This is a genomic window from Brevundimonas sp. TWP2-3-4b1 (genome assembly GCF_049897665.1).
Lineage (GTDB): Bacteria > Pseudomonadota > Alphaproteobacteria > Caulobacterales > Caulobacteraceae > Brevundimonas > Brevundimonas subvibrioides_B.
The window spans coordinates 1-57,671 of the sequence record NZ_JAFCWQ010000010.1; the positions used below are offsets into that span (position 1 = coordinate 1).

The following is a 57,671-nucleotide window of genomic DNA, read 5'->3' on the forward strand; positions in this document are numbered from 1 at the left end:
TCAATCTGGTCAAGTTCGTCGTTGGTCATCGGGCGCTGCGAACGCCTCCAGTCTAGAGAACGGTTCCGCGCGATAGCCGATAGCCATGCGATGGAACTTCCCCGCTCTGGATCAAACTGAGAAGCGCGTTTCCAGATCGTGGCGTAGACCTCGCTCAATACGTCTTCTGCTGCATCTCGATCCCCGCAGATTCGGATGCAAGTGGCAGAAAGTTTTGAGAACGTCAGCGTATACACTGTACCAAACGCGTTTCTGTCGCCGGCCCCGGTCAACAGCAAAGCATGTTGCAATCCGCTCTGGGCCGGAGTGAGAGGGGCGAGATCATTGAACTCACGACGTCGTGCGTACATCTCGCGTCTTGTTGATCCAGCCATGTTGGGCGCGCTCGCTCGGCGAGCGGTCACGGCTCGATCGGCTATCCACAGACAGTCTGCGTTCTAGGTTGCTCGAACGCACGATAGGGGTGTCAGTTGCGCCAACCGGCAGTCTGACACGCGGCGGCACCGAACGGTCTCTATTCTTCAATGCCTCGTCGAACGACCCTTTCCGCGTCGCCTCGAGTTGAGAGCTATGCATCCAATCGCACGCGACTAATCTGCCCGCCCAACTGCAGCCTCAAGTAAGGACAGTGACTAGCCGAGGCGGCCGTTTGACCCGTCCACGCAAATGTCCGCAGCGGGTCGATGTGGATCGGCGTCGCAGTTGGAGCCCATCGAACGAGCCTTAAGTAGCTGAACCAGCACAACAACGGCACGTTTGCGCGCAAGTTGATCGGCGTTCTCGGGGCTCCGCACCGTCCCCAAAAATTGCGCTCACTCAATGAGTTAGTTAAAGGTCAGTAGGGTCCCGCGTTGAACGCCGATCCACAGTCAAAGGTCGCAGCACCTGCTTGTTGGGTATTTAATGTGGACGCTGGGGGTGGTTGAGGGACGAATGCCGTCGCAGGCCTGAACGTGGGCCTGCGACGGTTTCACCAAGCCTGCAGGGTACCGATCAGGTTACCTGCACATTGCCGTTCACGCCGTCGGGGAAAAATCCACCGCTCATGATCCCGGCGCCGGCCTGACCATAGACGATGTTCAGCACTTCTTGCGGCGTCCGACTGAACGTTACGCCGCCTGAGTCCGTCGGCACGATGTTCACCCGTCCATCCAGTTCGATGGGCTGATCGAGGTCTAACGGCCCATCGACCAAGTCGCGCAGGTCCGAGATCTTGCGGGCCTTATCGCGGACGTCCGGGCCGAGGCGGTAGAGGCTGCTGCGGACCACCCCAACATGGTAAGCCTCCATGGCGTGGATGCCGGCGGCGGCCTGGAGATAGTCCTTGTTCTGGATGAAGGGCGCAGCCCCCTTGTAGGCCGTAACGCCGACGTCCTCGAACAGATACGATCCCAGCATGAAGCTGACCTCGTCGGCGAAGGGGTCGAAGTCCGCCCCAAGACCAGCCGCCTGCGCCACGCCGGCAAAGCCCGCCGTGAAATCGATGCGGGGGCGAGCGATGGCCGAGGACTCGAGTGTCGATCGGAGAAACCGAACGTGGCGGGCCTCGTTGCGGCCGATATTCTGCATGAACCGCTCCACCATCGGCGTGCGGAACTGGACCTTTCGGCCGCCCATGACCTCGCCCGAGGCCGACCCGGTATCGGACTGTGACAAGCCTTGGCCGGTCAGGCCTCGCAAGTAGTATTCAGTTTCCAGGAACTCTAGATTCAGGGCGAAGTTGAAAATGTCGGCGTCGGTCAGGCCGCGAGGCTTGTGACCGGCGGTGCGCGACGCCTGCGCTTGGGCGGTCGAGCCCAAGGCTGAGACAGCCGCGACTGAGGCTGCGACCGACGCAGCCCCGGCGAACATGTTGCGCCGGCTTGGGCTCGGCGAGGCGGCGGGGGACGCTTTGTCCAAAACTGCGATACTCATGTGTGCCTCACGACGCCATTGATGCCTTCGGGGAAGAAGCCGCCGCGATCCATGTTGGCGCGGGGCTCGAGGAAGGCGATGTTCATCACCTGTTGCGGCGTGCGCTTGAACGCCTGCCCGTTTTGGTCGCACGGCGCGATGATGACGCCGCCGCTCGCCGAGGGCGCCTCCTCGGTGGGGACGGGGCCGTCCAGCATGTCGCGGGCGGCCGAAATCTTGTCCGCCTTGGCGATCAGATCCTCGCCCTTGGAATAGAGCTGCGCCCGGATCAGACCGGCGTGATAGGCCTCGACCGCCAGGATGCCCGCCGCCGCTTCCAGCAGAACAGGCTGGGCGATCAGCTTGACGGCCCCGTTGTAGGCGGTAACTCCGACGTCCTCGAAGATGAAGGCGCCTAGCAGGAACGAGTCCTCGTCGGCGAACGGATCGAAGTTCGGTCCCAAGCCTGCCGCTTCGCCCGCAGCCCTGAACGAGGCCTCCAGGTCGATGGCGGGGCGACTGGATTGCACCAGAGGCGTACTGGCGATGGCCCGACGCAGGAACTGCACATGAGCGCGCTCGTCCGCGGCGATCTCGGCCATGAACTCTTCGATGGCCGGGGTCTGGAAGGCCACTCTTCGCCCGCCGGTGACGGCTTTTGGTACAGGGCCGATGTCGGCGTCGGCGAGTCCCAAGCCGGTGACGCCGCGCAGATAGTATTCAGCCTCCAGGTATTCGAGGTTTAGAGCGAAGTTGAACACCGCTGGGTCGGTCAGGGGTTGGGGGGTCAGGGCGATGCCCAGGCCTTGGGGAATCAACTCCGGGAGGGGATTGACGGCGCAACTGGCCGCCCCCAGTCCGACCAGCGCGGCCGACATGGCGCGCAATGTGTATCGTCGGCTAAGCATCGCATTTGCTGAAAGCATTCGTCACAGCTCCTGTCGCATATTCGCGTTGAGGCTAAGATTTTTGGGTTCAGCCGACGCGTTCAGGTGAACCGCGTTATTGGCAGAAGACTTAGCAACCGCGCCCGTTCCAAACAGCGCCGCTTACCTCACCACGATTTTGACGAGCTCCCGCCACGATATTATTTGGCTTGGATTTGAACCTTTCATCTCTCAACGCCTTGAAGATTTGCAGGCCTGACCGGTGACCAACCGAGATCCGAGAGACCGCAGGGAGACCCAGATGGCGCGCAAGTGGATCAAGGGATTTATGTTGGCTGCGCTGGTCGCGGCGATGGCGGCGTGTGGCACGCTGCCCGCGACCTCTCCCAACCCGCCGACGCCTGTTGGCCGATAGACGGATAGCTCGGAGCCGGGGTGTTGTGTCGTTAGGCGCGCCAGTCGAAAGCCACTTTACCTTGCCGAACTCATGCAACCGCGTCCGCCCAAGCGGAAGCCTTCGGCGGAGGCGGTGAAGGGTTATGAGGTGGCGCCGGTGCTCCACACAGGTTGGCGGCTTGGCTAGGCTCAGGACTCATAGCCAGAAGAGCACGGTCGCCGCGAGGGCGATGGCGGACAGGAAGACGGTCGGGCATCGATCGTAGCGGGTGGCGACGCGCCGCCAGTCTTTGAGCCTGCCGAACATAATCTCTATGCGGTTTCGGCTTTTGTAGCGGCGCTTGTCGTAACGGATAGGCTCGGTGCGGGATTTCCGACCGGGGATGCAGGGCGTGATGCCCTTGGCCTGCAAGGCCTCCCTGAACCAGTCCGCGTCATACCCGCGGTCGCCCGGCAGCCATTGCGCCCTGGGCAGGCTGTCCAGTAGGGCGGCTGCACCGGTGTAGTCGCTGACCTGGCCCGCCGTCACGAACAGGCTGATCGGGCGTCCGTTCGCATCAGTCACGGCATGAAGCTTGGTGTTCATGCCGCCCTTGGTGCGTCCAATCAGCCGCCCAAGACCCCCTTTTTTTACCCCCAGGCTCGAAGCCGTGCGGTGCGCTTTGAGATAGGTCGCGTCGATCATGACGGTGCGCCGTTCGGCCTGGGCGCCAGACAGCCGCTGCATCATCCTGATGAAGACGCCGGCCTCGCTCCATCGCTTCCAGCGATTGTACAACGTCTTGTGTGGGCCATAGACCGGCGGCGCGTCACGCCAGCGCAGCCCGTTGCGATTCACGAAGATGATCCCGCTCAGTACCCGACGATCATCCACCCTCGGCCTGCCGTGGCTCTTCGGAAAGTGCGGCCTGAGCCGCTCCATCTGCTCGTCCGTCAGCCAATAAAGGTCGCTCATATCCAGACTCCTCGCAGAGCCTGAATCAGATCGAGCGCATCATATCAATGGGTCCTGAGCCTAGGGGTGGATAGCGGACTTCTTTCGTTACTTTCCCACCGACGACGGTTCGCTCTTTGCCTGACGACCGGGATCATTTGAAACGGTGCGGCGTTTCCACGGGGTGGGTTTTCAACCTCGGGGAATACGCTGTTGCTGGGAAAGAACCTGATCCGGCTGGTTTACAGGAGCGATTCCTGCATCTCCCATGATGACGCGTCAGGGCTGGATGCAATCTTCAATGTGTCGATCCGCAACAATATGCGTGACGGAATCTCCGGTGCGCTTGCGCTACCTGATGGAAAGTTCGTCCAGGTTTACGAGGGGGAGAGGGGCAAGGTGGACATGCTCATGAAACGAGTGCGGGCCGACAACCGTCATGAGAACCTTACCATTCTGGGGGAATGGGAGGTTCAAGCTCGGCTTTTCAGGGGATGGTCCATGGCTCGGCCCGATCCTACGCCGCTGAGCCAGCAGTCCTTCCGGATCGTCACCGAGAACGGGACGGGGGCACAGGTGACAACCATCCTGTTGGACCTGATGAGCAAGACTGAACACCATTATCTCGCCAGCCAGGTCTTCTGACCTTCGCGATTGTTGCCTCGTGCGCCGCATTAAGGGTCACTCGGTGGAAGGCCCCAGACGTCGCCTATGGGTCGGACCACGACATTGGCATGTGGCCCGAAATCGGACATCCGCCCCGATGCGCCGCGATACCTGCTTGATTGAGATGCAGGCGGAGCGAGTCAGTTACCTGCCACGGCGCGGCAACTTCTGAAACGAGTTCTGCAGATTGAGCCAAGTCTGTTCCCCAAAAACCACAAGGGCTCGGGGCACGATGGCTAACTCATTGAAAAGAATGGCGCGCCCGGAACGATTCGAACGTCCGACCCTCAGATTCGTAGTCAAAAGCCTTAGCGAGACAGTGAGGAACAGTAGAGCGGCCGGAAGGAACTTAAGCATCTGTTTTGACTTAATCATTCTCATCGGACTTGCGCAGTCTAGGACTTAACGCGACAGTAGGAGACGACCTCTCCTGTTACCCTGGCGTTACCCTGATGACAAAAGCTGCGCGTAGCCTCACCGACCTGCAGGTCAAAAACTTGAAGCCGCCAGCGAGCCGCATCGAGCTCTCGTTTGGCGATGGCCTCTACCTTGTCCATGCACCCACGGGCGTGAAAAGTTGGGCCTTTCGGTACCGCGCTTTCGAAAAGCCAAAGAAGCTGACGCTGGGCCGATATATGTCACCGGCAGATATGCTGCCCGATGTGCTCGCAGCTCCCCCAAAGATCGGGGGGCCCCTATCTATCGCAGGTGCCAGAGTCTTGGGGCAGCAGGCACGGCTAGCCCTGCAACAGGGGGTAGACCCAACCCATGTGCTTAATGGCGCTGGGCCGAAGGTGAAATCACGCGAGGTAGTCGCGACGTTCAACGATTTCCTCCGCCTCCACGTTGTCCCTCACAACCGCCCCTCGTCGGCAAAAGAAGCAGCTCGCCTATTTGACAAGAAAGTTCGAGGAAGCTGGGCAGGCCGGTCGATTGACTCGATCAAGCGGGCCGATGTCGTCGAACTGGTGCAAAGCGTCAAAGACGCCGGGACGCCTGTAAGCGCTAACCGGGTTCTCGCGCTCGTGCGGAAGTTCTTCAATTGGTGCGTTGAAGAGGAGCTAATTGAGGCGTCACCATGCACCCGAGTTCGGGCTCCGACGGCTGAGGTAAGCAGAGACCGGTTCTTTTCAGATCAGGAGATCGGCGTCTTTTGGCGAGCGAGCGGCAGTCTCCCGACGCCCTTCCGCCAGTGGGTGCGAGTCTTGATGCTGACCGGTCAGCGACGGGGCGAAATTTCCGATCTTCGCTGGTCGCAAATCTCTGAAACGGAGCACCAGTTCGCACTCCCGAAGGCCAGCACCAAGAACAACCACCACCACGTCGTTCATACCAGTAGCGCGGTTGAAGCCGAGCTTGCCCTCCTGCCTAGGATAGCTGGCGAGCCTGACTTTGTGTTCACCAGCGGCAAGCTCAGTGCCGATGGCGCGCTGACGACTTTCAGCGGTTTTTCAAAACTCAAGGCCAGAATGGACGCCCTGATTGCAGCCACTCTTGCAGCAGACAAGTTGGAGGTCGGCCTAGACCCGTCGACCGTTAAGCCGTTCGCACCTTGGCGCTGGCATGACCTACGTCGAACGATGGCAACCGGGATGCAGAAGCTTGGCGTCGAGCAGAGGGTTGTCGAAAAGGCGATCAACCATGTGAGCGGCTCTTCCAGTGGTATCGTTGGCGTGTATCAAGTTCACGAGTTTATGGGCGAACGCCGGGTAGCCTTCGATCGATGGGCGGAGCGGGTGCTCGCGCTGAGTAAGGACCAAAAATAATGGTCATCAACCCTTCATTCGGCAGGCGGAGTTCTTGGCACCTCATCGACAATGCGCCGATGGAAGATTCAGTTACGGCTACCCGCATGCTCCGGCAGATGGTGGATGATAAACGCTGGGAGTTGCCGAAGTTTTGGCCGATAGAGCCATCCGTTGTTCGGGCCATGATCCTAGAGCTTGCCGTTTCGTTTTCATCTGAGGGACGGATTCTCCCTGACGATCTGATTTACCTGTTGGCCTGGTCGGCGGAGGTCAAGGACCTAGCCCTTACTGATCCCCCTGCGTTTTATAGTGGAGGTTGGCGCGGCGGGAGGTCGGCCAAGGACCCGAGCTCGAAAAGCCTAGCAAACTCAGTAGATCGCAATCACTACCAGAATACCGGAACCATGCTTCCACTGACACGACTGGAAGCACTTTTAGCCGAGATTTTGGCTGAGAAAGCCCCTCCGAGGTCAACGCTCAGACTTTGGCGCGCGGAGCCCGACTACGCAGACTTCGTGAGATTTCGCGAAGGTGACAATCGCGGTGCTGGCGATGCCTAGCTGAGGTTTCGCCAGGTGACACTCCGCGTCGTATGCGAACAATCGGCGACCTCTCCCACTTGCGAGGTTATCGATGACACCCAACAAGCACCTGACGGCCCGCCAGCTCATGGCGCGTTACTGCGTTTGCCGTCGCACCATCGGACGCTGGACGAACCAGCCCGGCCTGAACTTCCCGAAACCGGTCGAGATCAATCGACGCCGCTACTGGCGCGAGGACGACATCGAACAGTGGGAGCAAGGCCGACGCGGCGAGCGGAGCTAGATGTCACGCTCGAATAAAATGGGGCGGTCCATAAACGGACCGCCCTTTGTCCGTGTCCCCAACCCGGTCTACGACAGTCTGGCATTCGGATCGCTGCCACCGGCCTGCGTCGCGGTCCTGTTAGCCGTCGTCAGGCGCTATAACGGCAAGAACAACGGGTACATCGGCCTGGCGGTCCGCGACGCGGCCGAGGCTGTCAATATCAACAAGGATACGGCCGGACAGGCGTTCCACACGTTGATGGACCTGGGCTTCATCGAGCAGGCGGCGAAGGGCGCCTTCTCTCTTAAAATCCAGCACGCCTCGGAATGGCGACTTACCTGGGAGCAGTGTGACCGCACTGGAAGGCGGCCAAGCCACGCTTATCGGACTGCTGCTCCGCTGCCAAAACGCATTCGGCGGTCCGGAAATAGCCCCTCCTCGGTCCCCTAGATCCGGACATGGGGAGAAGCAAACCGGCCTATCAGTCCGCTTTGGAGGGACAAGGTCCTGCACTGTCGACACACCCTCGGTCCCCTGAAACGGGACACATCTACATCTAGCCATAGGCAGGGCAGCGCCAGCACGTGGCCGCGTCACGCTCCCAGAGAATCCAACCCTGCATGCGCGCGCCGCGAGGCGCCCCCATGTCAGCAGCTAGGCGTTGGAAGGGGCGCACCGCCGAGCCTAGGTGCAGCTTGCTGCACCTAGGCGGAGCTCAACATTATGGTGTTTGAATTGCACACCAGCCGTCGCCCAAGGCTCGACTACTCCGCTAGCCCGCGGCCAGGGATCGCGCGCGACGCGCGCACGGGCGCCCACAGGCGCGCGCGCGAGTACCTCGATTCTCAACGTGCTGCTCGGACTTTCAAGCCGTGCTGCCTGGCGAAACCCTACCGAGGCTTCGCCACTCGAAGCGGTAGCCATAATCGGGCACGGCGGCCTTTCCACCAATGAAAGGCACCAAATGAATATCAAACTGTTGGACCGGAAGGCTGTCGCTGAGATGTACCGCTTTTCGCTGAAGAGCTGGAAAACCTGGATCGATCGGCAGGACGGCTTCCCCGCTCCGGTCCAGGTCGATGGTTTCGAAATGTGGGATGCCCGCGACCTGATGATGTGGAACCTGCGCTACGACCTCGACTGTCTGAAACGCAACGTCGAGCACACTCTGGCGCGGTATCAGGCGAACATCGATCAGATCGCGAAGCTGTCCGAGTAGCGCCAACCCTACACGGCCGGCCCCCCGGATCTGGGGTGCCGGCCATTGGCTTCACACCCTGCTTCGACAACGGAGAACGCAATGACCTATTTCGACGAAGCCGACGTGACCGACAAATACAAGGTGACGCCGGAGGCACTGGACGACTGGACCAAAGCAACGCCGATCGCTTTTCCGAAGCCCGAGATCATCGACGGGCAGAAGATGTGGACTGGTGAGGACCTGACGATGTGGGACACGTGCCGCCTGCTGGAACGCATCGACGGTGCCGTCACCCGCGCCCGGGATGAACTGGATGGCATCCTGACCGAGCTGTATTCGATGTAAGCTGCGAGGGCGTGTCCGCACCGGGCACGTCCTCCTTCTCTTCCAGCGGCAGAGCCTCGGAGTGGCAGTCTGCGGTCTGGGGCCGTGCACCTGCCTTCAGCTCTGAACGCCGCCCTTGGAAGCCGTCTCGGAGTAACAGTCGGGGTAACCTTCGCCCCAAAACGTCGTGAATATCACGCCCTTGATCTGCACCTCGCTGAACCTGCTCGTCTTCGTGTCCGTCTCCTTTAGGTAGACGGAATCTCGCTCAAACCTAGGGATCAGGAAGGGTGCGGGTCACGTCCTAGTCCAGGAAGGCGGAAAAGAACCCGACGTCCGGTTCGTCCGGCGTGCCGACGACCAACGCGCGATCGAGCAGTAGATTGCCCTCTTCACAGCTGGTTTCCGGCAACAGGCTGCAGGCGTGGCAGGCCGAAAGGTTGAGACTGAAGAGGCCCTGGCCTTGGCTTTCGATGCACAGCGGATCCGACGAGCAGATCAGCGCGTTTCGGATCGCCGAACGGACGGTCTGATGCAACCGCTCGGGCTCGCCCTGCCGCACGAGGCCGCCGAGCGTTCCCTCCGAGTCGCCGCTCGCTGTGTAAAGTAGAAGCCCCGCCATTGTCGTCTCGGGTTCATCGGAAACGTACAGCCGCTCTCTAATGCTGGAACTGTCGTAGCCGCACTCGAACGCGAGTTGCCGGATGAGCAGATGCGAGAAGGTGTGGATCAACAGGCTGGCGGGCGACACGGCCTTGGGCGGGAGACCGCGATCCCGCTGAACCTTCTGCGAGCGCGCCGCGAGAGTCTCGCAGCGCCGGTCCACCTCCGGACGCGCCGCCCAGGTTTCGATGGCGTCGCGCCGCAACTGGATGAAGATGCCTTCTCCCCGAACCGAAAAGCCCGGCAACCATGGCTTGGGACGGCGCGAGAGCTTGGCGGGCTCACCCTTCAAGGCGTCGGGCGGCACGATGCGCGAGAAGCCCGTGAGAACCCGAGTCTCACGCAGGCGCGGAGCCAGAACGACCTTCGAGAACAACCTCTGGAAGGTCTGCCCGTAGTCGACGGCCGCTCTGGGATCTGTATCGAAGTCGTGCCGCTCCTCGCGCGGAGGCCGCAGGCCGAGGAAGGCCTTGTACTCGTCGTATCGGTAGCGGGTCTCGCCGCCTACGTCGGGTTCGCCCGCCGCGGGCTTTGCCTCCAGACGTTCGAAGACGGCCCGGACGAAGCTGTCGGGATCCACTCCGAGATTCGCTGCGCGCTTGCGGAGGAACGACTCCGGGACCTTGCCTTCCATGGTCGTCGATATGATTTCGTCCCAGGTCTCCGGGCGATCGAGGATCTGCCGGATCTTCGCGGAGTAGGGCGGGATCAGGATGGAGCTGACGACCTTGGCGAAGTAGGCGTTCGAGGCCCCGCGCTGGATCGTCTGGGGCAGGTTGGAGCAGGGCTCCGTTGCATCCGGTCCCAGCCAAGGTCTGTGTCCCGGGCAGCCCGTCCCGTAGATCTCCGTCAACACGTTCTCCCGGAACGCACCGGCCAGCGAGTTTCCGGAGCCACAGGCCGTACACATGACTCTGACCCCGGCCAGACCCGCCGCTGGCGTGGAGTACAGGTAAAGGTCGCCCTCCGCCGAGGCGCAGGGCCGATCGGCATCCTTGTGGGCCCAGGCCAACCAGGGAAAGTCCATGATGTGGCCGCTCTCGCACGCCGCCACGAAACGAACCGGGGCGAGAGCGGGCCGGCGTCTGGCGTGGAGCTTCCCGCATGGCTCGCCCTTACCTTCGACGCGCCGTCCCATATGGGAGCATTTTAGGATGTCGGCGTTCGATTGAGCGTTCCAAGGGACGTTCTTCAGAACCCGACAGCGCGGACAGAAATACCAGTTGGGAAACCGCACGAACGGCATGGGCGCTCGGTCCAGCCGCGGCGTGGCACCCATCGAGGCGCGCTCCTGGGCCTCGGCGGGCGATAGGAAGTACCGGATCGGTCGACCGGTTTCGATCGTGAGTCTGTCGGCGAGGCGGCCGTCCAGAACCTGTCCCGCCGCCAGCAGGGCCGCGCGTTGTTCGCCGCCGACCTGTTCAGTGGGCCACATGTCGAGCCCGGCCGACATCAGCGATTCCGACTTGAAGTCGATCACGGCACCCACCCCGAAGGGGACCACCCCCTGCGACCGCCGAAGTTCCGATCTCGCTGCCACTAGGCGTCCTCGCTCTCTTCGGCGTCGTAGGTGTTCATGACCAAGGCTTCCGACGTGCCGTCGACGTTGCGCATGGACGTCGGCACCGGCCACGCCTGGCGCTGGAAGTCCTCGTCCGGGTGCGCCCCGAACGGATAGGCGAGGGTGGTATCTTCCGGCTTGCCGCCCATACGTCCGTAGGACGCGGGCAGATACTCGCGCCAGAAGTCCAGCCATTCGTCGATCTCCATCGCGGTGGCGTCGACCTCCTTGGGGTCCAGACGGGCCACGCGATCGAGGATGGCGGCGACTTCGACGTCCATCTCGTCGTTATGGTCGTTGATGTCTCCCGGTTTCGAGACGCCTGCCCGCTGGCGCGCCAGAGCGATCAGAACGCCGCGCAGGCCCCGTTCGCGCGCCTGCGGCGAGAAGGGTGTGACGCTCGTCGGTTCGACGTGCCGATAGAGCGATTGGTGGTAGGCTTTGAAGCGCTCGTAGTGGGAGCGATCGCGGCTCTTGGTCTGCGTATAGACCGTGACAACGAGACCTGGGTGGCTGCGGCCGACCCGGCTGGTCGCCTGGATGTATTCTGACGTGCTCTTAGGCTGTCCTGACATTACGAAGAGGCCCAGGCGAGGCACGTCGACGCCGACGGCGATCATATTGGTGGCCAGAAGGATGTCGACGGGTGGCGGACCCTGTGGCTGCCTGCGCCAGGGAATGCTGAGCTGTTTGAGGATTTCCGGGATCTCGTCGGCCTCGCAGCGGCTGGTAAGTTCGACGATCTCGTTGATGAAGCGGCTGTCCGCATAGTGGATGCCCAGCCTATGCCTCAGGCCCTTGAGGAACTCAGGGATGTCGCCGACCGACAGCGTCGCCGCGTGCCCGAGTTCCCGCAGGGAGTTGAAGTACCAGACCAGAGTTCCGTAGGGATCGACGATCTTCCGCCGCTCTTCCTTGCCCTCGGCGATGGGGGCGTTCGCGAACTGGAGGAGGGGCGAGCAGGCTCGGACGAGCGCGGTCTGATGAGACTTCACCGCGCTGCCGAGGAAGCCAACATAGAGCCGTCCCGGTGCCTTGGTGTCTTCGTAGGCGAAGTAGGATTCACCCGCCCGGACGGCCTGGGGCGGAAACTCGAAGGCCTCCCGATCGTAGAGATCTAGGCACTGGCGGGCGGCGCGACGAATGGTTGCCGTCGAGGCGACGACCTTGTGGACGTGGCCGTCCCGGCTGCAGAGCCGGTCGATGGCGGTCTCGTAGAGGCCCACTATGGTGCCCAAAGGCCCCGAGATCAGATGCAGCTCGTCTTGAATCACCAGGGACGGCGGCGGGGCGCCGGTGTGAATGCCAAACAGTCTACCTGCATTATCGTCCCAAGCGATCTGGGCGAATTTGTCGACCGTACCGATCAGGAGGGTCGGGGGCGCGGCGTAGAGTTCATCGTCCACGACGAGTACCGGCATGCCTTGAGCGGTTCCGAAGGCGCAATCTTCGTCGGGGCATTTGAAACGGACGGTCCGGTCGTTGGAGTCCTTCGCCTTTTCGATCACGTAGCCGAACTTCTTCGGGTTATCGAGTTCGACCGCGCACCAAGGACAGACTAGGACTTGGAAGGGGTTCTGCGCCTGGCGATCCCGCTTCATCTTGTCCAACGCCTGTTTGGCGGCCGCTCGGCGGTTAGGCGACAGGCCCTCTCCCACCCATAGACCGATCGAGATCTCGTCCGCGCCCAAGTCTGCGCCGAGGCGTCCGGTCCGGCGGATCTCCTCCAGAGCGAGAATCAGAGAAGACGCCCGCTGGAACTGTTGAGCAGTCAGGAGACGGAGCGTGTAGCGCATCAGAACCTGGACGCCTGCCGCGTCGCCGCGCATGCGCTGAAGGCAGATCGTGAACGCCGTCAGCCCCAGATAGGCTTCCGTCTTGCCGCCGCCCGTCGGAAACCAGATCAGGTCGACGAGCCTGCGTTCGGGATGATGCGGATCGGTCATTCCCGCGATGTTCATCAGCACGAAGGCCAACTGGAACGGCCGCCAGTTGCCTTTCTGCTTGGGCAAGCCTTGATAGTTCGTCGGCGGGTCCTGCCGCTCTTCGTCGAGCCGTCGAGCGTCCAGCGAAGAGTGGAACTGCTGAACGAGCATGGCGCGGTTCATCAGCCGGAAGGCCGTCATGGCCTGAGTATCGTTCGCTAGGGTATCTATGCCTTGCAACATCCGGGCGTGGCAGCGTCGGCAGTTCGCGAGATTGGCGGCGGCCGCGGTTCGAAGGGTTGGCGACAGCTCGGAAGGGAGGGCGGCCTCCGTTTGATCGATCCATTGGGCGTAGTCGGCCGCCATGTCGCGCAGAGCCTGCTGGATGGCTGCGTCAGGATCAGAACCCTCTCCGTCGGACAGATAGGCCATCGACAGTTCCAGAGGCTTGTCGCCGATACCCGCCTCGCGCGCCTTGATCGGCTTCAGTTCGTAGGTTGGAAGCGCCGCGGTCGAGACGCGGTCGGTCCGGCCCGCCTCCGACAGCGTTTCGTCGTCGTTCCAATCGCCCGCCGCGCCATGGCCGAGCGCGAAGGCTCGGCGGTGCCGGTACAAGAGTTCGAGCGAAGACATCTCCACGTCGTCGCCGTGGTCTGCGCCGTCCCGGTCGATGGGCAGGAAGACGGGCCGACCTTCTGCTTCGCGGAGTTCGAGAGACACCTGGAAATAGCAGTCTTCATTGGCGGGCGCGGCCTTTCCGACCGCCCGCTCGTTCACCAGCATCGCCGATACGACGCGGCTGTCGCCTCCGCCGCGCCGCACCGTAAGGTGGAGCGTGATCTCCGGATCCGCCGGATCGACGATCAAGGCGGGCCGTTTGCCGAGCGCAGCACCGATATCGAGATCGACCTTATGGCGATGGTGCCGACGTTGGTAGGCCGTGACTTCTCTCGAGGCCGGGATGGCGCGACCGTCGACGCCGGTTTCGCCAGCACGATCTCGCGGCTGGGACACCCGGGTCGATGCGTAGACGCCGTATGTGACGACGGCGACGAGTTTGCAGGCCTCTGCAAGTCGGAACGATACGCCGCACGCCGACGGGCTGAATTCATTGGCCAGATTCAGAGGTTCGCGTTCGTCCGATGCCGCGCCGGCGTCCGAAGCCAGTCCCCGGCTGCGTTTGACGGGCCGGACCTTGGGATCGTTGAGGTCGCCCCCTGTCTCGGCGCCCGCGCCGCCTTCCTTCGCGTCCTTGTCGTCCTCCAGCAGTGTCTGAACCGCCTTCTGCGGAAACAGCACGCCCGCGGCGTAGAGCTGCAGCGGCGAGACCATCAGTAGTTCCGCCTTGGTGGCATCGTCGTCGGTGTCCGACGGCCCAATCAGTTGGCGGCTGAGATCGTCGACCATGGCATCGCGGAACGCCCGCTGCGAAGCGAACCGATCCGCCGCCTTGGACGCCGGGGCTTCGGGATCAGACGCGGGTTCGGACATCGATATACGCCCCATCGACAAGCATGAAGAGTTTGGACCTCGCGCGGGTCATGCCCACGTATAGGACACCCCTGGCCCAGTCGGACATCGGCTCAAGGGCAGGGACGTCGGTCAGAATGACGACGTCGTTTTCAAGCCCTTTGAACGCGGAGATGCTCGAACACGAGATGGCGTCCGGCGGACAGTCGCCGCCTTCCTCGATCTGGAATAGGGGCTTTCCGACGTCCGGCGGGTAGCGCGTTACCAGGGCGTCCGCCCTGGACTTCGCCGACAGAATGGTGATCCCGCCGGGTGAAGCGCCCTCGCGAATGAGCTCCACCAGGAGCGCCTTCAGTTTTCGGCCCGCCTCCCGATCGTCTTCGAAGCGACGATAGTCGACGGTCGACTGGATCGCCCGGCGGCACTCCGGCGGCTCGGCACCGATGACCTCGGCCATCTCTCGGACCACGGCCTTCGGATTGCGGAAATTCTCCCTAAGGAGGCACTCCGCGTCCGCTTGGCTTCGCAGCTCCGTTAGGACCGCCTCGTCCATACTGGCGTAGACTTGGGCCTGCAGTCCGGAATCGAGCAGGAGCAACCAACGTCCGTCGCGGAAGCCGCCTCGGACGACCAGATCGAGCGCGTTCAGGACGGCCGCATTGAGAATGTCTTGAGCCTCGTCGATGACGAGGGCGTCGAACTGAAGAAATCCGTCTTCCTCGAGCAGAGCGAAGACGGCCCGTTCGAAAAATTCTGGAACGATGCGGGTGAAATACTCCGGGTCTTCGGCGCGGGACGATCGCAGTTGGGGCTCGAGTCCAGCCCTGCGAATCGTGTCCGTCATGAACTTGTGTACCGTCGAGATCGTGATCCGGTCGCCCGCCTGAACGGCGTCGTGGTTCAGGAAGCGGCCCAGTTGAGTGTTGAAGCAGAGAAAGAGGACCTTCTTGCCCTCGGCGGCCAGGCGCCGTGAGGCCTCCATGCCGATCAGGGTCTTTCCCGTTCCCGCCGCGCCGTCGCAGATCAGACGCGGATTGCGATCGTGCAATGCGAGGTCGAGGACGGCGAACTGGGAGGGGCTGAGCGCGGCCAGCTCTCGACGACTGTCCCCGAGAAGGCTCCGGATCGTCGGCACCAACTCGAAGTCGCCGCGAAGCTTTTCCACGATGCGGCGCACGGTGTGTTCAGTGAGCGGCGGCGGGACCGAGCGACGCAGCTCGGCTCTTCGCGCGTTGAAATGGCGCGTCAGACCCTCGACGTACCGCATGAACGAAACCGTTGTATCTCGCTCGTCATAGACAACATCGGGGTCCCACTCGGGACTGCGCAGGGTGAAGGGAACGTGCGGGAAGGCGACGCCCCATCCGACGAGAACCTGGTCGCGGTTTAGGCCGATCTCGTCCTGGAGCCATCGCTTGAGGGGATGGGTCGTTTTTTCAGACTGGGCAAAGGGTCCCTCGTTGGAAGTGTAGGAACTTCCCGGCCAGCCGATGGTCCAGACCCCGTCCGTGCGATCGACGAGACCTCCCTTGGCTTCGATGGTGAAGACGCCGGCGGGACCGACCAATACGAAGTCAGCCTCGGCGTATTCCTTGGATTCGTGCTTAGGCAGCCCGACCGAGTGAAGACAATGATAGCCCTCGGATCCTGCCGCGTCGCGGATGAAGGCGAACATGTCCCGTTCGCCCCGCTTCACCTGCGGTCCTGGCTGAGGCGGATACATCCGCGTCACAAGGAAGCCTCGGGCGTCTCTAGGGGGCCGGCCCAGTTCGCGATGTCGCCGGCCACGCTCCTGACCTTGCCCACGACGTCGGCAGGCGCGTCGCACAGCCCTTCCAGGCTTTGGATCCGATGCAGGCCGTATCGAACAACCGCTCCGTCGAGATCGAAGGTCAATTCCGGCGCGTCAAGATCGATCTCGCCGGAGAACAGCTCTGCCACAATGACCTCGGCTGCGCGGGACCGCGCGCGGTAGATCAGGTCGATTGCTTGAATCACCTCGGCCTGGCGTGTCGAAAGGACCGTATCTCCTGTGAGACGGGCAATGACGGGGATCACATCGCGATAGCCCCGTGGCGCGATCGTGGCGGTGGTTGTCGTCCAGTAGCGGATCGTGGCGGCGTCGCGCGAGACCCCGGCCTCGCGCATCCGGCGAGCGACGGCCGACAACTCCAATCCCGATCGGTCGAGGTAGTTTCGCATCGCGCGCTTCCACAGACCGGCCGTCGCGCGGACAGTCGCGGCCTGCGAAATAAATTGGTCGGCCCGCGCATCCACGAGGTCGCGATCTCCCCCGCGAGGGATGGCCAGCAGCCAGCCCGGTTCGAGGGTCTCCACGCTCCGGTAGAGCAGCTTCTCGGCCTGACCTCCAACGGCGGTTTCGACCCTGGGGCCGGAGAGCACAATCACCTTGCCCCCGGCCCTCAGAAAAGCATGGGAGCCGGGCTCTTCGAACACGACGAGCTGTGTGCGGACCACGGGCTGGCTTTCCCGGCCGCGGAACAAGCCAAGGCGCACCGCGTCGAGACTGCGTGCCTCCAGCCGTTCGTACTCGGGAGCGTCGTCCTCGACGGGTGGCGCATCGGCTATCGTCACGGGGGCGGGCACGGGCGTCGAACCAGCCGCGAGCCGGTCCGAGGTCTGTCTGGACCACAGAGGTGCCTCGCGTCCGGCGGCGGTGAGCCGCGCCGCGACGCTCGCCAGGGCCGACAGCGTTCCCGCCTCGATGCGCCGCTCCCATCGCGCTCCGGCCGCCATGGTCCGATCGAACCACCTCTGCTCGAAGGGATAGAAGATCAACTCGAGGGAGGTCCCGTAGCCGCAACCCGCCAGTTCACGCATGCTAAGACGGTCCAGCCATCCAGGCACCACGATGTGGTCGAAGGGCGCGTTTGCGCGAACGCCCTCCAGATTGGTCCAGAACAGGCCGGACAATTCGGCGTCGTCGCGCGAAGCCTCGCTGCAGGCGGCGGCGATCTGGGCGGAGCGGCAGACGACGGCGGTCCTTTCTCCGGAGGCCGGTAGTGCAGCCAGTGCGTCCCGGCGTCCGAAATCGGGGAAACCGTCCGTCAGCAGGGGTGAGAACAACGCATGAAGCTCCGCGGCCAGAGGGCTGAAGTTTCGTAGGGTGGCCGCCTGAAACGCCACGCCACGCCCGAGATCCGACACGGCCTTATCGCCTGCATGCGCGGCAAGTGGGCGGGCTAGGGCGGCGCGCATGAAGGCCGAAACAGCGAGTTCGAGCTGTGGATGCGCGCCCTCTTTGCGCGCCGCTTCTGCACGCACCATCCAGGCGTCGACGGCCTCCAGAAAGGGGTGGGATGCGATTGTTCGGCCCTGGACGGCATGCCAGTGAGCGCTCTGACGCGCGAGGGTTCGACCGAGAAGGTCTCGATCTCCCGTCGCCTCCGGCGGCGCGGAGGGCGGCCGAACGTCCTGGTCTTCCAAGTACCAGACCGCGAACTCAGCCTTGAGAAGGTCCGCTGCGGTTTCGCGGTCGTGGAGTTCGACGACGGCGCACAGGGGTGGCAGGGCACCCTCGCCGTCCGTTGAAAGCGAGGCATGCAGCGCTCGGGCCTGGCGCGCGCCGTCGACGATCACCCGCCAGGAGGTGACATGCGGCGGAGGATGGCGGATCAGGTCGTAGGCCGTGTCTGCGTCGCTGCAAGCGTAGATGTAGGGTGTGTCGGTCGCGGTCCCGCCCAAAGCCTCCTGGCTCGTGGAGGACACATAGCGCAGACCGACCGCGGCCCCGATATCCGCCCCCAAAGGCCTTGCGCTCCGCAGGTAGGCGTCGAGCTTGAACCGCGGACCGACCAGGAGAACCGCGACTCCGCCCGCCAGACGGGTACGCGGCGAACCCGTGAGATTCACTAGGGGGTCCACATGCCTGGACTTGAGCCAGGCGCTCAAGTCCGAGCCAGAGGACAGTCGTTTATGGGCGGGAGACGCGGACATGTACGGGGCCAGGTCTACGGGCACCGTCTGGGTCCCATTCCTGTCCACCTGGAGGCGGAAGCAGCGCTTTGACCCCATATCGATCTCGCCGAGGAAATTGGCCTTGAAGACGTGGGTGCCGTCGGAGACGATGATCGGCTGGCTGGCTGGCCATGACTCCAGCCGAGCCCGCTCGGAGTTCGCTTTGGCGCGTGCGGACCGGACGGCCGCGAAGAAGGCACCGAGCAAGGGGAAGGGGCCGGATTCCCGTACGACAAGCATCGTCGGCGGCGCGTCCCCGCGAAGGCAGTCGAGGACGGCGCAGATCACATACTGAGAAAAGAGATCCAGCGGACGAGACGGCTCGCCCACCACGGCGAGGTCGGCGACGTACGGATAATCCGCGAGGAGTCCGTTCAGAAGCGGCAGACAACGCGTCTGCTGTTCGACGGCAGCGAAGGCGAGGTCGACGACGTAAACGTCGTCCATGAGACCGAGAAACCCCTCGGCGTCGCTGACGGCATCCTTTTCTTGGGCGAGGTAGAGCAAGGCTGCCCGCGCCGTGCGCGCGGCGTGCCCGTCGCGCCGAGCGGCGGCGACGAGACCGTCGACCTTTGCGCTCACGGCCTGGAGCTGCGGCGAATGGGAGAAGGCGGCGAGTTCCGCGACCGCGGCCTCAATGGCCAGCAGCACGGTCGATTCGTCGTAGGGAGCGTCCACCAGGATCCGGAGACGCGCCTCGATCTCCGACAATTCGGCGGCGCTCAGATGCGAGGCGACGGCCCCGGGTTCTAGCAGATCGCTGAGCGCGCGCACGCTGTTCTCCAGAACCCAGTTGAGGTCCTGTTCGTCCTCAACGGTAAGAGGTCGGCAGATACGCTTCGCTAGAAAGGCGAGAGCGCCGCCCGACGCGGCCGCGATCGCGCCTCCGGCAGCCGCGTGCAGCCGGTACTGGGAGCCGATCCAGGTCCACTGCCGCAGTTGGCGCTGGGGAAAGCCGCGCGACCGGACGGCACCCGAAAGCGTCGCCGAGACAACGGACACGGTCGCGGAAGCGTCTCCGACAGGCAGCAGCGCGAATTGCTCGAGGGTCTTCAATTCAGCCGTGATGGCGGCGATCCGTGATTGAGCGGGATACCAATGCGCCAAGATTTCACCCCTCGTACAGCGGCAGGTTGGGGCTACTTCTTTGCCTACGCAAGGTTGTTTCTGTCGGAGTCGGTGAAGGCCGCGCGAATGCACGGCCCGCCGACGTGTCGACGGCATGACGAGGGCTGATTGTTCTTGTTGTGTTCTTGACCTCCGAGGCTCCTCGCATCAATAGCTGACCTGACGCCACGAATCTGGGATGCTCGGCCATGACATTGAAGCTGATCGACCTGTTTTCCGGTGCCGGAGGGATGTCCCTCGGTTTCCGAAACGAAGGCATCGAGCCGATCCTGGCGCTAGACAACGACGCGGCGGCGGTCGGGACGCACAAGGCCAACTTCGACGGCGAGGCCTACTGCGCCAACATCGAGGAATGGCTCGAAACGGCCGAGGTGCCTTTCGCAGACGTCGTCATCGGCGGCCCGCCCTGCCAGGGCTTCAGCCTTCTAAACAAGATGCGGACGGGAGACAGCCGCCGCGCGCTCTGGGAGCCCTATCTCGAGATCGCCAACCGATCTCAGGCGCGGGTCTTCATCATGGAAAACGTCGCCGAACTCTTCCGGTCACCCGAGCTGGAAGACATCCGCGCCAAGGCGGCCGAATACGGGTTTGAAACCAAGGCGGGGGTGGTCAACGCCGCAGATTACGGCGCCCCCCAGACCCGCAAGCGGACGATCGTGGTGGGATGGCGCAACATCGGCGAGCCGGACTTTCCGCCACGGCCAACTCACGCGGATCCCGGCAAGAAGCTGAACCTGCCGCCCTGGCGGACGGTTCGCCAGGTGATCGGCGACCTGCCGGCTCCGGTCGGCACCGAGATCGGCGTTGAGGCACCGATGAATCTGCATTTCGGCCGGACGCCGACAGACCGCAGCATCGCCCGCTACAAGGCCGTGCCGATAGGTGGAAACCGGTTCGATCTCCAGCGTAACGCGCCCGAACTGACGCCGGACTGCTGGATCCGAAAGACCTCGGGCGGCACCGATCTCTTCGGTCGCCTGTGGTGGGATCGTCCGTCCGTGACCATTCGTACAGAGTTCTTCAAGCCGGAGAAGGGGCGCTATCTCCATCCCGATCAGAATCGCCCGATCACTCATCGCGAGGCGGCCCGGATCATGGGGTTCCCCGACGACTTCGTCTTCGTAGGCAACAAGACCCACATCGCTCGCCAGATCGGTAACGCGGTTCCGCCCGCCCTGGCGGCCGCGCTCGGACGGATGGTCATGCGGATGCTCAATCCCCTTGCGATGAGCGCCTAGGGCTTTGACGGACGTCCTTGCGACCGGGCCAGTCGATCGGTCGGCCGAAATCGCGCGACTCAAGGAGCTTCTAGACACCTTTGCCGAACGTCTGGCGGAGGCGGATCTGCGAGATCAGGTCCGCAGCCTCATTCCGGTCTTTCATGAGCTGAGAAGCCTGGGTTGCGGGCTGCTGCCGGAGAGTTCCGGGTCCGCGAGGGAGCGGATCATCGCGTATCTAAGGCGTTATCCGATGACCCTGATCGAAGGGGACGAACTGCTGGTCATCTCCGGCATCGGCGAATGGGCGCGGCGCGTGCGCGAGCTGCGGGTGCAGTACGGCTGGTGGATCTATACGGGCGTCACCCTGCGAGAGCTGGCGGAGGAGAATCCGGAGGCGGCAGCGGACCTAGTCGAGCGGCTTGGCGTTCCTATCGCCCGCGTGCGACCTGATCATTATCTGCTCATCAGCACAGAACAGGATCGGGACGCGGCGCATCGGTGGAATCTGCTGAACGGGATCCGCAAGCAGTCGATGGGGGTGAGGGCCAAGATCCTGGCCTATCTGCGCGCCAATGTGGGAACGCCCGTCACCTTGGAGGAGCTGCGCTATCTGGCCGGAGACCGCAGCGAATGGGCGCGACGCGTGCGCGAGCTCAGGACCGAGGACGGCTGGCCGATATTCACCCGGATGCAAGGGCGCTCCGATCTTCCCGTGGGCAGCTACGTCCTGGACGAAGACAAGCAGGCGCCGGAACACGATCGTCAAATTCCGGACGACGTTCGGGTCGAGGTGCTGGAGCGAGACGGATTCGCTTGCCGACAATGCGGATGGACCCGCGAGCAACTTCGTCCCGAAGATCCTAGGAAGTTTCTCGAGCTTCACCACCTGGAACATCACAAGGACGGCGGTGCCAATACGGCTGGTAATCTCGTCACCCTGTGCAACGTCCACCACGACCAGGTCCACGCGGGGCGTCTGATCGCACCCACCCCGTCGCCGTCCTGAATCGGCGGTGGAGACGATCCCGCTTCAAGGCGTTCTAGCCTCTGGATTCGGTCGATCCGACACGCCGCAGCGCCATGATGACGAAGGTGTGGGCAAGAACACCGCCTCAGAACCTTCAGTCCCGAGGCTCTCCTACCGGATGGGCCTAGCGCTCAGATTTCAAACTGAGACACTACCGTCCGCTGAGTGGACGACAGGCCCACTCATCCGTGAAGGATCTCTTCCGGGCGTCTGCGGGCCTTCATGCCGTCGAACTGAGCGTCGACCGCATCGAGGAAGGACGTGATGCTATCGTGGCCAGCCTCCTCGGCGAGCACGAAGACGTTCTCGGCGACCGCCTCGCCGCTGACGAGAAGCACCGGATATTCATCCTCGATCACTTCGCGCTGGACCGGCTCGGAGAAATAGCTTGTCGTTACGAACACGCCGAACCAACCACGTTTCAGTCGCGCGACCGTGCGGGCGATGTCTTTGCCGTCGACGCCCGAGGTGGGAGCCACGCACTTGGCCTGGCCGTAGACGATCTGACGGACCGCCCCGAACCCCTGACCGATGTCTAGACGCGCGATGAAGTCCGCGCCGCCATCTCCGCTACCGGGCGTGATCCAACCCTCCACGAACCGTCCGGCGGTGCCGCTCAACAGCCGCCGGGCGATGGCGTAGGCGAGCCCTTCGAACCGGTCTTTGCGCCCGTCGTAGTAGGCGTAAACCTCCTGTAGGATCTTTTCGTTGCGCGACCCCGGCTCCGGCATCTGATCGCGCGGCTTGATAACTCGAAGCTTCGACGAGTGACGCCGGTTGCGCGGGATCGATGAGGGGCCGGCGGCGATCCAGTTGCGCCAGGCGGCTGGCGCGGCAGCAAGGGTAGCGGAGGTTTCCACCAGGGAATCACGCCGGGCGTTGATCCATCCCCAGTCGAACAGCTCATGTTCGGCGGACTGGGAGAGGACCGCGAAGTCATAGACGTAGTTCGCGAAGGACGCGCCTTTGCGCGGATCGAACTGCGTGATCCGCTCGACGCGTTCGATGACGCCGTAGCCTTGAAAAGTTAGAAAACCCTTCGGGACCCCGTTCACGGTCGTCCGACGGAAGAAGATGATGGGGGTGGAGGATTCGCGCTCCACCGGTTCTATCGCCGAGTGGATAGCGTAGGCCTCGAGCAAGGCTTTATTGCCGGGCGCCTTGGCGGGGTCTTCACCCGGCGTCTTGGCATCGCCGAAATACCGGATGTGTCCGTTGTCCGTATCGAACACGTCGTGCCACGGCGTCTGCGCCGAGCCGACGCGATGCGGACTGCTGGAGATAAGGATCGCGGGTCGGCGCAGCCCGTCCGGCGCCTTAAGCGCAGCGATCGGATTGATGCCGCGCTCCAGCAGGGCGCGAGGGCTGTCCTCCCGATGGGTGGCGTGGAGATAGTTCACCAGGCCGTCAACCTCGGCCGCCTCCGGGCCGATGCGGTTGGAATATCGGAGGATCTGACGGATCTGAAACTGGGTCACGGAGAGGTGCCTTCTTCGGCAAATGATGAATCATCCGCTTCATACTCGATCCGGATCGGCGAGAGGCGTTCCGAAGACCGAACGTTCTGCACTCCTTGTTTCCCGCCGCGGCCCTGCGCGGCCGTTCTGAGCGCGAATCCGACCAAGATTCGGTCGGGCAGCGCAACCGCGCAACAGACTTTCATCCCTCGCCTGGGAAGCATCAGATTGATGATCTGCGGCTATGGCGGCCACCGCTAGCGACCGCGTGGCATCACCGTCGTCGGGGTAGCTGGTCGGGTAACAGGACGCCCATGACGTCGGGGTGTTAGTGGAGCGATGACGTCGCGTCCAACTGTGCCTGCAAGGACGCTATCAGCTCCGCAGCCACTGCCGGCGTCATGACCACCTGTTCAACATCGCCCGCTACACGACCGGTCAACTGATCTTGCGACCGGCATAAATCCAATCGGACCGCGATAGCGCCGTCGGTGGTCGCGAGCTGGAAGCCGGTCACGGCTGCCAGGTCGATGGATCCATCAGAGCGGGTGCGCCAATTCACCTTCACTGCTCCGGCCAAAACTTTAGGCAGACTTGGCCAACGGTGGCGACCGCGATGATCCCCACCAGGCTGAACCCGAAGAAGCCGCGCTGTCTCATTCAGTGGCCCTCCACGATCGTCAGTGCGCTATCCGGTAAAGCCCGCTGCAGGCCCCTCGCCTCTTCCCAAGGAGCCCGCATCCAGACATCCCGTTCCTCCTCGTTCGTGAGGATCACGGGCATCGCCTTGGGGTGGACCGATTTGACCGGCTCGCTCGGCTCGGCGGTTAGGAAGGCGAAAAGGTCTGTGGTCTCGACCCCCGTCTTAATCTTCCGCACCCCTGTCCAGTCACGGATCTGGATGCCGGCGAAGAAGGCGAGGGGCTCCTCTCCCGGCAGGGCGAACCAGACCGGCGTGTAGCGGTTTTCGGCATCACGACCCGGCTCACTGAACGCCGTGAGGGGGACCAGGCAGCGGCTGGCGGGCGACAGCCACGGCCCCCAATGGCTGCTGCTCGTGTTGCGGACATTCGTCGTGCCGGCGTCGGGCTCCATCCCCAAAAGCTTGGCGAAGTCGACTTCCTTGCCCTTGGCTCGCAACTTGTCGGCCCGCTTCGTCGCCGCGTCCAGAATGGCCTTGCGCGACGACGGCAGGCCCCAACGGGCTAGCGCCAAAACCCGGTCCCCAGCGTTATCGTCGCGGACAATGGGGGCGGCGTAGTCAGGATAGGTGTCCCGGGGCTCAAGATTGCCCGCCAGGTTCGCCGTGGCGCGAGCGAGGTCGAGGATCGCCGCCGGTCCTTTGCGCAGGCTGTAAAGGTTGCACATGGCGGGAGAGCATCACGCGGGGAACGGGCTGTCCAGAAGCGGACGCTGTGAAGGACCGTTGAGGGTGAGAAGCGAACCTTGGGGTGATACCAGGTGGCCTCTGCGGCTAGTTGAGCAAGGCGTTCCACCGTAGCCCCAACGTCGTTACGGCGATCCGATGGTCACGGCCAACACCGTCGAAAACTACCTCTCGGCCTTCAAGCGGGGTACAAAGGGCATCTATCGGCACTGCGCGAAGCACCACCAGCACCGCTATCTAGCTGAGGTCGATTCCCGATACTCGAACGGTATGGCCAACGGGATCGACGACACCCAGCGCACTCGCATCACCCTGTCGATGATCGTCGGCAAGCGCCTGACCTATCGGCGGGGCTAACGGCCTCGTGCCAGCCTAAACCGAACGATCGCCACCGCCCTCGGAAAAAGCGGAAGCCGTGACGGCGGCGCGGCGCGTTTTGCGCCACCCCAGCCACCCGAAGCCGATAGCTGACAGCACCCCGAATACCGGGCCAAAGGCAAACGGTCCTTTGCCGAGTTCGCCCGCCATCGCGATGCCCGCGATGGCCATGCCATACAGAGCCATCAGGCCGATGCCCCACGCAGCACGCTTTCCGCCTCGCGCGGCGAGGTAAGCACCGCCCCCGAGCATCAGCATGTCGGGGAGCGAGGTGACAAACCTCTCAAAGATGAAGGCCAGCAGAGTGAGCACTGACGTTACTTCTTTGCCGGGCGCGGTTCGCCGGCCTTGGACTCCGTGGCCTTCGGTGACTTAGGCTGCGGAGGGGTCGCCAGCATACGACGAAGCACGTCGTCGCCGGTGGGATCGGGGGGATTCAATGGCATCGCGGTTTGCTCATGAGCGCCAATCGGAACAGCGCGACCCATACCACAAGTTCGTTGGTTCGTTCCTCACGCAGTACGCGGAGGTCGAAGCGCTCATCCGATACATCCTCCGGATTAACGTCTCGATCTTGGCTAAGCTAGCCTGGGGTTTGAGCCCGGAACGGGTCGACAGCGGGCATCGAGCCAGCGGCGCAAACCGGACATTCCCTACGTCATCACGATCGTCATGTTCGCCCCAGGCGGCTGGGCGTGGAAGACCACTCGGCCGGGGCAGCCCATCCGCCGGCACTTCGCCGTCCGGCCCCATAGGCTGAACGCATTGCCCTTCGTTTGGGCGATGCGCGGAAGATCGGCGACCATTCGCAGCTCACAGACCTCGCACTCGGTATAGACGCGCCAGCGGTTCTCGATGACCGCCCGCACCGTTGGCCCCGCGCTACGCCAGTCGGCGGGGGTGTATCGGTCCAGGTTCTTCCGCCCCATCCTAGAACCAAATGGAGACGGCGGCAGGCGGTACGAGGCCGTCGGGCTGGCTTGTATTGCGGGTGTAGGAGGCCGAGGCCTCGCGATGGCCGCATCGGCATCGAGAGCGTCTCGACCGACCGTCGGAAGGCCTCGCTGACGTCGCCCCAAACAGTGGTTGCGGATCAACTATCGCAGCATGATCGCAACTTGAGCGGTCGCATTGGACGATCATCCGCCGGCCATGGGCTGGCGGGATGTCCTTGCGCGCCGGTTTCCTAGCCAAGGCACTGCTTGTCACTTCGATGCGCTCCACGTCAGCTCACCGACCCCACGGCCCATTAAGGCGTCACCGCTCAAGCTATCAAGGATTTTCGTTCCTGTTACGTTCCGCACTGTGGATTTAGATCAGCGTTCGCTCATCCGGTGGCTCCCCATGCTCGTGAAGTGGAAAGTTCTGACAGGGTCTAGTTCCACAGGTCAGCGGCTGCTCTTGCCAACCTCTCGCGCCAAGCCAGCTTCGCCAGCCATTCGGAAGGTATCCCTGCCACCCCCTCGAACGCCCCCGCGAGTTGACCCGCGATGGCGGCGGTAGTGTCGGCATCCTGACCGAGGTTCGCTGCCAACAGCACTGTCCGTTCGAAATCAGGCCCCGCGCGCCCGACTGACCACAGCGCGGCCTCAAGAGCATGAGCGACGTAGCCGCTGGCATTGATCGCTGGCCGTGCCTTTCCGCGCCAGGAACCACCAACAATCGGACCGATGGAACCAGCCCACGCGCCTGCACGCCCGGCCAGTACCTCTGACCGCTTCCGGCCCTCGATCGCGTCCGCTAGGATTTCCGCATAGACGACACAAGCATCGACGGCTTCGGGGGCGGCGTGGGTGGTCTTGCTCTGCCGTGCAGCAGCATCGCGCAGGGTATCCCGGTCGCCGAAGTAGCGGATTGCGACGGGTGCCAGACGCATCAGAGAGCCGTTACCGGCGGACTGAGGGTCGGTCGAACCGCTATGATCGGCCCCTGTGGCCTCCCAACGCCGCAAGGCTTGCGCGGTGGTGCCGCCGATGTCGAAGCAGGTGCCGGTGCAGGAGTAAGTGCCGTTGCCCCACCAGTCGGCAAACCGACCGAGCAGGTCCTGCTCGTCCAGGCCAGAGCAGGCGATCAAGCTGTCGGCCAGGGCAAGCGCCATCGCCGTGTCGTCCGTCCACTGTCCTGGCTTGAGGCCGAATGGGCCTCCTCCAATCATGTCGGTCAGGACGGGATAACTGTCACGCGTCTTGAACTCCAACGTGGTCCCGACGGCATCGCCGACGGCGAGGCCCAGCAGGGCCCCAACGGCGCGTGCCTGGATGGCTTCGGGCGTTGTCGAGGGCTGATGCTCGGGGATGGCCGCGCAGGCCATCACATGGCCTTCCTGAGCCGAAGTCTCTATCGCGCCCCGCCGCACCCGCCGCACCTCCACCACCGCCGCCAGCGGAGCCCAGCCCAGCTCTACGAGAAGCCGAGCGGCGATCATTCCTGCCCGACCGAGACCGCCCTTGCAGTGAACAACAACATCGAAGCCTGCGCGAAGCCGGTCACGAAGCCCCTCGCCGATCTTCTCCCATACGGCTTCGAAGGCCGCGTCGGGCACGGACACATCGCGAATGGGGGCGTGGAACCAGTCCATATGCCTGCGCCGCACCTCCTGCCCTAGACCTGCCACGCCGAGGTCGGTCATCTCGTGGATCTCGACCAGCGTCACCACCGCTGCTGCCCCCCAGTCCTCGACGGCCCTGACATCTAGTCCAAGGTCGCGATCCCATGCGCCGGTGGCCGCCGAGGTTTGCTTCTTGCCAGGGCAGAAGGTGATGCCGATGCGCCCCATGCCAGGGCCGACGGCCACGCCTGCGATTTCTAGGGGATGGGTGATGCTGGTTCGGGCCATTGTCCGTGCCTCGCGAAAGTGTCAGTTGATGTGCACGACACACATAGCACTTTGTGTATGGTGGACACCAATTGCCCTACACCTACGACTATCCCCACCCGGCGGTCACCACCGACATCGCGGTCTTCACCCTGCGGAACGAGCGTCTGCATCTCTTGCTGATCGAGCGCGGTAGTCCGCCGTTCGAAGGTGCCTGGGCCCTGCCGGGGGGCTTCCTCGAAGAGCGCGAAGACCTCGACACCTGCGCGCGCCGCGAGCTGAGGGAAGAAACGGGTCTGGATGCGCCGGTCCTGTTTCACTTCGCCAACTACAGCCATCCTGATCGGGACCCGCGTGGCCGGACAATATCGGCGGCCTATCTGGCGCTGTTGCCCCTCGACCAGGTGAACCCCCTGGCGGGGTCGGACGCCGCCAGCCTGCAATGGTTCAACGCCGAGGCTCTCCCGCCTCTGGCCTTTGACCACCGGCGGATTGTCGATGATGCCGTCGCGGCCCTAAGGGCGCGCTGTGAGGGCTTCCAGATCCTTTTTGCACTGCTGCCCGCCGAGTTCACGTTAACGGCCTTCCAGGCCGCCTATGAGGCCGTTACGGGCAAGCCCGCCGACAGGCGAAACCTGCACAAGTCGGTGCTTGGTTCAGGACTGCTCGAAGCGACCGGCACGACCAACAGGGGCCGACATCGTCCCGCCCGCCTGTTCCGGACGATCGTCGATGTCGGTTCGGCCCCAACGTAAGGAAGGTCGACGCAAATCGGCGCAGGTCATCGCCTCGATGCCGCGCGCATCGGTTGTCGTAGTGACCGGTTCGCGATAGCTAAAGGGGGTTGGACTGGCAGGCACACAGACTGCTCGACGGCGGGAGGGTGCGCGCATGACGGACGGCAATGAAAGCACGCTTCGGATTGATCGCGCGATGATCAACCGTCGCATTGAGCGGTTGGCGATCTCGGCCGACCTCAAGTCGCTCCTGACTTCCCTGCTCGACACGACCATCGAGATTGGCGGCAAACTCATCGATCTCGGTGCTCGAGTCGTCGCTTTCGTGCTCGAATTCGCAAAGGCCTATCCAGGTATCGCTTTTGGTATCGCAATAGCGCTCGTGCTGTCGTTTCTGATCGGCGCGATACCGGTGATTGGACCGCTGCTGTCTCCATTTTTGACGCCTCTGCTGCTCATCATCGGCGTCGGTCTCGGTGCGTTGGACGACCTGACCGATGGCGGGATGCGGGAGCGGCTCAAAGGTTTGCAGTCGCAACTCAACAGAGCTGGCCTTGCGTGACCGAGTCCGCTGATGTGCGCGGCGCTGGCGAGCCGTCGTTCAATGAAGACCTAGAGTGCGTCGTCTCAGATCCGTTGAAGTTCAAGCGCAAGCTTCGCATCGGTGAAGACGCTTACGCAACGCTGCGGTTGAAAAAAGGTGTTCAGGCGCTTTGGGACGTCGGCGGCGTCGCTGCGACCGGAGCGACGGTGGCTGCATCGCCCATCATCGCTGGCAGCTTGTTCGCATCGACGGGAGGTCTGCTTTCGATAATTGGCATTGGGGCTGCGGCGACACCGATCGGTTGGGTGATCGCGGCGGCTGCAGCGAGCGGCGGCGCTTACTACGGCGTCAGTCGGGTCGTGCGCCGGCAGATGGGCAATATGGTCGACACGATACCGCGCTTCATCAATACGCCGATCGACTTACTCGGCATGCAGTTGTTCGACCTGATCGGCGCACTCGCGCTGCGCGTCGCATCGATCGACGGCGTGATCGCACCTGAAGAGCGCGCGTCAATCGAGCGCCATCTCGTCGACGAATGGGGTTACGATCAAACATTCACAGCGCGCGCGCTTGATCTGCTCGCGGTGACGACCGACGAAGCACGCGTCAAAGTGATCGCAAAGGCTCTCGCTGATTTCCAGGCCGCAAGCCCCGACTGCAACGGTGTCGCGATGCAGACCGAACTCTTGCGGTTTCTGCGCGACGTGATCGAAGCCGACGGCGTAATCGACGAGCGTGAAGATCTTGCGATCGATGCGATCAGTGCAACGTTCAAAGCTCACAACGCGATCGATCTGACCAAGGTGACGAGATCGATTGGCGATCTCGGCGCTCAAGCGGGAACCGCTGCAGCAGCGCTTACGCGACGTCTGAACAGGCCGACGGCACCACGTGGATAGGGGTGTGGTGGAGCGTCGCTCCACGCATGAAATCTCCCTCAGCCCGCCACCGTTGGCGGTGCATCAGCGGAGCCCGCGATCACCCCAAAGCCGACCCTAAAGTCGGCGCGCGGCCGCCACCAATACAAGGATAGAGGCATCGAGAGCGCGATTTGATGCGCACCTAGGGCATGCGGGCGGTTAGCTGCAGTGCGGCAAGCTGCGGAGCGGAGAATGCCCTACACCATTCCATTCTGTTTTCGGCAACCAAAGCGCCAGGCCCGATGTGAACCGAGGTTGGCGTTCGCTGGTCTCGAACGTGGCTTCCCGTCGTGCGTGAGCGTGGGCATATTGGAGGTGGCTGGCAGCTATGCCGGTCAGACGAGACCAACTCATGGCCGATGAACGTACGCTGCAAGAAAATCTGGATTTGATCCAGCAGAAGGCGCGCGAGCGTACGGTCAAAACCCAGACGGTCGAATACGATCTTGAAACGCTGGCGAAGCGCATCGATCGCAAATCTATCAAGCTAGACCCGGATTATCAGCGGCGGCACAGGTGGTCGCGTGAGACTTCCTCGCGGCTTATAGAAAGCCTCATCCTCAACATCCCGATACCGGTCGTGTTCATTTCTCAAGATGTTGATGTCGATGCCGAAGTTACAGAAGACAGTTCGCGATACACAGTTATCGACGGACAGCAGAGGCTTACAGCTATTCACGATTTTCTGAGGAATAAGTTTCCTCTGGAAGGTCTTGAGACGTTGTCTGAGCTAAACGGCGCGTACTACAAGTCACTTCCGTCATTCTTGGTGCGGCGACTTGAGGAACGTACTGTTAAATGTATGCGCATCGACTCCACAGTTGATGCTCAGATCAAGTTCGATATTTTCGAAAGGCTCAATACCGGTTCCGTAAAACTCGAAGCTCAAGAGCTTAGAAATGCAACCGCGCGCGGACCGTTTAATGAACTGATCAAGGAACTCGCTCAAGCTCCATATTTTCGAAGCTTGATCCAAGTGGATCTGCATCGACCGGAGGACAGTCCCAAGGTGCAAAAGATGGAGGACGCCGAGCTGGTTCTCCGGTTTTTCGCCTTGAGCCACGGCCGCTATCGCGGCCTACGGAAGGGCTTCAAAGAATTTCTGACTGCGAGCCAGGAAGAATTCAATGATGTGCCCTCCGCTATCCTGCTGGATTGGAAAAACGAGTTCGAGACCTACATGAAGTTCCTTCATGAGAAGGTGGGGTCGACGGCGTTTGCAAAATGGCGGCTGGGCAACAACGGCGAGAAGCGAATGTCTAGCTTCAACGCTGCTGTGTTTGACGCGGTCGCTATCGGGCTGACGGAAGTTTACACGCCTGCGGAGATTCAGGCCGGTGGAGACGCGATCGCGCTGAAAGTCGGCCAAATCCGAACCTTGTTTGGCGACGCGGACTTTTTTGCTTCTGTGTCTGGCAGCGTGAATGACGCCGCCAAAGTCACCCATCGAATAAACGCCGTCGCAGCTCTCCTGCGGCGATGACAACTGCACTTTTTGACCTTGCGGTCACCCTGCCGAGCAGGCTGCAGGAACTCGACCGTTTGGTTGACCATGCCCGAAAGATGCAGAGCTCGGATGAGCCGCTATACAACAGCTTGTGTCGAGCAACCTCGGTCCTTCTCGCTTCCCACTTGGAAGGATTTTTAAAGGGCATAACATCCGGCCTGATCGACGATCTGAACGATAGAATGGGCGGCTTCGCCAACATGCCGGCCGCCATGCAGCGAAACTTTTGCGCCAAAATGGCCTACTTCGAAGGCGTTCCGGACAAAGACATTAATGAGCGGATCAGGCAGCTAACCGAGTTCTTCAAAAAGAACTCAGTGCCGATCGACATGAAGGCGTTCACCTACAAGGAGAACCCGAACAAAAACCCAACCGCCGATTTTATCGATGCGGCCATGGCCAAGGTCGGGGTGCCAGACATCGTCCATGCAGTGGCTGGTGGAGGATTTGATGTGGTTTTCAACAACGACCACAACGCGACCTGGCTGCTACGGCGGAAACTCAAGTCGTTGAGGTCAACTCTCTACAACTTCCCTTACCGTCAACTGCCGCCAGCGTTTGCGTTCAACTTCCGTGGCACCGCGCCCGCGCAAAGCCTTTGGCACGTGTATATCGACGATGTCATGACACGCCGTCACTCCGTGGCGCATGGCGACACGATGGAAAACGACACAGACGCCCAGAGTCTCCAGCTAGATGTTATGAAGCTCGAAGTTCTTATGCACGGCCTGATTTATGCGGCAGCAGCGTACGTCACCCGGCCATGATGCGGCGGCGTTAGTGGACAACCGCTAAGGTGCCAACGCTAAACCCAACCGCCGGCGGTCCAGGCTTGCAGATTGACGCGGGCAGAAGCCGGTGAGGTGTGGCGCTAGATTTGGACGAGCTTACTCAGTTGCCCACCCGCCCTCTGATCGGAAAAATAATCTAGCTTTAGGGAGTCGCTTGGGGTCCGCGTAGTCCTACCAAGCACCTGACAACATGGGATAATTTTCAGACGCCTGGTGGAGCCGAGGTCCGGATAACTGGGTGGCTGGCCCAGATCGACCGAGCGAGAGGCACGGCAACGCCGCGCGCCATGAGCGTTGGCTGCGGAGATCGACACCTGGCCACAGGCCCGACGGCCGCTTTGGCTGCTCGTAAAAAGTTACCCCGGGCGTTACCCGGGACTTGGGCTTCAGGCCCCTACTGGGGCTAAGTTATTGAAAGAATGGCGCGCCCGGAACGATTCGAACGTCCGACCCTCAGATTCGTAGTCTGATGCTCTATCCAGCTGAGCTACGGGCGCGCACAGGCCTTTACGGCGAGGGCGGGTATCTAGCGGGTCGTCTTGCCGGGCGCAACCCGGTTTTCGAGGGCTTTGTAAAACGGGCGCTTGGAGAGGCGGACGGCGGGGCTTAGGTCGGGGGGAGGCGCCTGTCCGCGCCAGTGTTTCCGGGTCGCCTCCCAGATGATCATGTCGAATTCGCCGTTCCGTCCATTGCTCGTCGCCGTCCTGGCGCTGTCATCAACCCTGGCGCTGGCCGGTTGCCAGACCACGACGGTCGGCGGCGCGTCCGCCCCGGTCCAGTCCTCCGCGCCCCCTGCCACCCGTCCGGCGCGCGGTCCGTTCGTCGCGGCGGCCAATCCGCTGGCGGTCGAGGCGGGGATGGCGGTCCTGAGGCGCGGCGGGTCGGCGGTGGACGCCGCGGTCGCGGTGCAGGCGGTGCTGGGGCTGGTCGAGCCCCAGTCCTCAGGCCTCGGCGGCGGGGCCTTCATCATGGTCTATGACGCCGGGACGCAGGAGGTCACGACCTATGACGGGCGCGAGACTGCGCCCTCGGCGGCGACGCCCGAACTGTTCTACGAGAACGGCCGCCCCCTGCCCTTCATGGACGCGGTGTTGAGCGGGCGATCCACGGGCGCGCCCGGCGCCGTGGCCGCCCTGGCGATGGCGCAGGAGACGCACGGAAGCCTGCCCTGGTCCTCCCTGTTCGGCGACGCCGAGCGTCTGGCCCGCGACGGGTTTACGGTCAGCCCGCGTCTGGCCGGCTTTATCGCCGGAACATTCGGGCAGGCGCGCACCCGCTGGGCCACCGAGTATTTCACCAGGCCCGACGGCAGCCGCTACATCGCCGGCGACACCCTGCGAAACCCCGCCTACGCCGAGACGGTCGCGACCATCGCCCGCGACGGGATCGAAGCCCTGCGTACCGGTCCGATCGCCGAAGCCATCATCGAGACGGTGCGGGCCGAGCCGCGCCCGGGATCGCTGAGCGACACCGACCTCGCCGCCTATCGTCCCATCGTCCGCGACGCCCTGTGTCGTCCGTTCCGTGTCTATGTCATCTGCATCCCGCCACCGCCGTCCAGCGGCGTGGCCCTGCTGCAGCTCCTGGCCATGGCCGAGACCCCGACCGCCGCCCCGGTTCTCGCCGAGGGCGAGACCAGCGCCGCCGCCTGGACCATGTTCGCCCAGTTGCAGCGGCTGATGTACGCCGACCGCGACCGCTATGTCGCCGACCCGGCCTTCGTCGGCGTGCCCGTGGCCGGCCTTCTCGACCCCGACTACGTCGCCTCCCGCGCCGCCCTGGCCCCCGGCCTGGCTGGCGCCGCCTCAGCCGGGACACCGCCCGGCGGCGTGTTCCGCGCCCCTGACGCGACGGCCGAGCCCTCCGGCACCTCCCACATGGTCATCGTCGATGCGGCCGGGAACGCCGTCTCCATGACGACGACGGTCGAGAGCATCTTCGGTTCGGGCCGGATGGCGGCGGGCTTCTTTCTCAACAACCAGCTGACCGACTTCTCCTTCTCGCCGACGACGGCGGAGGGCGCGCCGATCGCCAACGCCGTGGCGGCGGGCAAACGGCCGCGCTCGTCGATGTCGCCGATCATCATTCTGGATCATCAGGGTCGTCTGGTCGGGGCCATGGGCTCGCCGGGCGGATCGGCGATCCTGGCCTATAACGCCAAGGGACTGGTCGGGACGCTGATCTGGGGCCTGCCGGTGCAGGCGACGTTCGACCTGCCCAACCTCGTCGCCAAGGGTCCGGGCTTCGGCGCCGACACGTCGCGGTTCGGGCCGACCCTGACCGCAGGGCTGGCGAGGAACGGCATCATCCTCCAGCCCAACGCGTCGGAGACCTCAGGCCTGCATGGAGCGATCTGGCGCGGAGATCACTGGGACGGCGGCGCCGACGACCGGCGCGAGGGCGTGGCCCGGACCGAATAGGCCTCAGCCCGGCAGGCGCAGCTCGAAGGTCGTGCCGGTCGGGCCGGTCTCGACGAGGCGCAGCTCGCCCTCGTGGTTGGTCGCCAGTTCGCGCGAGATCGTCAGGCCCAGACCGGTGCCGTCCGCCGAGCCGCCCGAGACGAAGGGTTCGAACAGGCGCTCGGACAGGCGCGGCGGAATGCCCGGGCCGTCATCGACGATGCGGATGACGCACCAGCCGTCCTCTCTCGAGGCTTCGACCATGACCGAGCCAAGCGGGCCGCCCTTCCTGCGAGGCGCGCGCGCGGCGTCGCGCTCGATGGCCTGACGGGCGTTGCGCATCAGATTGACGAGGATGCGGTGCAGTTGGTCTGCGTCGGCCTGGACGGCGAAGCGTCCCGGAAGGGCTTTCACCAGCCGCACGCCGTGGGCCTCCAGTCCCGCATCCTCCGCCGCGGAGGTCACGGCCCGGGCCAGAGCCACCCGATCCTTGACCGCAGCCGGCTCCTCGGACTTGCCGTAGTCCAGCACATTGCGGGTCAGGGCGGCGGCCCGACCCAGGGCCCGCTCCAGACGCGGCAGGGCCTTGGCCACCTGGGGGTCGGCGGAATCGGCCAGACGCTCCGAGGCGATCTGGGCCGAGGTCAGCATGTTGCGCAGGTCGTGGTTGATCTTGGCCACCGCCTCGCCCAGCGCCACGAGACGCGAGCGGGAGCGCAAGGCCTGACGCACCTCCTCCTGCATGACGGCCAGTTCGCGTTCGACCCGGCCGATCTCGTCATGGCGATCGGAGGGGGTCGGGGCGACGGTCTGGGGATCGGCGGCGAAGCCTTCGATGGACCGGGTCACCCGCCGCAGGGGCTGCAGCACCAGGAAGGCGAGACCGGCGTAGAGCAGCCCGCCCGCGACGACCGAGATGATGATGGACACCAGGAGGCTGTTGAGCAGGAAGGCGCGCAGTTCGATCTTCAAAGGCTCGGCCGGCGCGACCACGTCGATGAAGTCGCCGGAGCGATAACGGGGGGCTGCCCGCGCCCGGATCGACCGGTCGGGATGGCCGAACAGGGTTCGGACCGGATCCAGCAGCTTCGCCCCGGTGCTGCGCCCTCTCAAGTCGATGAAATCGGGCGCGCGGGCCAGGTTCGGGGCCTGCAACAGCTGGCGCATGACGCCCTGGTCGCTGATCGCCACCGCCGACACCCCGCCGATACGCAGCAACTGTTCCGCCGTCTGATCGTCCACGGCGCTGTAAGGCAGGGCCTCGACGCCCACGGAGGCGAGTTCGGCCGCCTGGAGCCGGTCCATCAGCCAGCGTTCGTGGAACGTCGCCGCATTGGGACCCAGGATCAAAGCCTGCACCGCCACGGTGAACAGCACGGTCAGCAGCAGCAGCCGCGACGACAGGCCGTCGGGCGCCTGGGGCTTCAGCCGCTCGCGCCAGTCTGCGGGCGGCCGCAGCCGGTCAAACAGGTCGCGCGGAATGACCCGGGGCGGCCTCACGGCGTCGCGGCTCCGGGCAGGCGCGCCTGGATCGTCTTCAGGATCAGAGGCAGGACCACGGCCAGCACGAAGACGCCTGCCATCGGGGCCCAGAACTGGCCGAACAGGGCCTGAATGTCAGGGTTGGGGTTCTCGGCCAGCAGCTGGTTCAGCCGCGCCCCGATCCAGCAGTAGATGATGTGAGCCGGCAGCAGGCCGATGACCGTGGCGACGGTATAGGGGACCAGCCGGACCGACATGATCCCGGCGGCGATATTGATCATGTGGAAGGGCACGACGACGGCCAGACGCGAGGCCAGGACAAACCAGAAGGTGTCCTTGTCGATGGCGGTGCAGACCGTCTTCAGCATCCCCTTGTCGCGTTCGGCCTTGCGACGCAGGTCCTGGCCAAGGGCCGAGCGGGCGACCGCATAGACGATCAGGGCGCCGACGGTGGCGGCGATCGAGGTCGAGACCCCGCCGACCCAGGGGCCGAACAGATAGCCGGCCGTAATGGTCACAAAGAAGACGCCGGGCACCACGCTGGCGGTCGCCGTGGCGAACACCGCCATCAACACCAGCAGGGCCAGCAGATAGTTCTGGGCCGTGAAGGCGCGCAGCTCGTCGCCGTGGTCGCGCAGGGTGTCGAGCGACAGATAGCGGTTCCAGCCCATGCCGAAGATCACGGCGATGACGCAGGCCAGAAGAATGAGGGGAAGAAACCGTTTCAGGCGATCCATGGCGTTTCCAACGGCAGCATTCTCAACGGGTCTGGGCGTTTTCAGGCTATAGGACGTCGTCGGCGGCGTTGACAGCCGCAGCCCCTCCGCTTATACGCCCGCCCTTCCCGCAGAGGACACGTTCGTCCCCCGCGCCACTCATAACCCCTGGAGCCGACCGTGAAGCGGACCTATCAGCCGTCGCGACTCGTGCGCAAGCGCCGTCACGGCTTCCGTTCGCGGATGGCCACCAAGAACGGACAGAAAATCGTTGCGCGGCGTCGCGCCAAGGGCCGCAAGAAGCTGACGGCTTAAGCGGCCTTCCCCTCGATCAGAGGGGATCGATGACGATTGCCATTACAATCCATCGCCTGACCTCGCGGCCCCAGTTTCTGGCGGCCGCGAAAGGCGTGTCTCAAGCCCGCGGCGCCGTGGTCGTGCAGCGGCTGGACCGCGCCGACGGGGATGCGATCATAGGCGTCGGCTTCACCGCCACGCGCAAGGTCGGCGGGGCCGTGGTGCGCAACCGCTGCAAACGCCGGCTGCGCGAGGCCGCCCGCGCCCTGGTCGGGCAGCACGGCGTGCCTGGAAGCGACTATGTCTTCATCGCGCGACAAGGCACTCCGGACCGGCCCTGGGAGCGTTTGCTTGACGATGTGAAATCGGCGCTTACAAGGCTCGCGAGCCCCGCCGACGGCCCCAGACCGGCCCGCCCGGTCCCACCTTCTCCCGACACGCCCGTTCCCCTTTCCGACGACCTGGACCGCTGATCCGAATGAAGAACGAGAACACGCGCAACATGGTGATTTTCGCCGTGTGCACGGCGGCGATCCTGCTCCTGTACCAGGTCTTCGTCATGGGCCCGCAGATGGAGCGCCGGAAGGCTGCCCAGGAAGCCGCTGCCGCTGAACAGATCGCCACGCCGGCCGGATCGACAGCGGACGCCGTTCCCGGCTCTACCGCCGCCACGGGCTCGCTGACTTTCGTTACGGATCGCACCGAGGCGCTCGGCACGGTCCCGCGCATCCCGGTCTCCACGCCGACGCTGCAGGGCTCCCTGTCGCTCCAGGGCGGTCGCATCGACGACCTGTTCCTCAAGAACTATCGCCAGACTGTCGATCCTTCTTCGCCCTATGAAGAGCTGTTCCGCCCGCAGGGCATGGAGCACGCCTATTTCGCCCAGTTCGGCTGGACCGGCCCCAATGTCGCGGGCGGCGTTCCCGGCCCGAACACTGTCTGGCGCCTGACCGGCGGCTCGACCCTGACCGAGACCACACCGGTCACCCTGACCTGGGACAATGGACAAGGCCTGCGCTTCACCCGCGTCATCGCACTCGATGCGCAGTATATGTTCACCGTCACCGACACGGTCGCCAACCTTGGGACCGCCCCGATCGTGATCGCCCCCTATGGCCGCATCGAGCGCCAGGGCGTGCCGCCGGTCCTGGGCAAGACCCAGATCCTGCACGAGGGCGCCATCGGCACCTTCTCCAAGGGCGACGGCTACGCCACCACCCAGCTGAAGTACGGCGACTGGGCCAAGAAGCCGCGCGAGGAGTTCGAGTCCGTCGGCGGCTGGCTGGGCATCACCGACAAATACTGGATGGCGGCCCTGATCCCGCCCCAGACCGAAACGATCCAGGCCGAGTTCCGCGTCACGGACGCCTCGACCTACAACATCCACGAGGCCCGCATTCTTGGCGAGGCGCGGACGATCAATCCGGGTCGCCAGATCACCGAGGTCCAGCACCTGTTCGCCGGCGCCAAGCGCAACGAGATCCTCTCGGCCTACGAGAAACAGTACGACCTGCCGCGCTTCATCTACGCGATCGACTGGGGCTTCCTGTTCTTCCTGACGCGCCCGATCTTCCTGCTGGTCGAGTTCTTCTACGGCCTGGTCGGCAACTTCGGCGTGGCCATCCTGCTGCTGACCCTGACCATCAAGCTGATCATGTTCCCGCTGGCCAACAAGAGCTACGAGAGCCTGTCCAAGATGCGGAAACTCCAGCCGCTGATGGAGAAGATCAAGGAGCAGAACAAGGACGATCCGCAGGCCCAGCAGAAGGCCACGATGGAGCTCTACCAGAAGGAGAAGATCAATCCGCTGGCGGGCTGTCTTCCTATTCTGGTCCAGATCCCGGTCTTCTACGCCCTCTACAAGGTGTTGTTCGTCACCATCGAGATGCGGCATGCGCCCTTCTTCGGCTGGATCCGCGACCTGTCGGCGCCGGATCCGACCAACATCTGGAACCTGTTCGGCCTGATCCCCTGGGATCCGTCCGCGGTGCCGCTGATCGGCGGCCTGATTGGCTCGCACGCCGGCGGCTTCACCCTGGCGCTCAGCGTCCTCGCGATCATCTACGGCTTCACCATGTGGCTGCAGCAGGCGATGAACCCGCCCGCGCCTGATCCGGTCCAGCGCCAGATCTTCGCCTTCATGCCGATCGTCTTCACCTTCATCATGGCGGGCTTCCCGGCGGGCCTGCTGGTCTACTGGGCGTGGAACAATGTGCTCTCGATCGCCCAGCAGTATTTCATCATGCATCGCTTCGGGGCCGAGAACCCGATCGACGACCTGATCGCCAAACTCACGAAGAAGCCCGCTTGACCGAGTATTCCGACGAAGAGGTCGAGGCCGCACGCGTTCTGTTCGCGCGCCCGGCGACCTTCGTCATGGGCGCCGCCAAGATCGAGCAACTTCCAGAACCCAACCTGCCCGAGATCGCCTTCGCCGGAAGGTCGAACGTCGGCAAGTCCAGCCTGATCAATGGCCTGGTCGGCATGCACAAGCTGGCCCGGGCCTCCAACGAGCCGGGCCGGACGCGGGAGGTCAACTTCTTCGACCTCGACGGCAAGCTGCGGCTGGTCGACCTGCCCGGCTACGGCTGGGCCAAGGCGTCCAAGACCACCGTGCGTCAGTTTCAGAACCTGGGCCGCGACTATCTGCGCGGCCGGGTCACGCTGAAGCGGGTCTATCTGCTGATCGACGCCCGCCATGGCCTGAAGTCGGTGGATACCGAGGCACTCGATGCGCTGGACCTCGCCGCCGTCAGCTATCAGATCGTCCTCACCAAGGCCGACAAGATCAAGGCGCACGAGCGTAACACGGTTCAAGCGGCGACGCTCAAAGCCATCTCCAAACGCCCCGCCGCCTTCCCGGCGGTGATCGTGACCTCGGCCGAAAAGGGCGCAGGGTTGCCGGAGCTAAGGGCGGAGATCATGCGCACGACGGGCGCGGAACTCTGATTCCCTTCCTTCTCCCGGTGGGAGAAGGTGGCTCGCGAGGCGAGACGGAAGAGGGCTCGGCCTCACCGGTGACGCATGACCCTCACCCTTTCGCGCAAGGCGGTTCGCTACGCTCTCCGGCGCTCAATCCCTCTCCCAACGGGAGAGGGAGCCCGTCTGCTCTGGCCTCTCCAGCCCTGACCGCCTAACTAGCCCCCATGCCCCCCGCCGACACCCCTGCCGAGGTTTTCAAGCGCGCGCTCGCCCATGCGGCCCGCGCCCTCGCGGAACAGTCCGGGCTCGAGGTCGTGTTCGGCTCCGACGGCCCCAAACTGACCGGCGGCATCCTGACCCTGCCGCATCCCCCCCGCACGCCCAGCGAGGGCGACAGCGCCACCATCCGGGGGCAGGCCGACCGGCTGGCCCTGCGTCTCGCCAACCACGACCCGGCGATCCACTCGACCTTGCGCCCCGCCGACAACCGCGCCGCCGAGGTGTTCGAGGCCGTGGAACAGGCCCGCGTTGAGGCCCATGGGTCCACCGCCCTGGCCGGCGTCCGCAACAATATGAACGCCGCGCTCCTGACCCGTCTGGAGAAGATGGGCGCCCTGCGGATCACCGAGGCCGACCGCGTCCCCGTCGCCGAGGCCGTCGCCCTGCTGCTGCGCGAACGCGTCACCGGCCAGCGCAGTCCCGACGGCGCCGGGGCCATGCTCGATCTCGTCCGCACCGACATCGAGGCCAGGGCCCACGTCCAGCTCGACAAACTGGCCGAGACCGCCGGCGACCAGGCCGCCTTCGGCAAGGCGCTGAAGGACGTGCTGCGTGCCCTCGACCTCGACCCCGGCGACGGCCGCGGCGACGACGCCTCCGAGGACCAGGGCGACGAAGAGCCCGACCCCCAGGAACCCGAGGCCAGCCAGGACCAGGACGACGAGGAGGACGAGAGCGGCGGCGAGGGCGGCCAGTCGATGGACGGCGCCTCCGACGACCCGACCTCTGAACAGGACCGCGACGCCCGCCCCGACGGCTCTCCCGCCGAGCGCGACGGCGACGCCGCCGACGACGGCCCGGACGTCGCCGAGGGCGCGCTTCCGAACCGTCAGGAGAACGCCGACGACGGCCGCGCGATCGACTTCTACAAGGTCTTCACCACCGCCTATGACGAGGTGGTCGACGCCGCCGAACTGTGCGACCCGATGGAGCTGGACCGGCTGCGCAGTCTGCTCGACCAGCAACTGACCATCCTGTCGTCCGTCGTCGCTCGCCTCGCCAACAAGCTGCAGCGCCGGCTGATGGCGCAGCAGAACCGCTCATGGTCTTTCGACCTCGAGGAAGGGGTCCTCGACACCGCCCGCCTGACCCGCGTCATCACCGACCCGACCAGCCCGCTGTCGTTCAAGATGGAGAGTGAAAGTCCTTTCCGGGACACGGTCGTGACCCTGTTGCTCGACAACTCCGGTTCCATGCGCGGGCGGCCGATCATGGTCGCGGCGGTCTGCGCCGACATCCTGGCGCGGACGCTGGAACGCTGCGGCGTCAAGGTCGAGATCCTCGGCTTCACCACCCGCGCGTGGAAGGGCGGACAGGCGCGCGAGGCCTGGATCACGGCCGGCAAGCCGTCGATGCCCGGTCGCCTGAACGACCTGCGCCACATCATCTACAAGGCCGCCGATTCCCCCTGGCGACGGGCGAGGAAGAACCTCGGCCTGATGATGCGCGAGGGCCTGCTGAAGGAGAACATCGACGGCGAGGCCCTGACCTGGGCCCATGACCGGCTGAAGGCCCGGCCCGAGTCGCGCCAGATCCTGATGGTCATCTCCGACGGTTCGCCGGTCGACGATTCCACCCAGTCCGCCAACGCCGCCCTCTATCTCGACAAACACCTGCGCAAGGTGATCGAGGACATCGAGACCCGGTCCCCGGTCGAACTGATCGCCATCGGCATCGGCCACGACGTGACCCGCTGGTATCGCCGCGCCGTCACCATCGTCGACGTCGAACAGCTGGGCGGCGTCATGATCGAGAAGCTGGCCGAACTGTTTGACGCGGCGCCCAGACAGGCGACGAAAAAGGGCGGCCGTCGCCTCAAGCGCGCGGCGTGATGCGGCTGCTTTTCCGCACTTCGGCGTCGTTGGCCCTCATGGGCATGGCGGCCTGCGCGGCGATCGCGACCTCGATGCCCGGCCTGGTCACCGGTCCCGACCATGCCCTCCGCATGGAAGCCCGCCATGTGCCCCTGGGCATCGGCGGCGCGACCCTGGCGCACGGCGTCACCTATGGGGGCGGCCTGATCCTTCGCGGGCCTGGCCTGCACGGCCTGTCCGACCTGAAGATGCAGGGCGACCGCGCCTGGGTCGTCAGCGACTTCGGCGACCTCGTCCGCTTCACCCTCCGGCTCGACCGCAGCGGCCGCCTGACCTCCGCAGACCGCGCCGTCAGCCGCCCCTTGACCGACCCGGACGGGGCCGTCCTGACGCCCAAGGCCAATGCGGATGCGGAAGGGTTGGCCCTGCTCCCCGACGGCCGGGTCCTGATCAGTTTCGAGCGCGATCACCGCATCTGGTCCTACGGCGTCGGGGCGAACGACCGGCCGGGCCTGGTCTCCACGCCCCGTCACCCGTTCGAGGACAATCAGGGAATCGAGGGCCTGGCCCCCGCCCCCGACGGCCGCTGGCTCGCGCTCGGCGAGGCCGGCGGCGCCTGGCTCTGCGACGCTGACGCCTGCGAGCCCCTGCCCAACGCCCCGACCGCATCCACGGACGGCTTCCTGACCACCGGCGCCGATGTCGACCCGGCGGGCGGCTGGTTCATCGTTCAGCGTCTGTTCACGCCCCCGCTCAACATGCAGGCCCGCGTCCGCCGAATGGCCCCGGACGGGACCCTGTCGGACCCCCTGATCCACCTGCGCCCCCCGGCCTCGACCGACAATTTTGAAGGGATCGCCGCGGTCCCGACCGCGACGGGGACGCGTCTCTATCTGCTCAGCGACGATAATGACAACTTCGTCCAGAAGACCCTGCTGCTGGCCTTCGATGTGAGGCGCTGACGGGCCCCTTTCTCCCGCAAGGGATGAAGGATCAGGACAAGAAGCTCTTCGTCAGATCGATCGCCTCGACCAGGCTCATCCGCTGCACCTCGGTCCCCGGCGGGAGGGCGGCGAACAATCGCGTCGGCGTGGCCGCGTCCAGCATGACGAACACCCCCTTGTCGTCCGCCCGCCGGATCAGCCGCCCGAAGGCCTGGGCGATGCGGGCGCGGGCCAGGGCGTCGTCATAGCCCTTGGGGCCGAACTTCTCGCGCCGGGCCTTGTGCAACAGGTCGGGGCGCGGCCAGGGCACCCGGTCGAAGGCCAGCAGCCGCAGCGACCGGCCGGGCACATCGACGCCGTCTCGAACGGCGTCGGTGCCGAGCAGGCAGGAGTCCTGTTCGGCGCGGAAGATGTCGACCAGGGCCCCCACTTCCAGTGGATCGACGTGCTGGGCGTAGAGGGGGATCTGGGCCTTGGCCAGATCGGGGCCGAGGCGTTCATAGACGGCCTTCAACCGGCGGATGGCTGTGAACAGGCCCAGGCCGCCGCCCCCGGCCGCCAGGAACAGTTCGCGCATCGCGGCCGCCGTCTGGCGCGGGTCGTCCTTGCCCACGTCGTTGACGACGATCACCCGACTGTTCGACGCATAGTCGAAGGGGCTCTCGACCTTCAGGGTCCGCGCCGGTTCGATCAGCCGCGCGGCCCCCGTGCGCATCCGGGCCATGCCGAACAGGTCGCCGCCCGAGGCTTCGGCGATCGGGTCGGACAGGGTCGCAGAGGTCACCAGCACGCCATGGGCCGGCAGGATGACGGCCGCCTCCAGCGGCACGGTCGGGTCGATCCAGTGACGGCGCAGGGCCACGTCGTGGATGCGGCCGAACGCCGTCTCGACCGACAGCCAGTCGACGAAATCCGGGTCGGGCGCGTCGCCGCCGTCCTCCAGCGCCGCCAGCATCGACCGCCATCCCGGCAGGGTCATGCGGGCGCGACGGTCGAGGCCGCGAAGGGCCCCTTCGATCCGGGCGCGCGAGGCGCCGTCCAGTTCGGCCGCCTCGTCGTCGAGGATGTCCTCCAGATGCCGGGCCAGGGCCAGCAGCGGGGCCTCGACCGCGGCGAGGGCCTGGGCCGCGCCGCGGGCCGTCTCCAGCAGGGGTTCGGTCGCGGGGCGGACGGCGCATTCGGTGCCGAACTCGGACGACGCGGAGGACGCCGCTTCCGAGGTTCGCGCGCGGATCTGTTCCAGCGCGGCCATCAGGAACTGTTCGATCGGCCCAACCGGATTGACCTCGCCCGATGGCGGGGCGATGCGGCCGGAGATGCCCTCGCCCGGCAGGGCTGCAGCGGCGCGGATCGCGTCGGACAGGGCCTTCTGCGCGGCCTCATTGTCGGCGCACAGATCGCCCAGCCGCTGTTCCAGGCCGCGCCCGCGACGGCCGCGTCCCTCCGGCCCCCGGATCCAGCGACGAAGCTCGGCCGCCTCCTGGCCGGACAGGCAGGCGGAAAAGGCGCTGTCGGCCGCGTCGAACAGGTGGTGGCCCTCGTCGAAGACGATCCGCTTGAGGGCGGCGGTTTCCCCGTCCTGTTTCAGGCCGCGCGCCGAGCGGGCCCCGTCGAAAGCGGCCTGGGTCATGACCAGGGCGTGGTTGGCGACGACCAGATCGGCGCGGCGGCTGGCGCGGATGGTCTTTTCGACGAAACAGGTGCGGTAGTGGGGGCAGGCCGCGTGGACGCATTCGCCGCGTCGGTCGACGAGGTTTCCCGCCGAGGCCTGATTGCTGGCAGGGGTCGCGAACAGGCCGGGCAGCCAGCCGGGGAAGTCGCCGCCGGTCATGTCGCCGTCGCGCGTATGCATCGCCCAGCGGCTGGTCAGGGCCAGGCCGATCAGGTCGCCGTTCCCCAACTGGGCCGCCTGGACCATGTCCTGAAGGTTCAGCAGGCAGAGGTAGTTCTCCCGGCCCTTGCGGACGACGGTCTTCTTCTTGCGCTCGACCGGGTCGGGCCAGAGGGCGGCGCTCTCGCGGTCGATCTGGCGTTGCAGGGCGCGGGTATAGGTCGAGACCCAGGCCGCCCCCTGGTTCCGTTCGGCCCACAGGGAGGCGGCGGCCAGATAGCCGAGCGTCTTGCCCGTGCCGGTGCCGGCTTCGGCCAGCAGCATGCGGGGCCGGCCCTCCTCGTTACGGGGCGAGAAGGCATAGGCGGCCTCGGCGGCGTAGTCGGACTGGGTCGGGCGGGTTTCGTCGAGGCCCGAGGCCTGCAGCAGTTTCTCGAGCCGGATCCGGGCGGATTCGGAATCGACCGGAGCGGACCCTGCCTCCCCACGCGGCGCCTCGTCCTCCCACTCCGGCAGGCGCGACCAGGCGTCGAGCCCCGAGCCCCGATGCTGGCGCGCCCGGAGCGGTCCAGCCTGCAAGGCGCCCGACACCCGCCATGCCCAGGACCAGCCGGCGCGCCCCAGCGTCTGGGCCAGGGTGAAGGCGTCCTCGCGATGCGGATAGGCGGGGTTGGCCAGCTCCTTCAGCAGAACGGCGGCGGCGTCTCTGAGCGCAGCGGCCTGGGCCTCAGCGCCCTTGGGTTCGGCCATGCCCAGCGCCAGGGCCAGCCCTGACGGCGACGGGGCGCAGAAGGTCGCCGGCCGCACGAAGGCCCACAGCTCCAGCACGTCCAGAAGGTCGGCGGACCGGGGCGGGGCGGACAGGCCCAGCCGTCGCGCGGTCAGACTGGCGTGGGCGACCAGCACCGGCCCGCCGAGGAACACCCCCTCTGCCGCCCCCCGCCCGATCTTACGCGCGCCCTCGTCGTCACAGATCGCCCCCGCGCCCGGCGGCACGGCCAGCGCGGGCGGCAGGACGAGCCACGGCTCGGCGCCGGTCAGGCTGAGGTGGGAGAGGACGGATTCGTCGGACACGTCAGAGAGATAGCGACGAACGGCATGAAACGGAACGGGAACATGCTATATCCCCCTCGTGACGCCACCCGCCGCCAGCCTGCCGCCTCTGTTCGCCGACTGGTTCATGTCTCGCGGCTGGAGCCCCCGCAGGCACCAGCTGGAGATGATCGCGGCGGCTGAGGCCGGGTCGCACGCCCTGCTGGTCGCTCCGACCGGGGGCGGCAAGACGCTGGCGGGGTTCCTGCCCAGCCTGATCGACCTGGCCGAACGCGGGCCGAGGCCGCCGCATGGGCCGGGCAGCGGCATCCATACGATCTATGTCTCGCCGCTGAAGGCGCTGACCACCGACGTCGAGCGCAACCTGATGACGCCGATCCGCGAGATCGGGCTGAACATCCATGTCGAGAGCCGCACCGGCGACACCAAACAGTCCAAGAAACAGCGCCAGCGCGACAACCCGCCCGACATCCTGCTGACCACGCCCGAACAACTGGCTCTGTTCTGCGCCTGGGGCGGAGCGCGGGCCTATTTCGCCGATCTGAAATGCATCGTGCTGGACGAGGTCCACGCCATCTGGTCGGGCAAGCGGGGCGACCTGCTGAACCTCGGCCTCGCGCGGCTGCAGAGCTTTTCGCCGGGGTTGAGACGGGTGGCCCTGTCGGCGACGATCGACGATCCGAAACTGATCGCGGAGTGGCTGGCGCCGGGGAGCCCTTCTCTCCTTGTGGGAGAAGGTGGCAGCCGAAGGCTGACGGATGAGGGGTCGCAGGGGCCTGTGGAGTCAGGTGAGCCAGCGCAGAATTCCGAAGGTCAGCGTGACCCCTCATCCGTCTCGCTGCGCGAGCCACCTTCTCCCGCAAGGGGAGAAGGGATCGTGATTGTCAAAGGAGATCCCGGCGCCGTTCCCATCATCGACGTGCTGGTGTCCGAGGGACGCGTGCCCTGGGCCGGGCACACCGGCCAGCATGCGATCCCCGAGGTCTATGAGGCGATCCAGCGCTCGGGCCTGACGCTGGTCTTCGTCAACACCCGCTGGCAGTGCGAATTTGTGTTCCAGCAGCTGTGGGCCATCAACGACGACAACCTTCCGATCGGCCTGCACCACGGATCGCTGGCGGCGGAGCAGAGGCGCAAGGTCGAGGCGGCGATGGCGCGGGGCGAGCTGCGGGCCGTGGTCTGCACCTCGACGCTGGACCTCGGCATCGACTGGGGGGACGTCGACCTGGTCATCCAGATGGCGGCGCCCAAGGGCTCGAGCCGATTGGTGCAGCGGATCGGCCGGGCCAACCACCGGCTGGACGAACCGTCGCGCGCCCTGATGGTCCCGGCCAGCCGGTTCGAACTGCTGGAGTGTCAGGCGGCCAAGGAGGCCGTGGCCGAGAACGCCTTCGACTGGGAGCCCCACCACATCGGCACGCTCGACACCCTCGCCCAGCACGTCATGGGCGTGGCCTGTTCGGAACCGTTCGACCTGGAGGCCCTACACGCCGAGGTGACGTCGTGCGCGCCCTATCTCGGCCTGAGCTATGAGGCGTTCGAGGAGGTGGTCGATCTCGTCGCCACCGGGGGATATGCGCTGCGCACCTATGACCGGTTCGCGCGGATCGTGCGGACGCCCGAGGGGCGCTGGACCGTGCGCAACGCCATGATCGCCCAGCGCCACCGGATGAATGTCGGGGCCATCGTGGCGGCAGGGACGCTGAACGTGAAGGTCGCGTCACGTCGCGGCGGGGCGTCGAAACAGCTGATCGGCGGGCGCAAGGTCGGCGAGGCCGAGGAGTGGTATTTCGAACAACTGACGCCCGGCGACACCTTCGTCTTCGCCGGCCAGGTCTGGGCCTTCCAGGGCATCAACGGCATGGACGCCCTGGTCACGCACGCGACCGACAAGGACCCCAAGATCCCGTCCTGGGGCGGGTCGCAGTTCCCGCTCGGCACCTCGCTGGCCGCCCGCGTCCGGGCCATGATTCAGGACCGCGACCACTGGCGCATCCTGCCGGTCGATGTGCAGGAATGGCTGGAGCTGCAGGCCGCACGGTCGATGATCCCCGATGCCGACAGCCTGCTGGTCGAGACCTTCCCGCGCGGCAGCCGCCATTTCATGGTGGCCTATCCGTTCGAGGGGCGGCTGGCGCATTCGACCCTGTGCATGCTGCTGACGCGGCGGCTGGACCGGCTGGGCGTCGGGCCGCTGGGCTTCGTCGTCACCGACTATGCCTTCGCCATCTGGTCGATCAAGCCGATGGACAGGCTGGACTGGGACGCCCTGTTCCAGCCCGACATGCTGGGCGACGACCTGGAGGCCTGGCTGGAGGAGAGCTTCATGATGAAGCGCACCTTCCGCAATTGCGCCCTCGTTTCCGGCTTGATCGAGCGACGACAGCCGGGCGCCGAGAAGACGGGGCGCCAGGTGACCTTCTCCACGGACCTGATCTACGACGTGCTCCGCCGCCACCAGCCCGATCACCTGTTGCTGAGAACCGCCCGGTCCGACGCCGCGTCCGGCCTGCTGGACGTCGCGCGTCTGGGCCAGCTGCTGAGCCGGATCGCGGGGCATATCCGCCACGCGCCGCTGGAGCGGGCCTCGCCGTTCTGCGTGCCGGTACTGGTGATGATCGGCCGCGAGCGGGTCGGCGGCGACGCGGCCGACATGATTCTGGAGGCCTCGGCCCAGGACCTGATCGACGAGGTCATGGAAGGCGCCCCTCCGAAGCAAGGCGAGGCCCAACTTGTGGGCGCCGCATGAACGCGGCCCTGCGAGAGGTGCTGACCCCGGCGCGACGGCCGTGCGGATCGCTGTCGGTGCGGGTCATGGGCGAGCTCTGCGTGCTGCGCTGTTCGGGCGCGCTGTGGCTGCCGGCGCACGGGGCCCTGGTCGCGGGGGACCTGCACCTCGAGAAGGGATCCGCCTACGCCGCACGAGGCCAGTTGCTGCCGCCCTACGACAGCCGCGCGACGCTGGATCGGCTGGAAGCGGAGATCGCCGAACTGAAGCCCGAGCGTGTCGTCCTGCTCGGCGACAGTTTCCACGACAGCCGGTCCATTGAGCGGATGGCGACGGACGACCGGACACGGCTGGACCGGCTGGCCTTCGGGCGCGACTGGGTCTGGCTGGAGGGCAACCATGATCGCGAAGCGTTGACGGCGGCGGATGGGGATGCGGTCTCGGGCCTGCCCGGCCGCGTCGTCGGCGACCTGCGGCTCGGCGCCCTGTTCCTCACCCATGAGCCGATGCCGGAGGCCGAGGACGGCGAGGTGGCGGGGCATCTGCATCCGTGTGCGCGGATCGTGGCCCATGCGCGGATGGTGCGCCGGCCATGCTTCGTGACCGATGGGCGCAGGCTGCTCCTGCCGGCCTTCGGGGCCTTCACCGGAGGGCTGAACGTGCGGGACGCGGCCATCGCCGGGCTGTTCACAGAGCCGCCGATGGCGGCGGCGCTGGGCAAGGACCGGGTCCACGCACTGGCGTGGAACGGGCTGGTTTAGAAGGACTGCATTACGACGAGCAGGCTGAGCGCCGCGCCACCGGTCGCCGTCAGCCGCAGGTTACGGTACCAGACCGGCGCGGTCCTTAGGTCCCAGTACAGCATGGCGATCAGGCCGAAGATCATGACCAGCAGCTGAAACTCATCCGGCACGGTCGGAAGGAAGGTCAACCAGGCCGCGACCGCCGGCAGATTGCTGAGCACCAGTTGAAGCCAGTCCGGCTCCGGACCCGCCATCGTCCGCCCCCATCGAGCCCCGCCCAGGAAGGACAGGATGATCGCGCCATAGACCGTTAGCGGCTCGATCCAGACCCGCGCGCCGTCCGGCGTCAGAAGCACCAAGGCGGCGCATCCGACGAAGGGGATCAGTCCCGCGAGCGTCAGCGTCCACGCCGTCAATCGAGCCCGATCCATCAGCTTCTCCGGAACACCCTGCTCGCCAGATACCCCATGCCGGCGGCCAGCAGGACGCACAGCACGCCATAGCTCCACGGTCGTCGGTGGGCGAGTTCGTAGATGTCGCGTTCGAAGCCGACCTTCTCGACCGTCAGGGTCAGGTTGGAGACGCCCGCAGGTTCGCCGTCGCGGAACAGCCAGACCTCGGCATGGTATTCGCCCGTCGGCGCGGTCGCCGGCAGCTCGACCTGGGCGCGGAACAGGCCGCGATCAACGAAGCGGACCCCGTCGGGATCCGTGTCATACAGCGCCGCCGCCTCCTTCAGCCGGATCACGGCGCGGCGCCAGTCGAGATAGTCCTCGCCAAGCCGCGAGATCACCACGTCACGCACGCCGTAGCGGGTGACTGTGCGGCTCTCCTCCGGCGCGTCGATACGCAGGTGATCGACCCCGACGCCCAGACGCCTCAACTGCCCGAAGCCGGCGATGTCCGGCAGCGGCCGGGTCGAGGCGGTCATGTAGAAGCCGGGCGCACCCTCGAACAGGACGGGACGACTGTTCAGCCAGACGCCGAGGTTGCGGGTCTTCTTGACCAGACGGATCGGGGCGTCGGGCCCGCGCACCACGACGACCACGTCGGTCGGGTCGTCGGTCGGATTGAACACCGCGCCGTAGAGGACGATGCTCGCCCCCTGGAAGCTGGAATCGACCTGAACCCGCGCATCGGTCAGGGCGGCGGCGACGCGCAGTTCTCCCTGCGTCCCGACGGACATCTCCGGGCCCGACTCCGCAAGAAGGGGCGCCTCGATCGCGGGCGGCGGCGGGGGTGGCGTCTGGATCATCCGTCCGACACCCCGGGCGCCAGAAGGAAGATGTCGGATGGCCGGACGAACAGGTCCAGCCCCATCTGGATGCCGACGAACAGGATCAGCAGGCCCAGCGCCGCGCGCAGCACATCGGCCCGGAACCGGCCCGCATAACGCGCGCCCAGCTGGGCGCCGACCACGCCGCCGACGAGCAGGAGGCTGGACAGGACGATGTCGACCGTCTGGTTGCGGCCGGCCTGAAGGATGGTGGTGATGGCGGTCGTGATGATGATCTGGAACAGGCTGGTTCCGACGACCACGCCGGCCCGCATGCGCAGCGCATAGAGCATGGCGGGGACCAGGATGAAGCCGCCGCCGACCCCCATGATCGCCGACAGCACGCCGGCGAAGACGCCGAGGCCGAACGGCGGGATGGCGCTGATATAGAGGCCCGACTTGGGGAAGCGCACCTTCCACGGCAGGCCATAGAGCCACAACGGACGACGGCGTTCCTTGTGCGGGGCGATCTCGCCGCGGTGACGGCGGAGAATTTCAGTCAGGCTTTCCTGCAGCATCAGCAGGCCGATGGCGCCGAGGAAAATGAGGTAGGACAGCGCCACGACCAGATCCGCCTGGCCCAGCAGGCGCAGGTAACGGAACAGTTCGACCCCGCCGATGGCTCCGACGGCGCCGCCCGCGGCCATAATGCCGCCCATGCGAAAATCGACCGCGCCCTGCCCAGTGTAACGGATCACGCCGGAGGTTGAGGAGGCCACGACGTGGCTGGCCTGGCTGGCGACGGCCACGGTCGGGGGGATGCCGAGGAAGACCAGCACCGGCGCCATCAGGAAACCGCCGCCGATGCCGAACAGGCCGGACACGAACCCGACCAGCGCGCCCAGCAGAACCAGGAGCGGCCAGTTCACCGAAACCTCGGCGATCGGCAGATAGATCTCCAAAGGGCGGGCCTTCCCCTTCTTAACCGCTCATCCTCGCGAAAGCGGGGACCCAGTGCTGTGGGCGTTCAATGAGCGGGGTTTGAACGGAAGGTCAATCCGACGCACCGTGGGAACGAAAGAACTGGGTCCCCGCTTTCGCGGGGATGAGCGGAAATCAAGACAGGATCTAGGCGAGCGGTTCCAGGGCGAAGGCCTCGGCCTGGGCGCGGGCCGTCTGTCGCGCCGCCGCCGGAATGGTCGGGGCCAGCCGATCGACAGCGGCCTGGGCCTGGGGATCGCCAGCGCGGGCCGCGATCAGGTACCAGCGATAGGCCTGGGTCGGATTGGGGGCGATACCCTCGTCGCCGTTCTCATAAATGCGGGCGACATTGTACTGGCTGTCGACCAGACCCTGGTCCGCGGCCTTCCTGAGCCAGTCCAGCGCCTCGGCCCGGTTGCGGGCGCCGCCGACGCCGTCGAACAGATACATGCCGAACGCGTGCATGCCGCGTGCGTCGCCACCCTCGGCCGCGCGTCGGGCCCACCGGCGGCTTTCCTCGAGGTCGGCGGCGACGCCGTTCTCGCCGGATTGATACAGACCGGCCAGCTTCAGCTGGGCCTGGGGTTCGCCCAGGTTGGCGGCGCGGGTCAGGGTCTCCACCCCGGCCGGATCATTGCGGTCCAGCTGTTCCGTCGCCTGGGCGAACAGGTTCTGGGCCTCGGTCGCATCGGCGGGCGCGGCGTCCAGGGGCGCATCGGCCGGACTGAGCGCAAGGGCTGCGATCGGGGTCGCCTCGGCCTCGCCGCTCGACTGACCCAGCAGTTGGCCGACATCCATGATCTCATAGCCGGTCAGGCGACCGGTGGCGTAGAGGCCGCAGACGACGGCCACGCCAGTGACCGAGGCCAGGAAGGCCTTCTTGACCGTGCCGTCGCGCGAGGCCTGCTTGTCCAGCCGCTCCTGCAGACGAGACTTCCCGCCCTTCTTCAGGCCGCCCAGTCCAAAGCTGGCCCGGGGGGCGGGTTCGGCGGCGACCGGCGTGTTCATGGCGGCGCGGGCGGCCGAGATGGTGTCGCGGGTCGAAGCGGCGCGGCCGGCCGCGGCGCCGCCCAGACCCGCGCGCAGGCGACGGGCATCAACGAACTCGGTCTCGGCCGCGAAGTCGTCATCGCCGCCATCGATGGTGCGGGCCGACGGGAAGGCCTCGGCGACCACGCCGGCGAAGGCGGCCTCCGGCCCGGCCTGATCCGCAGACCGGGGCGTGACCTCTGCGATGGCGTCCAGTGCATCGCTGACGTCGGCGCCGCCGAAACCGCCGAAGGGCTGGACCGCCGAACCGAACGGGGTCGGTTCGGACGGGACCGGCTCGAAGCGTCGCGGCAGGGCGTCAAAGCTGTCTTCGGCCCCCAGAGCGGCGGCAACAGGTTCGGGCGCAAGCGCGGTCTCGGAGGGGGCCTCAGGGAAGGCTTCGATATCGGCGGAGAGGGAATCAATCGACCAGCCGTCATCAGCCGAGGCGAAGTCCTCCGCCGGGAAGGCGGCGGAGCGCCAGTCGGGCTGGGCGAACTCGGCGGCGGGGGGCAGGGGCTGCGGGGTCGGGTCAAACACCGGCGCAGGCATCGGCGCGGCGGTTTCGGCCAGACGCTGGTCCAGGGTTTCGCGCGCCTCTGCCAGCAGCTTCGCCGTGCGTTCTTCGGACAGGCGCATGCGCTCGGCAAGTTCACCGGAAGCGCGGTCATAGCGCTGCTCGATGCGTTCGGCGCCCTCGCCCATGCGACGGCCGATGTCTTCCAGCGCCTGGGCGGACTTGCGTTCCGACTGGGCGATACGGTCGGCGAGGCGGTCGGAGATGCGGGTGATCTCGACGCCCAGCTTTTCCAGGGCGATAGCGTGCTGGTCGTCGGCGCGGTTCAGGCGATGCTCGATCGCCTGACCGTAGCGGCCCATGTCCCGCTCAATCTTGTCGGAGACCCGCTTGTTCAGCTCCGTCTCGAACTTCTCCAGACGCGCGTCGCCGACGGTCTCGATGCGGTCGACGCGGGTGTCCAGGTTCTGGGCGATGCGCAGGACCTCGCGGCCCATGGCGTCGATGCCCTGGGCGGAACGCTGCTCGGCCGAACGCGCCTGTTCGCCGAGCGAGACGATGGTCGCCTCGATGCGGGCCATGCGGCCCTCGCTCTCGGCGGTCTCCAGCCGGCGCATCATCTCGGTGCGGTTGGCGTCGACCTGGCGGGAGAGCGTCTCGGCCAGTTTCTCGAACCGGGCGGCCTCGCGGACGCCTTCGGGCTCGACGCGGGTCTCGGCGGCGCGCAGCCGCTGGTCGAGGCCGGCGAAGGAGCGCTCGAGATTGCGCAGGGCCTCGGTCGTCTGGCCCTGTGCGGCATCCAGTCGCTGGCCGACGCGCGCCAGCATATCCGAACCGGCGCCCGGACCGGCCACCTTCTCGACGGCCTCCAGGCGTTGAAGCAGGGTCTGGCCGTGGGCGCGGTTGCGCTCTTCAAGATCGTAGAGACGGCTGGTCAGGGCGGCGACGGCCGTGTCGGTCTTGCCCCGGACATCAGCCTTCTCGACACCGTCGAGACGCTGACGCACCTCGTTCAGGCCCGAGCGCTGACGCTCCTCGATGTCATACAGACGACCCGCGAGGCCGCCGATGGCCTGTTCGACCTTGGCGATGGTCTCGACGGTCTGGGGGCCGACGTCCTGTTCGAACCGGCGAAGGCGCTTGTGGCCCTCTTTCAGTTCGTCGGAAATATCGTCGATGCGGCGGCCGTACTGGCCCGCCTGCTGGTCCTGCGCCTCCATGCGACGCACGAGACCGGATACGGCCTGGTCCACACCCTGGATGGCGATGGTGGAGCGACGCTCGGCGGCTTCCAGACGGGCGGCGATGGCGTCGACCGAGGCGGCGACGCGCTGCAGGGTCTCGTCGTCGCGCCCATAACTGCGACCTTCCATCTCGTAGGCGTCGTCGAGGCGGCGGGAGCGGCCGCGACGATCGAACGTCTCGGCGGCGTGCGGACGGCGCGGCAACGGCGAAACGCCGTCGTCCTCATCGTCCATGATCATGGTGTTGAGCCACTCGCCCAGCGTCATGCCCGAACGGCGCGCCAGATCCTTGGCTACCTCGCGCGCTTTCGGGTCGATCCCCTTTACGCTCCAAGGCGCAGCGGCTGCGCTCACTGATTCGGCTCCCGACCCATACGCAGCACGCTAATCGCCCATATCCGGGGTGTAAACGTGTGGTTAACCCCAACATCTTGACGGTTGGCCAATCACCTGTGGATAGGCTCCGCCGCAACTCATTTCATCGCGCCGACGTGGTTAACGAGCGGTGAAGATTAAGACCCCGGTAAGGGTTCGCTTGCGCATCCGGGGACTTGCCGCCACATCGCGCCCATGTCGATGACCCTGACGCTCTCGCTGCTGGCCGGCGCCCTGATCGTGGCCGGTTTCGCCGGCTGGCGGGGCGCACGACCAAGCGACTTCCTGAAGCCGCGCATGGTGCCCTGGCGGTTCATCATGCTGCTGGCCGGAGCGCTGGCCTTCCTGCTGATGATCCACATTGGAACACTCATGGGCGTCACGCCCCGGACATGAGGCGGAACAGGCGCGCGGTCCGGCGGTTATCCTGCCGAACGCAAACCGCAGGAGCCCGACATGGCCGAAACACTCACCTCCGCCGAAGCCGAAAAAGAGTTCTGGAAGTCCCTGAAGGACTCCAACACCGGCCTGCTCGGCCTCGACCAGCCCGGCTATCACGCCCAGCCGATGACCGCCTTCCGCGAGGCCGAGACCGGCACGATCTGGTTCTTCACGCGCGACGACACCGATCTGGCGAAGGACGCCGGCGTCGGCGGCGGCCAGAGCGCCATGTTCCACTATGGCTCAAAGGACCAGAACACCTGGGCCTGCATCCATGGCGAACTGTCGGTGCAGGGGCAGGACCGCGAGATCATCGACCGCTTCTGGAACCCGGTGCTGGCCGCCTGGTATCCGGACGGCAAGGACGACCGACACCTGACCATCCTGCGTTTCGACGCCGACGACGGCCGGGTCTGGGTGTCGAAGGGCGGGCTGATCAAGTTCGCCTTCGAGATCGCCAAGGCCAACCTCACCAAGACCATCCCGGACGCCGGCGGGGTCGCGGACGTGAACCTGCAGTAGGCCCGTGCGGCGAAAAGACCAGGGCGCCGTTTCGCGACGGCGCCCTTTTTCATGTCGGCGATCGGCTCAGCTCGCGAAACACCAGGCCAGCACGGCCTTCTGGGCGTGGATGCGGTTTTCCGCCTCGTCCCAGACCAGGGAGCGCGGTCCGTCAATCACTGCGTCGGTGACCTCCTCGCCACGGTGCGCGGGCAGGCAGTGCAGGAAGACCGCGTCCGGATCGGCCAGATCCATCAGGGCCTCGTCGACCGTATAGCTCTCGAACGCCTGCAGGCGGGCCTCATAGTCGCTGTCGCCCATCGACACCCAGGTGTCGGTAATGACGACGTCGGCGCCTTTGACCGCATCGCGCGGATCCGAGGTCAGGCTGACGGCGTTCCCGCCCTTGGCCAGATCGTGCAGGTCGGGGTGATATTCGGCCGGGCAGGCCACGTTCAGGTGGAAGCCCAGCTTGGGCGCCGCATGCATGAAGCTGTGGCAGACGTTGTTGCCGTCGCCGATCCAGGCCAGCCTCTTGCCCTCGATCGGACCGCGCTGCTCCTCGATGGTCATGATGTCGGCCAGAATCTGGCACGGGTGCGAGCGGTCGGTCAGGCCGTTGACTACGGGCACGGTGGCGACCCGGGCGAAGCGCTCGACGTCCTCGTGGCTGTTGGCGCGGATCATCACAGCATCGACCATGCGCGACAGGACCCGCGCGGTGTCTTCGACCGGCTCCCCGCGCCCCAGCTGCATATCGCCGGCATTGGCGATGATGGAGTCTCCGCCCAATTGGCGGATGGCGGCGTCGAAACTGAAGCGGGTGCGGGTCGAGTTCTTCTCGAAGATCATCGCCAGCACGCGATCCTTCGCCGGGGCATCGGCATCGACCCAGCCCTGGGGCCTGCCCTTGCGGGCCGCCTTGCGGGCATGGGCGTCGTCGAGGATGGCGCGCAGCTCGGGCGCTTCCAGCCGGTGGATGTCGAGGAAATGTCTGACCATCTCTAAAACCCCGTGCATCCCCGCGAAGGCGGGGACCCAGTCCTTTTGTGAGGCACGGCGTCTGGGATGACGCTCACGCCCGATGTGAAAGTCCGATCGCCCAAAGGTCTGGGTCCCCGCCTTCGCGGGGATGATCGGAGTGAGGTCAGGCCGCCGCCTTGATCTTGGCCCGCGCGCCTTCGCAGGTGCGCTCCAGCCGTTCGACGGCGTCGCGCGCCTCGTCCAGCGTCAGGTTCAGGGGCGGCAGCATGCGCACGCAGTTGTCGCCGCCGCCGGCGATCAGCAGATGCTGCTCGTCGCGCGCCCAGCCCATGAACTCGCGATTGTTAGGGATCAACTTGAGCCCGATCAGCAACCCCTTGCCGCGCACGTCCTCAATCACGTCGGGGAAGCGTTCCTTCAGCCCGTGCAGCTGCTGCTTCAGATAGCCGGCGATCTCGTTGACGTTGCCCAGGATCTCGTCGGAGTTGATGGCGTTGAAGGCCGCCAGACCGACCGCCATGGCCAGGGGGTTGCCGCCGAAGGTCGAGCCGTGGGCTCCCACCGTCATGCCCTTGGCCGCCTCGGTCGTCGCCAGGCAGGCCCCGATGGGGAAGCCGCCGCCCAGGGCCTTGGCCACGGCCATGATGTCCGGGGCCATGCCGGCCCATTCGTGGGCCCACAGCTTGCCGGAACGGCCCATGCCGCACTGGACCTCGTCGAAGATGATCAGGACGCCATGCTCGTCGCACAGCTCACGCAGACCGCGCAGGCAGACGTCGGGCATGGCGCGACAGCCGCCCTCGCCCTG

The 57,671-nt window shown here is 65.4% G+C and carries 46 protein-coding genes, 1 tRNA gene and 1 pseudogene (1 of these 48 running past the window's edge); 25 read left to right on the top strand and 23 right to left on the bottom strand.

Annotation, left to right across the window (positions count from 1 at the left end; translation table 11 throughout):
* From ACP7A5_RS09395 to ACP7A5_RS09410, 4 genes are all read right to left on the bottom strand, one after another.
* Positions 1-374 (bottom strand): sigma factor (locus ACP7A5_RS09395; protein WP_426041771.1); only part of this gene is annotated, 374 nt, incomplete at its 3' end.
* Between the two features lie 619 nt (positions 375-993).
* Entirely contained in the window at positions 994-1,914 is a 921-nt protein-coding gene (locus ACP7A5_RS09400; RefSeq protein ID WP_426041676.1) for a ferritin-like domain-containing protein, read from the bottom strand.
* A complete protein-coding gene (locus tag ACP7A5_RS09405; RefSeq protein ID WP_426041677.1) occupies positions 1,911-2,771 on the bottom strand; it encodes a ferritin-like domain-containing protein in 861 nt (286 codons plus the stop codon). Before ACP7A5_RS09405 ends, ACP7A5_RS09400 begins: the two co-directional genes overlap by 4 nt.
* Before the next feature lie 601 nt (positions 2,772-3,372).
* A complete protein-coding gene (locus ACP7A5_RS09410; protein ID WP_426041678.1) occupies positions 3,373-4,131 on the bottom strand; it encodes an IS5 family transposase in 759 nt (252 codons plus the stop codon).
* A gap of 192 nt (positions 4,132-4,323) precedes the next feature.
* On the opposite strand from ACP7A5_RS09410, the gene ACP7A5_RS09415 reads away from it, so the two are divergent.
* The 6 genes from ACP7A5_RS09415 to ACP7A5_RS09440 all read left to right on the top strand — a co-directional run bounded on the left by ACP7A5_RS09415 (position 4,324) and on the right by ACP7A5_RS09440 (position 8,877).
* Positions 4,324-4,755 (top strand): BLUF domain-containing protein, encoded by a 432-nt coding sequence (locus tag ACP7A5_RS09415; protein WP_426041679.1) that lies wholly within the window; start codon positions 4,324-4,326, stop codon positions 4,753-4,755.
* A 473-nt stretch (positions 4,756-5,228) separates the two neighbouring features.
* On the top strand, positions 5,229-6,542 hold the full coding sequence (locus ACP7A5_RS09420) for a tyrosine-type recombinase/integrase (protein WP_426041680.1): 1,314 nt from the start codon (positions 5,229-5,231) through the stop codon (positions 6,540-6,542).
* A 615-nt stretch (positions 6,543-7,157) separates the two neighbouring features.
* The gene (locus tag ACP7A5_RS09425; protein ID WP_426041681.1) at positions 7,158-7,349 is read left to right on the top strand and encodes a helix-turn-helix transcriptional regulator; all 192 of its coding nucleotides are present in this window, start codon (positions 7,158-7,160) and stop codon (positions 7,347-7,349) included.
* Complete coding sequence (locus tag ACP7A5_RS09430; protein ID WP_426041682.1) at positions 7,350-7,781, top strand: hypothetical protein; 432 nt, start codon at positions 7,350-7,352, stop codon at positions 7,779-7,781.
* Positions 7,782-8,295: 514 nt separating this feature from the next.
* Complete coding sequence (locus ACP7A5_RS09435; protein ID WP_426041683.1) at positions 8,296-8,550, top strand: hypothetical protein; 255 nt, start codon at positions 8,296-8,298, stop codon at positions 8,548-8,550.
* Between the two features lie 81 nt (positions 8,551-8,631).
* On the top strand, positions 8,632-8,877 hold the full coding sequence (locus tag ACP7A5_RS09440) for a hypothetical protein (protein ID WP_426041684.1): 246 nt from the start codon (positions 8,632-8,634) through the stop codon (positions 8,875-8,877).
* A gap of 283 nt (positions 8,878-9,160) precedes the next feature.
* On the opposite strand, the gene drmB is transcribed toward ACP7A5_RS09440, so the two are convergent.
* From drmB to ACP7A5_RS09460, 4 genes are read right to left on the bottom strand one after another with little or no spacing between them, the layout of a single operon-like run.
* A complete protein-coding gene (gene drmB, locus ACP7A5_RS09445) occupies positions 9,161-11,152 on the bottom strand; it encodes a DrmB family protein (protein ID WP_426041685.1) in 1,992 nt (663 codons plus the stop codon).
* The gene (locus tag ACP7A5_RS09450; protein ID WP_426041686.1) at positions 11,059-14,496 is read right to left on the bottom strand and encodes a helicase-related protein; all 3,438 of its coding nucleotides are present in this window, start codon (positions 14,494-14,496) and stop codon (positions 11,059-11,061) included. The genes drmB and ACP7A5_RS09450 overlap by 94 nt, the downstream gene beginning before the upstream one ends.
* On the bottom strand, positions 14,477-16,171 hold the full coding sequence (locus ACP7A5_RS09455; protein WP_426041687.1) for an NERD domain-containing protein: 1,695 nt from the start codon (positions 16,169-16,171) through the stop codon (positions 14,477-14,479). The genes ACP7A5_RS09450 and ACP7A5_RS09455 overlap by 20 nt, the downstream gene beginning before the upstream one ends.
* Positions 16,172-16,203: 32 nt before the next feature.
* Positions 16,204-19,560: a hypothetical protein gene (locus ACP7A5_RS09460; protein ID WP_426041688.1), complete on the bottom strand. Its 3,357-nt coding sequence runs from the start codon at positions 19,558-19,560 to the stop codon at positions 16,204-16,206.
* A gap of 209 nt (positions 19,561-19,769) precedes the next feature.
* On the opposite strand from ACP7A5_RS09460, the gene ACP7A5_RS09465 reads away from it, so the two are divergent.
* Both ACP7A5_RS09465 and ACP7A5_RS09470 read left to right on the top strand, forming a co-directional pair.
* Positions 19,770-20,819 (top strand): DNA cytosine methyltransferase, encoded by a 1,050-nt coding sequence (locus ACP7A5_RS09465; protein WP_426041689.1) that lies wholly within the window; start codon positions 19,770-19,772, stop codon positions 20,817-20,819.
* Between the two features lie 4 nt (positions 20,820-20,823).
* Entirely contained in the window at positions 20,824-21,807 is a 984-nt protein-coding gene (locus ACP7A5_RS09470; RefSeq protein ID WP_426041690.1) for an HNH endonuclease, read from the top strand.
* 203 nt (positions 21,808-22,010) lie between these two features.
* On the opposite strand, the gene ACP7A5_RS09475 is transcribed toward ACP7A5_RS09470, so the two are convergent.
* The gene (locus ACP7A5_RS09475; protein ID WP_426041691.1) at positions 22,011-23,306 is read right to left on the bottom strand and encodes a restriction endonuclease; all 1,296 of its coding nucleotides are present in this window, start codon (positions 23,304-23,306) and stop codon (positions 22,011-22,013) included.
* A gap of 639 nt (positions 23,307-23,945) precedes the next feature.
* Positions 23,946-24,653 carry an SOS response-associated peptidase family protein gene (locus ACP7A5_RS09480; protein ID WP_426041692.1) on the bottom strand — a complete coding sequence of 236 codons (708 nt, stop codon included), beginning with the start codon at positions 24,651-24,653 and terminating at the stop codon, positions 23,946-23,948.
* A gap of 154 nt (positions 24,654-24,807) precedes the next feature.
* Here ACP7A5_RS09480 and ACP7A5_RS09485 point away from each other — a divergent pair.
* Positions 24,808-25,029: pseudogene (locus tag ACP7A5_RS09485) on the top strand (transposase); the annotation flags it as partial.
* Positions 25,030-25,044: 15 nt separating this feature from the next.
* On the opposite strand, the gene ACP7A5_RS09490 reads toward ACP7A5_RS09485, so the two are convergent.
* The 3 genes from ACP7A5_RS09490 to ACP7A5_RS09500 form a co-directional block, all read right to left on the bottom strand.
* A complete protein-coding gene (locus tag ACP7A5_RS09490; protein ID WP_426041693.1) occupies positions 25,045-25,362 on the bottom strand; it encodes a hypothetical protein in 318 nt (105 codons plus the stop codon).
* Between the two features lie 341 nt (positions 25,363-25,703).
* Entirely contained in the window at positions 25,704-25,979 is a 276-nt protein-coding gene (locus ACP7A5_RS09495) for a hypothetical protein (protein ID WP_426041694.1), read from the bottom strand.
* 446 nt (positions 25,980-26,425) lie between these two features.
* Positions 26,426-27,886: an ADP-ribosylglycohydrolase family protein gene (locus tag ACP7A5_RS09500; RefSeq protein ID WP_426041695.1), complete on the bottom strand. Its 1,461-nt coding sequence runs from the start codon at positions 27,884-27,886 to the stop codon at positions 26,426-26,428.
* A gap of 71 nt (positions 27,887-27,957) precedes the next feature.
* Between ACP7A5_RS09500 and ACP7A5_RS09505 the strand changes: the two genes are divergently transcribed.
* The 5 genes from ACP7A5_RS09505 (at position 27,958) to ACP7A5_RS09525 (ending at position 32,343) form a co-directional block, all read left to right on the top strand.
* Positions 27,958-28,620, top strand: coding sequence for an NUDIX hydrolase (locus tag ACP7A5_RS09505; RefSeq protein WP_426041696.1), 663 nt, complete (start codon positions 27,958-27,960; stop codon positions 28,618-28,620).
* A 136-nt stretch (positions 28,621-28,756) separates the two neighbouring features.
* Positions 28,757-29,164 carry a hypothetical protein gene (locus ACP7A5_RS09510; RefSeq protein WP_426041697.1) on the top strand — a complete coding sequence of 136 codons (408 nt, stop codon included), beginning with the start codon at positions 28,757-28,759 and terminating at the stop codon, positions 29,162-29,164.
* Positions 29,161-30,048: a TerB family tellurite resistance protein gene (locus ACP7A5_RS09515; RefSeq protein WP_426041698.1), complete on the top strand. Its 888-nt coding sequence runs from the start codon at positions 29,161-29,163 to the stop codon at positions 30,046-30,048. Before ACP7A5_RS09510 ends, ACP7A5_RS09515 begins: the two co-directional genes overlap by 4 nt.
* Positions 30,049-30,421: 373 nt before the next feature.
* Positions 30,422-31,552: a DUF262 domain-containing protein gene (locus ACP7A5_RS09520; RefSeq protein ID WP_426041699.1), complete on the top strand. Its 1,131-nt coding sequence runs from the start codon at positions 30,422-30,424 to the stop codon at positions 31,550-31,552.
* The gene (locus ACP7A5_RS09525) at positions 31,549-32,343 is read left to right on the top strand and encodes a hypothetical protein (RefSeq protein WP_426041700.1); all 795 of its coding nucleotides are present in this window, start codon (positions 31,549-31,551) and stop codon (positions 32,341-32,343) included. The genes ACP7A5_RS09520 and ACP7A5_RS09525 overlap by 4 nt, the downstream gene beginning before the upstream one ends.
* 444 nt (positions 32,344-32,787) lie before the next feature.
* Here ACP7A5_RS09525 and ACP7A5_RS09530 read toward each other — a convergent pair.
* Positions 32,788-32,864 (bottom strand) — tRNA-Arg (locus ACP7A5_RS09530).
* A gap of 168 nt (positions 32,865-33,032) precedes the next feature.
* Between ACP7A5_RS09530 and ACP7A5_RS09535 the strand changes: the two genes are divergently transcribed.
* Positions 33,033-34,787: a gamma-glutamyltransferase family protein gene (locus ACP7A5_RS09535; RefSeq protein WP_426041772.1), complete on the top strand. Its 1,755-nt coding sequence runs from the start codon at positions 33,033-33,035 to the stop codon at positions 34,785-34,787.
* A gap of 3 nt (positions 34,788-34,790) precedes the next feature.
* On the opposite strand, the gene ACP7A5_RS09540 is transcribed toward ACP7A5_RS09535, so the two are convergent.
* Together ACP7A5_RS09540 and ACP7A5_RS09545 are read right to left on the bottom strand one after the other, a co-directional pair.
* Positions 34,791-36,266, bottom strand: a complete 1,476-nt coding sequence (locus tag ACP7A5_RS09540) for a sensor histidine kinase (RefSeq protein WP_426041701.1) — start codon at positions 36,264-36,266, stop codon at positions 34,791-34,793.
* Positions 36,263-36,985, bottom strand: a complete 723-nt coding sequence (locus ACP7A5_RS09545) for a TVP38/TMEM64 family protein (protein WP_426041702.1) — start codon at positions 36,983-36,985, stop codon at positions 36,263-36,265. Before ACP7A5_RS09545 ends, ACP7A5_RS09540 begins: the two co-directional genes overlap by 4 nt.
* A 159-nt stretch (positions 36,986-37,144) precedes the next feature.
* Here ACP7A5_RS09545 and rpmH point away from each other — a divergent pair, with 159 nt between their 5' ends.
* From rpmH to ACP7A5_RS09575, 6 genes are all read left to right on the top strand, one after another.
* The gene (rpmH, locus tag ACP7A5_RS09550) at positions 37,145-37,279 is read left to right on the top strand and encodes a 50S ribosomal protein L34 (RefSeq protein ID WP_013268133.1); all 135 of its coding nucleotides are present in this window, start codon (positions 37,145-37,147) and stop codon (positions 37,277-37,279) included.
* 29 nt (positions 37,280-37,308) lie between these two features.
* On the top strand, positions 37,309-37,734 hold the full coding sequence (gene rnpA, locus ACP7A5_RS09555) for a ribonuclease P protein component (RefSeq protein ID WP_426041703.1): 426 nt from the start codon (positions 37,309-37,311) through the stop codon (positions 37,732-37,734).
* 5 nt (positions 37,735-37,739) lie between these two features.
* The gene (yidC, locus tag ACP7A5_RS09560; protein ID WP_426041704.1) at positions 37,740-39,572 is read left to right on the top strand and encodes a membrane protein insertase YidC; all 1,833 of its coding nucleotides are present in this window, start codon (positions 37,740-37,742) and stop codon (positions 39,570-39,572) included.
* Positions 39,569-40,210, top strand: a complete 642-nt coding sequence (yihA, locus tag ACP7A5_RS09565; RefSeq protein WP_426041705.1) for a ribosome biogenesis GTP-binding protein YihA/YsxC — start codon at positions 39,569-39,571, stop codon at positions 40,208-40,210. The genes yidC and yihA overlap by 4 nt, the downstream gene beginning before the upstream one ends.
* Positions 40,211-40,407: 197 nt before the next feature.
* Positions 40,408-42,294, top strand: coding sequence for a cobaltochelatase subunit CobT (gene cobT, locus ACP7A5_RS09570; RefSeq protein ID WP_426041706.1), 1,887 nt, complete (start codon positions 40,408-40,410; stop codon positions 42,292-42,294).
* Positions 42,294-43,238: an esterase-like activity of phytase family protein gene (locus tag ACP7A5_RS09575; protein WP_426041773.1), complete on the top strand. Its 945-nt coding sequence runs from the start codon at positions 42,294-42,296 to the stop codon at positions 43,236-43,238. Before cobT ends, ACP7A5_RS09575 begins: the two co-directional genes overlap by 1 nt.
* Positions 43,239-43,269: 31 nt before the next feature.
* Here the strand turns inward: ACP7A5_RS09575 and ACP7A5_RS09580 are convergent, their stop codons facing one another.
* The gene (locus ACP7A5_RS09580; protein WP_426041707.1) at positions 43,270-46,125 is read right to left on the bottom strand and encodes an ATP-dependent DNA helicase; all 2,856 of its coding nucleotides are present in this window, start codon (positions 46,123-46,125) and stop codon (positions 43,270-43,272) included.
* Positions 46,126-46,231: 106 nt separating this feature from the next.
* Here ACP7A5_RS09580 and ACP7A5_RS09585 point away from each other — a divergent pair, with 106 nt between their 5' ends.
* A complete protein-coding gene (locus ACP7A5_RS09585; protein WP_426041774.1) occupies positions 46,232-48,853 on the top strand; it encodes a ligase-associated DNA damage response DEXH box helicase in 2,622 nt (873 codons plus the stop codon).
* Positions 48,850-49,593, top strand: a complete 744-nt coding sequence (gene pdeM / locus ACP7A5_RS09590) for a ligase-associated DNA damage response endonuclease PdeM (protein WP_426041708.1) — start codon at positions 48,850-48,852, stop codon at positions 49,591-49,593. Before ACP7A5_RS09585 ends, pdeM begins: the two co-directional genes overlap by 4 nt.
* Here the strand turns inward: pdeM and ACP7A5_RS09595 are convergent.
* The 4 genes from ACP7A5_RS09595 to ACP7A5_RS09610 form a co-directional block, all read right to left on the bottom strand.
* Positions 49,590-50,006 (bottom strand): DUF3429 domain-containing protein, encoded by a 417-nt coding sequence (locus tag ACP7A5_RS09595; protein WP_426041709.1) that lies wholly within the window; start codon positions 50,004-50,006, stop codon positions 49,590-49,592. The two genes, pdeM and ACP7A5_RS09595, sit on opposite strands and share 4 nt — an antisense overlap.
* On the bottom strand, positions 50,006-50,830 hold the full coding sequence (locus tag ACP7A5_RS09600; RefSeq protein ID WP_426041710.1) for a TIGR02186 family protein: 825 nt from the start codon (positions 50,828-50,830) through the stop codon (positions 50,006-50,008). Before ACP7A5_RS09600 ends, ACP7A5_RS09595 begins: the two co-directional genes overlap by 1 nt.
* The gene (locus ACP7A5_RS09605; RefSeq protein WP_426041711.1) at positions 50,827-51,753 is read right to left on the bottom strand and encodes a sulfite exporter TauE/SafE family protein; all 927 of its coding nucleotides are present in this window, start codon (positions 51,751-51,753) and stop codon (positions 50,827-50,829) included. Before ACP7A5_RS09605 ends, ACP7A5_RS09600 begins: the two co-directional genes overlap by 4 nt.
* Before the next feature lie 166 nt (positions 51,754-51,919).
* A complete protein-coding gene (locus ACP7A5_RS09610; RefSeq protein WP_426041712.1) occupies positions 51,920-54,916 on the bottom strand; it encodes an SEL1-like repeat protein in 2,997 nt (998 codons plus the stop codon).
* 216 nt (positions 54,917-55,132) lie between these two features.
* Between ACP7A5_RS09610 and ACP7A5_RS09615 the strand changes: the two genes are divergently transcribed.
* Together ACP7A5_RS09615 and ACP7A5_RS09620 are read left to right on the top strand one after the other, a co-directional pair.
* Positions 55,133-55,333 (top strand): hypothetical protein, encoded by a 201-nt coding sequence (locus ACP7A5_RS09615; RefSeq protein WP_426041713.1) that lies wholly within the window; start codon positions 55,133-55,135, stop codon positions 55,331-55,333.
* Positions 55,334-55,393: 60 nt separating this feature from the next.
* The gene (locus ACP7A5_RS09620; RefSeq protein ID WP_426041714.1) at positions 55,394-55,900 is read left to right on the top strand and encodes a pyridoxamine 5'-phosphate oxidase family protein; all 507 of its coding nucleotides are present in this window, start codon (positions 55,394-55,396) and stop codon (positions 55,898-55,900) included.
* A 66-nt stretch (positions 55,901-55,966) separates the two neighbouring features.
* Here the strand turns inward: ACP7A5_RS09620 and argF are convergent, their stop codons facing one another.
* Positions 55,967-56,881: an ornithine carbamoyltransferase gene (gene argF, locus ACP7A5_RS09625; RefSeq protein ID WP_426041715.1), complete on the bottom strand. Its 915-nt coding sequence runs from the start codon at positions 56,879-56,881 to the stop codon at positions 55,967-55,969.
* 145 nt (positions 56,882-57,026) lie between these two features.
* Positions 57,027-57,671, bottom strand: partial view of an aspartate aminotransferase family protein gene (locus ACP7A5_RS09630; RefSeq protein ID WP_426041775.1) — the 3' portion only. Its footprint extends 537 nt past the window's final position; only the last 645 of its 1,182 coding nucleotides appear in the window; its start codon lies beyond the right edge, outside the window — the gene reads right to left on this strand; its stop codon occupies positions 57,027-57,029.

Coding starts and splice junctions, on each gene's coding strand:
- ACP7A5_RS09400 (WP_426041676.1), bottom strand. CDS start 1,914: ATGAGTATCGCAGTTTTGGACAAAGCGTCCCCCGCCGCCTCGCCGAGC.
- ACP7A5_RS09405 (WP_426041677.1), bottom strand. CDS start 2,771: ATGTCGGCCGCGCTGGTCGGACTGGGGGCGGCCAGTTGCGCCGTCAAT.
- ACP7A5_RS09410 (WP_426041678.1), bottom strand. CDS start 4,131: ATGAGCGACCTTTATTGGCTGACGGACGAGCAGATGGAGCGGCTCAGG.
- ACP7A5_RS09420 (WP_426041680.1), top strand. CDS start 5,229: ATGACAAAAGCTGCGCGTAGCCTCACCGACCTGCAGGTCAAAAACTTG.
- ACP7A5_RS09425 (WP_426041681.1), top strand. CDS start 7,158: ATGACACCCAACAAGCACCTGACGGCCCGCCAGCTCATGGCGCGTTAC.
- ACP7A5_RS09430 (WP_426041682.1), top strand. CDS start 7,350: ATGTCACGCTCGAATAAAATGGGGCGGTCCATAAACGGACCGCCCTTT.
- ACP7A5_RS09435 (WP_426041683.1), top strand. CDS start 8,296: ATGAATATCAAACTGTTGGACCGGAAGGCTGTCGCTGAGATGTACCGC.
- ACP7A5_RS09440 (WP_426041684.1), top strand. CDS start 8,632: ATGACCTATTTCGACGAAGCCGACGTGACCGACAAATACAAGGTGACG.
- ACP7A5_RS09450 (WP_426041686.1), bottom strand. CDS start 14,496: ATGTCCGAACCCGCGTCTGATCCCGAAGCCCCGGCGTCCAAGGCGGCG.
- ACP7A5_RS09465 (WP_426041689.1), top strand. CDS start 19,770: ATGACATTGAAGCTGATCGACCTGTTTTCCGGTGCCGGAGGGATGTCC.
- ACP7A5_RS09480 (WP_426041692.1), bottom strand. CDS start 24,653: ATGTGCAACCTTTACAGCCTGCGCAAAGGACCGGCGGCGATCCTCGAC.
- ACP7A5_RS09495 (WP_426041694.1), bottom strand. CDS start 25,979: ATGGGGCGGAAGAACCTGGACCGATACACCCCCGCCGACTGGCGTAGC.
- ACP7A5_RS09500 (WP_426041695.1), bottom strand. CDS start 27,886: ATGGCCCGAACCAGCATCACCCATCCCCTAGAAATCGCAGGCGTGGCC.
- ACP7A5_RS09510 (WP_426041697.1), top strand. CDS start 28,757: ATGACGGACGGCAATGAAAGCACGCTTCGGATTGATCGCGCGATGATC.
- ACP7A5_RS09520 (WP_426041699.1), top strand. CDS start 30,422: ATGGCCGATGAACGTACGCTGCAAGAAAATCTGGATTTGATCCAGCAG.
- ACP7A5_RS09525 (WP_426041700.1), top strand. CDS start 31,549: ATGACAACTGCACTTTTTGACCTTGCGGTCACCCTGCCGAGCAGGCTG.
- ACP7A5_RS09535 (WP_426041772.1), top strand. CDS start 33,033: ATGTCGAATTCGCCGTTCCGTCCATTGCTCGTCGCCGTCCTGGCGCTG.
- ACP7A5_RS09545 (WP_426041702.1), bottom strand. CDS start 36,985: ATGGATCGCCTGAAACGGTTTCTTCCCCTCATTCTTCTGGCCTGCGTC.
- rnpA (WP_426041703.1), top strand. CDS start 37,309: ATGACGATTGCCATTACAATCCATCGCCTGACCTCGCGGCCCCAGTTT.
- yidC (WP_426041704.1), top strand. CDS start 37,740: ATGAAGAACGAGAACACGCGCAACATGGTGATTTTCGCCGTGTGCACG.
- cobT (WP_426041706.1), top strand. CDS start 40,408: ATGCCCCCCGCCGACACCCCTGCCGAGGTTTTCAAGCGCGCGCTCGCC.
- ACP7A5_RS09575 (WP_426041773.1), top strand. CDS start 42,294: ATGCGGCTGCTTTTCCGCACTTCGGCGTCGTTGGCCCTCATGGGCATG.
- ACP7A5_RS09585 (WP_426041774.1), top strand. CDS start 46,232: ATGTCTCGCGGCTGGAGCCCCCGCAGGCACCAGCTGGAGATGATCGCG.
- pdeM (WP_426041708.1), top strand. CDS start 48,850: ATGAACGCGGCCCTGCGAGAGGTGCTGACCCCGGCGCGACGGCCGTGC.
- ACP7A5_RS09595 (WP_426041709.1), bottom strand. CDS start 50,006: ATGGATCGGGCTCGATTGACGGCGTGGACGCTGACGCTCGCGGGACTG.
- ACP7A5_RS09600 (WP_426041710.1), bottom strand. CDS start 50,830: ATGATCCAGACGCCACCCCCGCCGCCGCCCGCGATCGAGGCGCCCCTT.
- ACP7A5_RS09615 (WP_426041713.1), top strand. CDS start 55,133: ATGTCGATGACCCTGACGCTCTCGCTGCTGGCCGGCGCCCTGATCGTG.
- ACP7A5_RS09620 (WP_426041714.1), top strand. CDS start 55,394: ATGGCCGAAACACTCACCTCCGCCGAAGCCGAAAAAGAGTTCTGGAAG.
- argF (WP_426041715.1), bottom strand. CDS start 56,881: ATGGTCAGACATTTCCTCGACATCCACCGGCTGGAAGCGCCCGAGCTG.